The following is a 47,508-nucleotide window of genomic DNA, read 5'->3' as shown; positions in this document are numbered from 1 at the left end:
ACTATAGCATCCGTAAATTAGGACATTTCTACTTTGGTGAATTAGGACATTATCATTTTGGCGTTACATAATAAAGTGATTACTCAGGTTTAAAAAAGATTACACAAATTTTCTCATCATAAAATCTAATTGACATATTATTCTTATTTATAGAAGCAAAAGAGAACGTCAGACTGTGTGAAAACCCAGGTTTTTGAACTTTTACTATTTACAACCTATTGATTTTATTGGCTCGCATTTTTGAAAAATCGACTTTTTACATAGTCTGACGTTGTCTTTTCTTATTCTATCTGAAAATTTTAAACGCGCCCAGGAGGAATCGAACCCTCAACCTACAGATCCGTAGTCTGTCGCTCTATCCATTTGAGCTATGGGCGCAGAAATTTTTTTTCTTTCTAACTGATTTAATGCATTTGTCAATAAAGGTGATGCGCTTTAAATCAAATCAACAATGAAATCCTATTTTTTCACTGCTGTAAGCAGCCCTGTATTCCTGTTCCTCCTCCTACATCCAGCATCCTCTTGCATTTTGAAAGGTCAGCCTCATTTGCAAAATCCTTTGCCAGTTGCTGGCTGTAGTTGTGCTGGGACATCATTGCCTTGCGCGCAAATTCCTTTGTGCTTGCAACTGCCTTGATTATATCATCTGATTTTCCGTCAACAGAGGGGTGATACTCATCTTTTCTGATAATCTCCTCAAGGTTTCCCCATGGACCATAAAGCCTCTCATTGAGGGCAATTAAATGAAATCCAAAATATTCAGGCTTCCCCTCTACAAGAAACTCCTCTGCCACAGGAGAATTTGAATATCTGCCACTCCTCTTTTTAAGAATCCCCAAAGCAGTGCAGGAATTTAAAAGCCTTGAAAAAGACCTCTCGGGAAGTGAAAGCTCTTTTGCAAGCTCCGAAGCGGTCTTCTCGCATTTTGAGAGTTTGCTATAGATTCCAAACTTAACAGAGGTAAAAATTATCTTTGATACAGCAAATCCGTAAGCCAGCTTAAACAAATCATCCAATCTCTCCATTTTTTCCTCCAAGGAACGTTTTGAAGCATAATTCAGATATTTTATAAAAACTATTAATGGCTGTTTTTTTGCCAGCCAGCTTTTCAGTAGGTAAAACTTCTCCATGAATTAGTCAACAGGAAAGAAGGAAAAATAATATAAAGCCTTATAGTAGTAAAAACAAATTAAGTATTTATCTATATTAAAATATATAACTTTTAGGGTCTAGACCTAACTTTTAAATCACAACACTAAAAAATGCATAAAAATAACTTGACATTAATTATGCGAGTGTGGTTTGCTTTTTTCAAACATGTAACTCTGTTTAGGTTTTGGCATTCTCAAATTAAACGAGGTGGTCTTGATGAAAAATAGGGGAAAGAATTTATTTAAGATATCGGTGATGTTATTATCTTTCATTTTGATGTACGGGTGTTCCTTTACTCATTATGCCAATATAGGGGAAGGGTATAAGCCTGTTATTCTAGATAGGGTAGAGCGCCCTTATGAAGAAATAGGGGTGGTACATGTTGAAACGTGGACAACTACCTTGTTCTGGTTAATTCCATTTATTTCCTCATTGGATAAGGCTTATACTAAATTACACGATGATGCTGGTAATATGGGAGCTGATGCAATAATTAACGTGGAAGCACATGTAGATAATAGAACTTTAGGTGGGTATATGGGGTTTATATCTGGGCGTGGACCGGGAATACCATTTATACTAGGGAGTACCGATTACCATGTGAGTGGTATGGCAATAAAGTTTAAGTAGGAGGGAAACAAATCATGAGAAAAAATAAGTGTATTATTGGTGGAGTCTTAGCCTTACTATTAATAATGGTTGCGAGCTGTTCGTTTGTACATTATGCTCCTTTTGAAGGAGGGGATGCACAAATGTTTACTTGTGATATGAAGAAACCATACAAAGCATTGGGACTGATTCATACGGAAGCATGGACATGGGGGTTTTTCTACTACGGTTCTCCTATGGCTGATCTGGGAAAAGCCAAAAACAACTTGGCAGAAAAAGCTAGAACTGTTGGGGCAGATGCGATAGTTAATGTCAAGTCCTATGTAGTTACCCGTATGCCTATTATACCTTTTATTTTTGGATATATCGAATACCATATTAGTGGTATGGCTATAAAATACGAGAAATAAATATGAAAAATATACAGCAAAATCGGAAATATCTGAGAGTAGGTTGCATGGTAATGTCGATGGCAATGTTTCTTTTTGCATGCAGTTTTCAACACAGAGTTCCTACTTTTGGTGTATTAAAAAGCAAAGATAACATCCCAGAAGGCTCACAGTCGATAGGGTTAGTGCATGCGGAAGTATGGAGATGGAATATGTGGTATGGTGATGACTTTAATTCAAGCCAAGAGGTATTTCGTAAATTGGAAAAGGAAGCCAGAAAGAGGGGTGGAAATGCAGTAGTGGATGTTTCTTACCGGACGGAAATTCATGATTTTTTTTTACTGATTATTTTCTTTGTTCCATTTTTCTTAGGTTGGACAGAAGCTCATGGTAGCGGAACAGTAGTTAAGTTTCCAGAAAAACCTTTTCAAAAAAACTAACTTTTACTCCAACATCTTAACTGACTTTTACCAACAAGTCTGAAAAGGCTTATAAAACAAGCTCCACCTCCCAAAAAGATTTTTAATTCTTAATCAAAAAATATGGGTAAAAGTTAGACATCTTTAAAAGGGCAGTCACAAAATACCGTTCATACTATTTTACGAAACAATTGTTAGCGGTCAAAAGTGTTGGTATTAATAATTTGTTTAATACTCAGTCCTAGATTTTATTATCATTCTATATCTTACCGCCACTGCACTGTATCAAAAATTAGTTTGCTAAATTTTTAATGAGTCTCCAGTATATATCACATGTTATATATTGACCTTGACAGACTAAGTAAAATAAAATATTTTTACAAAGATATAACTGTTAAAAGCAAGTATGTTTTAATTTTAAAAGATAACTTATGTTCAAAGAAAAATTTAATCCTGCAATACCCAAGCGCTATCTTTTTCTTCTTGCCGGCATGATGTGGTCCCTTGTTGGATTAATTTTAGCAACAGTAGGTCTCTTCTGGATATTTACTGTGAAACAAACCCATGCGCTTGTCCTTATTTTGACTCCATTTGCTTTTATAGCTGGTTTTATAAAAGGTAAGTTTGTTCTTTTTAAAGTAGCGATAAAGTAGCGATAAGGTCATCCAACCTCATATAAGATAGGGGACGGTGTTGAATATTATCACTTATTTTCATTAATATCTATGTTTTGAATAGCCTTTGCAATAGCAGAAGTACAGACTCCCAAGTGCCTGGCTGTTTCCGCCATAGGAATTTCTAATTCACAGCTTAAATGATACGAAATATTTGTCCTGACTCCCAACCCTATATACCTTCATTCCCCAATTGCTCTCAGTATATATTTTGAAAGGTGTATAGTCAATTTTTTTCATGGCAGAAATTATTGACATTAGGAACTTAATTTCCACTTGACAAAATATAGCAGAAAACATAATTTTCAAACAGTTGTTTGATTAAAAATAATCTTTTGGAATAATTCCATTTCTGAATGAAAGAAAGGAGTAGTTAAAATGTGTCATCATTGTATTGAACATGGAGATGGAGGGAAATGGTTTTTAGCTGCCCAGAATTTTTCTGCAAATATGTACCGCAGGAAGAAAAAGGATGCGCAGAAAAAAGCAGAAAAAGCAGAAAGAAAAGTAGGGGAAATAATTAGTCCTCACCAGAAGCCACCGGAATATTATATGAATGAAGACGGAGAGTTTGTTATAGCGCCAGGGGCTCAGGTAGATTTAGATATTCTCTTCTCTGATTTAATGAAAGAGGTTCTTGAGGCTACAGGGAAAGATGTAAAGAAACTCCCAATATTGAAGAAAAAAGTCGGGAGCTTTATGGCTAATTACCACTTTGGACAGGTAGTAACTCTTGAAGAGGCAGAACAGATGCTTGAGCTTACCTATCCGATAGGAATAATGGAATGTATCTGCAAAAGGGAATCCCGGGGCATGTATAATAACGATGATGCAATGACCTGTCTATCCTTAGGTGTAGGTATTTACAAGTGGGAAAGATGGCCTGAAACCTTCAGAAACATGACATTTCTTTCAGTAAAAGAAGCAAAGCAGAGGCTTCGCCACTTTGACAGGAGGGGCAATGTTCACACGCTCTGGACTTTTTATACTCCTTACATAGGAGGAATCTGCAATTGTGAGTATCCTACCTGCCTTGGGATAAGGGGTCGTACTGATTATGGTGTTGATGAAGTTCTTCTTAAAGGGGAATATTGCGCAAGGCCAATTTATGACAGATGCATTGGATGCGGGGAATGTATTACTTTTTGTCAGTTTGGTGCTATGTCTTTACAGGTAAGCCGCAACAAGTTAAATATTGACATGAACAAATGCTATGGATGTTCACAATGCGCAAACCACTGCCGTCATGAGGCCATTGAAATGGTAGAACGGAGCACCACTCCCGGGCTCAGAGACATTTGGTAATTTTGTTTATTCTTTATTTTTTTGGAGGTAAAATTAATGGCACGAGTTCAGATAGCTATTAACAGAGATAAATGTAAACTTCCTATGAATTGCAGGAAATGTGTCCAAGTTTGTCCACAATGCGTTTATAAGGTTTATCTAACCCGTATTGATAAAGGGAAAGTAATGCCTATGGATGCATGGGGTTTAGCCATGTGGTTTCCTGACCAGTGCAGAGGGTGTCTTGAATGCGTAAGGGTCTGCCCTGAAAAGGCTTTAGAATTAGTAGCACCGTGTGAGTATGAATGTCCTGCCCATGTTGATGTTCCATCATATATATCTCTCCTAGGAGAAGGGAATGTTGACGAGGCAATCCGTATTCACAGAGAACGGAATCCCTTTGTTGCAGTAAGCGCCAGAGTATGTCCGCATCCATGTGAGACAATGTGTGAGCGCAGGAAAACTGACAATCCTGTCTCAGTCAGAAGCCTGAAAAGATATATGGCTGATTCGTCAAAATCAAGTAGTTTAAAACCAACAATTAAAGAAGATTCCCGCAATGCAAAGAAAAAAATAGCAATAGTGGGTTCAGGACCTGCAGGTCTTTCATGTGCATATTTTTTAAGAAGGATTGGCTATCAGGTAACAGTCTTTGAAAAAGCCGACAAACCTGGTGGCATGTTAACTTCAATGATACCCGCATACCGCCTTCCGCAGGAAATCGTTAATAACGAAATTGATTTTATATTAAACCTTGGTATTGAGCTTAAACTCAACACAGAGGTTGGAAAAGATATCTCTATTGATGCTTTAAAAAACCAGGGCTACCAGGCTATATTTATTGCAGTTGGGGCGCAAGGCTCCCCATCAATTGGGATTCCGGGAGAGGAAATGAACGGGGTTATTCAGGCACTTGACTTTCTGAGAGACTGCCGCAGCGGGAAAAATCCAAAAATCGGCAAAAGGGTTGCTGTAATCGGAGGTGGCAATTCAGCTATTGATGCAGCCCGTATTGCTTTGAGGCAGGGGGCAGATGTGACAGTAGTATACAGAAGAAATATTGAAGAAATGCCTGCAATACAGGCAGAGGTTGAGGAAGCTGAAAAGGAAGGAGTCAAGTTCCGTATTCTTGCAAGACCAAAAGAAATCAAAGGCAAAAATGGAAAAGCAGAAAGTCTGGTCTGCGAAGAAATGATGATGAAGGGTTATGACCGTACAGCAAGAAATAAATCTGTTCCAGTTCCCGGAAAAGAATTTACCCTTGACGTTGATACTATAATATCTGCTATAGGACAGAAGCTTGATGCAGAAAAGATTATGAAAGAGGTAGGCATTGGATTTTCCTATGAAGGGTTTGTTTTTATTAACAAGCATACAATGGTTACAAACATTCCTAATATATTTTCCGGAGGTGATGCGGTTACAGGTCCTTCAACTGTAACTGCGGCAATTGGGCAGGGTGAGAAGGCAGCAAGGAATATTGATAAATATCTCGCAAAGGATTTCCTGACAGATGAGGAGTTAAAGACCCGTTATCCGTGGCTTGAGCACTATGATAGCACTGTCAAGTTTAATCCTAAAGGAGCTCCTGCAAAACATAATCGTACAGCTACTCCACTAATACCTGTAAGCGAGAGAATGTCAGCTAATAAAGAAGTGGAGGTCACACTGAGCAAGGATGATGTAATACGAGAAAGCTCAAGATGCCTGCGCTGTGATTATCTAGTGGAAACTCAGAGGCAGAGGATAAAAACTGCTGCTAAAAGCTAATATTATTAAACTATGAAAGGAAGCAAAAAATGAGTGAGAAAGCTTTAAAATACTTCATAGATGACAGTTTGTTTGAAACCTTTGAAAAAGAGTTTGCAGTTAAAAGCATTGCAGAAAAATATGCCAGCGCAATAAAGGGAAAAAGCGACAAGGAAGCTGATGAGATAGGTGAAAAGCTATTTAAGAAATATAGTATCAATTTTGCTAACCGCATATTGGAACTTGAAGGGAATTACAGAGACAGAAGCGCTGAACTGATTTATCAGGTGGCTGAGAAAACCGGGCATAAATTCCCAAGCATTCCACAGCGCCTGATTGAGATAGCTATTTTGTCTGTAAGAGTTGAGGACAAATGGCGCTGGAAGGAAATTTCTTATAAGTGTTTGACATATTTTGTCAATTTATGCACTATGAACAAAGCCCTTAAAGAGGCAGTTGGAGAAAAAATTGCAAATAAACTTCCATGCAAACACTACTGCATAGGTTTAAGCGATGAGCTTTATAAAAAACTTGGGTTAGATGTTGGAGTCAGAATGACAGCTGAATTGCCAAAAGATGGCCGTTGCCAGTTTGATGCCTTTTTCCATTTTACAACTCCAAACAGATAGGTCCTTTGTGAACGCGCAGCAAGAGAATATATGAAATTATTCTTTACAGTTTGAGTTTCCTGCAGTAAGCTTCAGGAAATTTAAATCAGGAGAATGGTTTGAGTTCTAAGTATAAATACAATATTGATTCTGAATTTCTTGATATCTTAGATAAGGAGTTTGATATTAAACCTCTTGTTGAAAAATATGCTTCTGAAGCCAATGGTAAAGAGGACTATGATAAAGATGAAATCGCTAAAAGGGTTTTTGGAGATTATGGAAGAAATCTGGCTAAAAGGATTCTTGAGCTTGAAGGAAAATACAGGGACAGGATTGGGGAAGTTATTTATAATGTGGCAGCTAAAACAGGACATGTTTTTCCGAGTGTGCCTCAAAGATTATTGGAAATAAGCTTTCTTAGCCCAAGGGGCAATGATGAGTGGACATATAAAGAGATTTCCCATAAGAAATTAATCCATATTGTAAAAAAATGTGCAATAAATCAGCTTTTAAAAAAAGTTATGGGAGAAAAGGAAGCAAATATTTTACCATGCAGATATGTTGATATAGGAACCTGTACAGCCTTTTATGAAGGGCTGAATCTAAATGTTTTTTTTAAAATGACAGGAGAGTTGCCTAAGGATGGCTTTTGCAGGTTTAATGCTTTATCAGTGTAGAATGATGTGGAAGAGATTATAGATTAATGATATGGGGTTATGCACAGGTAGGAGAGGCTAAAGGCACTCCTACCTTTTTGTTTCACCTGTAAAACTTTTGGATTAAAAAATTTTGGAACTAATCACAAAACTTAAAAATATAGTTGGAAAAGAAAATGCAAGCAATGATGCTTCTGCATTAAGATTTTTTGCAGAAGATTACAGTTTCTGCCCTTTTTCAATGCCTGATTACGTTGTAAAACCAAAGGACTCAAAGGAAATTCAGGCAGTGGTAAAACTTGCAAACGAAAAAAATATCCCCGTAATACCTGTAAGCTCAGGTGTCCATTTCTACGGGACAACTATTCCATCCAAAGGTGGTATTATAGTTGACCTGAGGAGAATGGACAAAGTCTTGGAAATCGACAAGCGTAACAGGAGAACAAGAATTGAACCGGGTGTTACATGGGGAAAACTTCAGGATGGGCTTGAAAAAGAGGGTATGACTGCCTATAACCCTCTTCTGCCACACAGAGAAAAATCTGCCCTTACAAGCCTTCTTGAAAGAGAGCCAATGCTTGTACCAAAGTTTGAATATGCTGACCCAATCCTAACTATGGAAGTAGTTCTTCCAACAGGTGAAATTTTAAGAACAGGCTCAGCCTCTGTCCCCGGTGCCCCGGATAATGCGTTGGCAGATATGGTATGCCCCTATGGACCGGGAATGGACTTTTTCAGGCTTTTTCAGGGCGCTCAGGGAACACTCGGGATTGTTACATGGATGAATCTAAAAATAGAGCATTTTTCAAAAACAAGAAAAGTTTTTTTTCTTTGCAGCAGCGACCTTGGAAAAATAAAAGAAACTGCTTACAGAATCCAGCAGTCAATGGTTGGAAACGAATGTTTTATTCTTAATTCGCTCAATCTTTCTTTGATTCTCTCAGAAAATTTTCCTGAAGACTTTAACAGCTTAAAAAATAAATTCCCTGAATTTGTATTAATCATCTGCCTTGCAGGCTCATTAAGAAAAGCAGAAGAAAAAATAGCTTACCAGGAAGAGGCATTAGGCAGGATTGCCTCAGATTTATCACTCAATTTAAGTGAAGCCTTGCCGGGACATGAAAAGGGACAAGAAATAATATTATCAATGCTTAGAAAGCCGTGGATGGATGATGTATCTTACTGGAAAAACCGCTTTAAAGGTTTCTGCAATGAAATAAGTTTTCTTACAACATTTGATAAGCTCTCCATGACAAAGGATGTAGTCTTTAAACTATCTTCACAACTTGGCTATGATAAAAAAGATATTGGAATATATTTACAGCCTCTTGAGTATGGAAGAGCCTGTTACTGCCAGTTCCACTTTTTCTATGGAGATAAAAAGAGCTTTGAATTCAAAAAAATTAAAAAATTAGATTCAAAAATAAGAGAAACCCTGTTTTCAGAAGGCGCTCATTTCAGCAACCCTCATGGAGAATGGGGTGAAAAGCTATTGGAAAAAGCAAAACCATATAAAGAAACTTTGAAAAAGATAAAAAATATCTTTGACCCTAATGGAATTATGAACCCCGGGAGATTGTGTTTTTGATGTTATTTAACATGAGTACTTTTCCCATCTGTCATTGCGAGGAGCAAAGCGACGAAGCAATCTCAGAGTTCTCTCGCTTTGCTCAGAATAGGCTCTGCAATTTCAAAACGAGATTCCCATTAAAGTTTCCTCTAAGTCAAGAGATGAGATTGCTTCGCTACGCTCGCAATGACAAGAACGAAAAGATTCACAGTGGTAGTAATTTGAAAGCTCTATATGAGATAGGACACTAATAAATGAAACTTAAAGACTACAGATATGATATTGAAATGTGTGTAAGATGCTCAAGCTGCAAGTGGATTGACCCAATATGGTCTAAAAGCAAAAGACGCAATAAAATATGCCCGATTAGCAGCCGCTATTTTTTTGATGCCTACTCCTGTCAGGGAATCATGGATATGTCTTTGGCTTACCTTGATAAAGAGATAGGTTATTCAAAAGAACTACTTGATGTCCTTTATAAATGTACGCTGTGCGGCGCCTGCGATGTAATGTGCAAAAGATGCATTGACAATGAACGGCTTGAGGTAATAGAAGCCTTCAGGGCAGATGCTGTTGAAAAGAAAAAAGCCCCTCTGCCAGTCCACAAAAAAATTATTAAGAATGTATGCGATAAGCACAATCCATATGGAAATCCTCATGAGAAACGCAGTAACTGGCTGCAAGGGAAACAGCCTTTTTCAGAAAAGCCTGAGATAGTATATTTTGCCGGCTGCACCTCTTCATACCTTCATCCTGAGATAGTGCTTTCAACAATAAAAATCTTAAATGCTGCTTCAGTCAATTTTACCATCATGGGACCTGATGAGTGGTGCTGCGGTAATCCATTAATAAGGATTGGTGATACAAAACAGGCAAAAAAGATAATGGCGCATAACATGAAAGTGCTTGAAAAAAGCGGCGCTAAAAAAGTCCTTACAAGCTGTGCAGAATGCTATCATGTGTGGAAAGTTGATTATCAGAGATTAAGAGAAAAGGAAAAAATGGAATATGAAGTATTCCACACCTCTGAATATGTAAACCAGCTGATTGAACTTGGAAAGCTTAATCTCACAAAGCCTGTAAAGCTCAATGCCTCTTACCACGATTCTTGCCGTCTTGCAAGGCTGAGTGAGCCATATATTTTATGGAAAGGCGAAAGGGTGTCCTTTGGGAGAACTGAACCGGTAAAAAAATGGAGAAGAGGAACTAACGGTGTATATGAGCCTCCAAGAAATGTTTTAAAAAAGATTCCTGGGTTAAATCTTGTTGAAATGGAGAGGATAAGAGAAAATGCATGGTGCTGTGGTGCCGGAGGTGGAGTCAAATGGGCTTTCAATGATTTTGCTACATGGACAGCAACTGAAAGGCTTGATGAGGCTAGCTCAGTTGGCGCAGATGCAATAATAGCAGGTTGCCCGTTCTGTAAATGGAATTTTAAAGATACAGCAAAAAAGACAAAGAGCAAAATTAAGGTCTATGACTTTGTAGAGGTAGTTGCAGAAGCGATTTAAAATGAAGGGTTAAAGGATTCAAGGATTAGAGGGTTTAAGATAAAGAAAATTGCTGCGGGACAAGAATGTCCCGCCTATCAATAGGCGGGGTTTTCTAACCCCGCAGAAAGACTTTTAACTTTTAAAGTTTTTAAAAAGCTTATAGCTAATTAGGTAAATATATGGCTTTTCCAAAAAAGATTGAAAGTGAATTAAAAAAGATAGTAGGTAAAGAGAACATTTCGACCTCACCTGCAGTTTGCCAGGCTTACTCAAGAGGCGGTTATGCAAAGTTTGCATGGGATAAAAACCGCAAGGTTCCAGGATGTATTGTCCTTCCAGGCTCAGCAAAAGAAGTTCAGACAATTATAAAGCTTGCAAACAAGTATAAAGTTCCATTCATCCCTCTTGGTACATTCTTTATAACCCTCTGTGTTCCAACAAAGCCAAACACAATAATGCTTGATATGAAGCGGATGAATAGGATGGTGATTGATGAAAAAAACATGTACGCCCTTGTTGAGCCTTATGTTACCTACACAGAACTTCAGACAGAGGCAATGAAACTCGGGCTTTACACAAGCGCCCCTTCATGCGGCGCACAGGTTGCTGTAATTGCAAACCACCTTAATCAGGGGATGGGGCAACTTGTTCACAGGGTTGGTTATGCAAACAGAAGGGTCCTTGCAGCAGAGTGGATACTCCCAACAGGAGAAATTCTCCACACCGGCTCTGCATCAACAATCAGGGATTATTTCTGGGGCGAAGGACCTGGTCCTGACCTCAGGGGGCTTATGAGGGGATGGTTTGGTCATTTTGGCGGGCTTGGCGTTGTAACAAAAATGGCTGTCAAGCTCTTTCGCCTTCCATTTAAGGGTGTTCCTGAACCAGTTGGTGTCACCCCAAGTACAGCCTTTGCTCTGACAAAAGAAAGATTCAAATGGTTCACAATCATATATCCAGACTCTGAAAAAGCTGTTGAGGCAATGTATGAAGTTGGAAAGGCTGAGATAGGGGCTGTTTGCGTAAGAGTACCATTTATATGGCGCTATATCGCAAGGGCTAAATCAAGAGATGATTTTTATGAAAAATGGGAAAAAGATAAATCAAAATTTGCAGACAAACGGTCTCCGAGTATGGTACGAGTACTTCTGGTTGGGTATACATCAGAAAAACAACTCGAATATGAGGAAAATGTTTTGAAAGAAATTGTTGCTGAAACAAACGGGAAGATGGAGGAAGCTTCGCCATATTCAAGCGGGCAGGTCTTTAAATTGGGAATTTCAAATAATGTTACAGTTCCTGCAGGTTTTTTTGCAGTTACAAAATTCGCCTTTGACTCGCTTGACCACGCAAGAAAAGCGCTTCAGAACACTGATGACCTTAAAAGCAGATTTATTCCTCCGTTCTTTGATGACTGCGAGGAAAGCGGATGGATGCAGAGCTATGACATGGGACACATCGGATATGGGGAATTTTTCTCCTATTTTGACAAGACCATGGTCAGAAAATTTGAGGAATATGAGGTTGAATCAATAAAACATGATATAAAAATCAGGGCATATCCCGGAGCTCAGTGGTCGCACCACCATGAACTCATAGGTAGCGCTTTAGGGAATTACCATAAGTTCTTGGAAAAGATAGGCAAAGCCTTTGACCCAAACCACGTCTCCAACCCTCCAAGAATGGCACCAACAAGGAAAGATATATGAACCTTCCTGTCTTAAAGATAGGAGAATTAGTAGCACGGATTCCCATAATACAGGGCGGGATGGGTATAGGTATATCACTGTCCGGCTTGGCATCAGCAGTTGCAAACGAAGGCGCAATCGGTGTCATTTCAGCTGCAATGATAGGGATGGAAGAAACCGACCTCACAAAAAACTATCTTGAAGCTAATATCAGGGCATTGGAAAATGAAATCAGAAAAGCCCGTGCAAAGACAAAGGGAATTTTAGGCGTCAACATTATGGTCGCCCTAACTAACTTTGCCGATATGGTCAACACTGCTATAAAAGAAAGGGTGGACATCATTTTCTGCGGAGCTGGACTGCCGCTTGACCTTCCGAAATACCTGGTCAAAGGAATCAATACAAAACTTGTTCCTATAGTCTCTTCTGCAAAGGCAGCTAAAATCATATGCATGAAATGGTTGCGAAATTTCAAGTATCTTCCTGACGCTTTTGTTGTTGAAGGACCTCTGGCAGGAGGGCATTTAGGTTTTAAAACAGAACAGATTGAGAGCCCTGAATATACCCTTGAAAAAATTCTACCTGAAGTAGTTGCAGCTGTTAAGAGTTTTGAAAAAGAGCATAATAAAAAAATACCGGTTATTGCTGCCGGAGGTATTTACTCAGGCGAAGACATAAATAAATTTCTCAAACTTGGAGCAGCCGGTGTGCAGATAGCCACTCGTTTTGTTGCAACTGAAGAATGTGATGCAGACAAAAAATTTAAAGAAGAATTCATAAAATCCAAAGAAGAAGACATCGTTCTCATAAATAGCCCTGTTGGCCTTCCCGGAAGGGCAATAAAAAACAGGTTTCTGGAAGAAGTAAATAGCGGGGTAAAAAAACCGTTCAATTGCCCCTACCATTGTATTATCACATGCGATTACAAGCAAAGTACTTACTGCATAGCTCTTGCATTGATAAATGCAAAAAAAGGGAAATTGAATAAAGGCTTTGCATTTGCTGGACAAAACGCATTTCGAGTCAATAAAATCACCACTGTTAAGGAACTTATAACATCACTGATAGAAGAATTTAAAACCGCTGCAAAAGAAAAAACCGCCTTCTTCCCTTGCAATGACACCTGACAACTTTTGATTACTTCTTGACAGAAGCTTTTTCCATAATAACTGTATATTTGTATCCGGCGCCAAAGTTCTTGTCCTTATACAGAGTACCGCTTGCTGTTACAACATCATTAACCTTTGGAATGTCTTGTGAAGTTACAACAAGCTCATTACTTCCATCTTTAGCATTCCCTGTACCATCCTGCAAATGTATCCAGTTCTTCCCCATAATGCCTGCAGAGACCTTTACCACCTTGCCTTTTACGACAACATTCTTGTTATTAAGTGTTTCCTTGTTTTTATAAATTTCGACGACTGTATAGGCATTTGGACCTGTTGTCTTTGCAACCTTTACTTTCTCAGCAGTTGGAGCTTTTGCACCATTATTTCCCATGAGTCCCTTTGCTGCAGCAGGATTTACCATGCCCTGCTGGGTTGCAGGTCCTGCAGAGAAAATAATACTATCAAATTTTCTTTTAAGAGTCTTGCTTGTGAAGTTTTGCATCTCAGCCCCGGGCATAAGGGCAATCTCTTTCCCGACAGTTGCTTTCATTTGAGGTACAGCAACCCATATTTTTTTCACTTTATTTTCAAGTAAAAGATAGGTGTACCCTCCGCTGTTAAAAGTCTCTGCGACTTTTCCTGAAAGAAGAGGTGGGTTTTTTTGAAATTTTGCCGGCGCTTGTGAATGAGACGTGGCAACTGCTGCTTTTTTAGTCTCAGCAAATGCGCCATTAATTGCCATCAAACAAAACGAAGCTAAACCGACAGATAATACCTTCCTGAATCCTTTCATTTTTTTTCTCCTGAATTTAATTTATTTATTTCCTGTGGTCTTGCCACAGGAAAGTTAGTTAAAAATTCTTAGAGGGATTAATTCTAAGAAATGCTCCTCTCAAAAGAATTCTGTACATTAAAATATTTTTCTGAAAATCTCAATGAAATATTTACAAGGCTTACAAGAACAGGCACTTCAACCAACGGACCAATAACCGCTGCGAAAGCCTCCCCAGAGTTTATTCCAAATACAGCAACTGCAACTGCAATAGCAAGCTCAAAATTATTGCTTGCCGCAGTAAAGGAAAGTGCTGCACTTTGCCTGTAATCTGCACCAATCTTATATGACATATAGAAGGAAACAAAAAACATTATTACAAAATAGATAAGCAGCGGAACTGCAATCCTAAGAACATCAATTGGGATTTTAACAATGTATTCACCCTTAAGTGAGAACATTACTATGATAGTAAACAGCAGGGCTATTAGCGTAATAGGGCTTATCTTTGGGATGAATTTCTTATGATACCATTCCTTGTCTTTGATTGATATCAATGTAAACCTTGTAATGATTCCTGCAAGGAATGGAATTCCGAGGTATATGAAAACAGATTTTGCAATCTGACTTATCGTGATATCAACAACACTTCCTTTCAAGCCAAACCAGGCTGGCAAAATGGTTATGAATATCCAGGCATAAACAGAAAAGAACAGAACCTGGAATATGCTATTGAATGCAACCAGTCCGGCGCAATATTCTGTATCTCCCTTTGCAAGTTCATTCCATACAATAACCATTGCAATACATCGTGCCAAGCCAATTATTATCAGTCCAACCATATAATGCGGGTAATTGCGCAAAAATATTATTGCCAGAGCAAACATTAGCACAGGCCCAACTATCCAGTTTTGAACCAGTGAAAGCGCAAGCACTCTTGTGTTCTTGAATACCTCTCCAAGCTCTTCGTATTTCACCTTAGCAAGAGGCGGATACATCATCAGTATAAGCCCTATTGCAATCGGGATGTTGGTGGTGCCTGAGTTAAAAGTATTCCAGAAATTTACCACTGAAGGGACAAAATACCCGAGCCCGACTCCAAAAAGCATTGCAGAAAAAATCCACAGAGTAAGATAACGGTCTAAAAATGACAGCTTACGAGATACCCCTTCACTCATCTTTCCACTCCTCATATTTAAAATAGTTTTCAACTTTCTCCATTATCATATCGCGAACTTTTCTAAACTCACGCAAAACCCTCTCCTCATCCCCCATTGTCCCCACCGGGTCAGGAATAGGCCAGTGGAGTTTTCTTTTTGCTGGAAAAGATGGACACATTCTTTCAGCACTATCACATAGAGTTATTACAGTTCCTATTTCACTAACCGGTATATCATCTATCCTCTTTGAGTATTGGTTTGAAATATCAATTCCAATCTCCTGCATCACCCTTACAGCCCTTGAGCTTAAATGTGCAGGAAAAGTTCCGGCACTGAAAACTAAAACATCGTCAGGCGCTATTGATTTTGCAAACCCCTCTGCCATCTGGCTGCGGCAGGCATTCCCAGTGCAAAGGAACAGGACTCCATTTTTTCTGGTATTTGGTTCATCAGCCATAATTTACCCTTCACATTTTTTGTGTTTCTGAAATTTTTTAAGACTTTTAAAGTCATCTTCTGATTCCTTAAAATTCTTAAAATCATCCTTAATGCATTTCAACTGCAGATAATGAATATTATTTTTTGGTTTTGCTAAAGAATAATGAACCCAAACCCCGTTTCTCCTGTCAATAACAAGTCCGGCATTTTTTAAATATGCCATGTGCCGTGATATTGTTGACTGAGGGAGTGACAACACCTCCATCAGGTCGCATACGCATAATTCCCCGTATGTCAAAAGATGCAAGATTCTGAGCCTTGTCTCATCAGACATTGCCTTGAAAAATTTTGCGAGATCCTTCATAAATGGAATCCTTTTATCCGCTTAGACGGATATATAAATTTAATCACTGAATATGTCAATTATTTTTTTTGATGAGTCGCTTGGTATTACTGATAATTAAATATCTGGATTCCCGCTTTCGCCTGCCTACCGCAGGCAGGCGGGAACGACAAGGTATAACATCTTGCAATACTGCTTATTGCTTATTCAATCCACAATCCGAAATCTGAAATTAAATCAGACTTCCCAGACCTGGTTTAGAATGCCGTCAGGGAAGTTCAGATAGCGTGCCCGTGTTGCTTCTATTTTTATTATCTTCATATCAGGACTTGCCTTGACTCCGAGTTTTTTCAAATCCTCTCGTTCCTCTGATTTTATTATACTCCTTGCTTCAGCGTATTTTTCTTCATCCTCCGGTTTTATTATTTCAGCCCTGCCCCACAACTGGAGACCCTTTACCGATTCAAAGCCTGAGTAGTCACCGTAAAGGCTTACTGATACATTTGGATTTTCCATAATGTTTTTAATCTTAACCCCTCCCTCTGTTAAAACATAAATAGTCATATCCTTGCTGCGGTAGCGGACAGGTGTTGAACGGGGAATATTATTTAAGCATGTTGCAATTGTGCAGATTTTATTTTCTCCAATAAATTTTATTATTTCCTTTTTCAGTTCCTCTTTTGAAAGCTTCCTTGTTCTTCTATTTAAAATTTTGGTGAAATCATTTTCCATTTCCTTGATTTCTTCTTCCATTTCAGCCTCCTAATGAAAAAGATTTTATACAAGTAGCCAGTCAAGAGTATCAACCTCGGACTATATCCGGAGAACCGATATTTGTCCAGCAGCGTCTTCTTTTTTCCCATGCTGTTATAATATCAGTTTTTTGAACCTTATTCAACTTCCTTTTCCCCTTATCTCTTGCCGTTTTGCGCCTGTCTGCGTGAACGCACAGGCAGATAATATCAATCACTAACTTTTACCCACTCACTTCAACGATGAGCCATTTTTTAAAGGTTTAATAATCCTTCACATTTTATTACTTGACTTTTTCTGTTTAATATCAGTAAGAAGAAGCGATCTCCGAGCCTTTGAGCCTAAATTCCGGAAAAAGAACATGGCTCTTGGCCGATTCGGGTATTCTGAGAAATCAGATTGCCTCCTCGTGTTTGGAAAGGAGATTAGAAACGGTATAAATAAAAGCCGGTTTCCTTTTCAAAACAGGGAATCGGCTTTTTTTTGTGCTATTTGAAACTGGTAAACCAGATGTAGAAACAGACCTAAAGACCTGTTTCTACATTTTTTATAAAGATTTATCTATGTTAATTATAACACGTATAACTTTAACTTTACTCTTTTTGTTATTCCCTCTTAGCGCTGCTTTTTCTGAAGAGCTTCTTGTTGGCGCTGCATCTGATCTTCTTTTTGTTTTCAGTGAAATGGGCAAAACCTTTGAATCTGAAACAGGAAACAGGATAATATTTACATTTGGTTCAACAGGAATGCTTGCAGAGCAAATCCGGCAGGGAGCACCATATGACATTTTTGCCGCTGCTGATGACAGATATATTATGGGATTAAAAAATCAAAATCTTCTCAAAAACGATTCAATAAGAAATTATGCCGGAGGAAGATTGGTTATTGCATATAACAAAAATGTAAAACCAGTAACAACCCTTAGGGATCTTCTGGTAAAAGATATTAAAAGTATTGCCATAGCAAACCCTGACCATGCCCCATATGGAATTGCAGCAAAAGAATTTCTAATCAGGGCAGGGCTCTGGGATAAAATCAAGAGTAAGTTAATATTAGGAGAAAATGTAAGACAGGCTCTTCAATTTATTCAGACAGGAAATGCTGATGCAGGAATCATTGCCCTTTCCATCGCAAAAGTTCCTGAGGTTAATTACATTACGATAAGCGAAGAGCTTCATCCGCCAATTAACCAGACAATGGCAATATTGAAAGATACATCAAAACAAAAAGTTGCAAAAGAATTCATAGATTTTGTTTGCAGCAAAAAAGGGAAAGCTATGCTGGAGGAATACGGTTATAAGACTAAATAGTTTTAAAGAAACTTTATAAGGTAAAATTAATAATGAACCATACAGATCTCTTTCCTTTATATCTCACACTTAAAGTCTCTATAATAGCCACACTGTTTTCTTTTTTTGTTGGACTTTTAATGGCTTGGATACTTGCAAAAAAAGATTTTTTTTTAAAAAATTTCATTGATGCAATTGTAATGCAGCCGCTTATAATCCCACCGACTGTTCTTGGATATTACCTTCTTGTCGTACTCGGGCGGAATGGTCCAATAGGAAGATTTCTTGAAAATGTCTTTGGTGTAACTGTTGTTTTTACATGGAAAGGAGCTGTAATAGCGGCAGTAGTAGCTTCAATACCTCTTTTCATAAAACCTGCCAGGGCTTCTATCGAATCTGTTGACATCAATATCGAAAATGCAGCAAGACTTTTAGGGAAATCGGAGTTTAAAGTATTTACATCTGTAACACTTCCTCTTGCCAAAAGGGGAATAATTGCAGGAACAGCTATGGCTTTTGCCCGTTCAATGGGAGATTTCGGGACAACATTGATGGTTGCAGGAAATATCCCTCAGAAGACACAAACAATCTCAATAGCCATATATGATGCTGTACAGGCAAACAATATTCCTTTAGCCAATACCCTTGTTCTGATAATTACAGCTTTTTCAATATCAGTTCTTTTCTGGGTCAATAAGTTTACAAAAGGAAAGTATTAATAAATTCAAATGAGCCTGAAGCTAACTCTCTTGGGAGAACAGATTGATAGAGTATCATTTAAAGAAAAAATTATCTGACTTTTTCATTGATATTGAGTTCTCTGCTTACAACAAAAAAGGCACAACTGCATCAGGAGATCATCTTACAGTCCTCTTTGGTCCTTCAGGGACAGGGAAAAGCCTTACATTGAATATGCTATCAGGTATAATCATTCCTGATGAAGGGTATATCAGATTAAACGGAGATGAGCTTTTTAACAAGGAGAAGGGTATAAATATCCCTATTCGAAAAAGGAAAATAGGCTATGTCTTTCAGGAGTACAGCCTTTTCCCGCATCTCAATGTTTATGAAAATATAGCATACGGAATCAATAACAGGTCTGACGCAGATGAAAAGGTAAGAAAACTGCTTGAGCTTTTTCGCCTTGACAGGAAGGAAAAAAAATATCCAAACGAATTATCAGGAGGACAGAAGCAAAGAGTTGCAATTGCAAGGGCTATAGCTTCTGACCCAAAACTTCTTCTCCTTGATGAACCATTGTCAGCGCTTGATGAAAGAATAAGAGAAAAACTTCAGCAGGACCTGCTCAAATTAAAATCTATTTTAAGTATCCCAATAATCTATGTCACCCATAACCTTCAGGAAGCTTTTACTCTTGCTGACCATATAATTATTCTGAATGATGGCAGGATTGTAGAGTCAGGAGAAAAGCATGAAATTTTCTCTAACCCGCGGAAACGCCTTACAGCGAAATTTTTAGGAGTAAAAAACATCTTCCCGTGCAGAATCATTGAAACATTCAAGGACTGCTTTTTGTGTAGCGTTGAAGGGATAAAGATAAAAACAGGCATTGACTCAAGGTTTAACAAAGGAGATAAGGCTTTTCTGTGCATCAAGCCGCGGGATGTAAGGCTTTCAGATTATGACAAAACAGAAGATAATTCCCTGACTCTTTCTGTAGACCACATAATAAGCCTTGAGAAAACCAACAGAATATTTTTAAAGTTTTCTGAAACAAAGCTCAACTTAATTATGGATATTGAAAAGTTTATATGTGAAAAGAGTGATATAAAAATTGGTGACAAAGTAACAATTTTGCTGGATAAAGAGAGAATATTTTTAACAGAGTAAGCGGAGTGAAGTTAAGAGCGGACAGATGACATTTGAATTTTAGGCTTTGAACTTATAGTTATATTTTTTTATAACAATCAACCATGGACAATATTTAATAGAGCTTTCAATGCCAATCTATCTTGATAACGCTGCTACATCTTTTCCAAAACCCCCGCAGGTCTATGAAGCTGTTGACCACGCAATGAGAAATATCGGAGGGAGTCCCGGAAGAGGGTCTCACAGGATGGCAGTTGAATCTGCAAGGATGATATTTGAGACAAGAGAAGATGTGGCAAAATTTTTTAATTTCCCTGATAGTTCAAGGGTTATTTTCACTTCAAATGCAACAGATTCCCTCAACCTTGGACTAAAAGGATTACTATCTCCCGGAAACCACGTAATAACATCATACATAGAGCACAATTCTGTTACAAGGCCATTAAAATCACTTAAAAAAAATGGTATTGAAGTAACTAAAGTAAAAACTTCTTCTGAAGGTTTTGTTGATCCTGAAGATATAAAAAAAGCCTTTAAAAAGAATACAAAATTAGTTGTCATAAACCACGCCTCAAATGTTCTCGGCTCAATAAATCCTGTTGAAGAGATTGGCAGTATCTGCAAAAAAAAAGGAATAAAACTTCTAGTTGATGCTGCACAGACTGCCGGAACAATACCAGTCGATATCATAAAAGGTAATATTGATATTTTTGCCTGCTCAGGGCACAAATCACTTTTTGGAATTCAGGGAACAGGAATCCTGATTGTTGGGGAGGAAATAAATTTAAACAGCTTAAAGGAGGGTGGCACTGGAAGTTTTTCTGATGATGAAAGCCAGCCTGAGTTTTTTCCTGACAAGCTTGAAAGCGGAACACTTAATACTCCCGGTATTGCCTCAATAAAAGCAGGCATCGATTTTATAAACAAAACAGGCATTGAAAACATAAGAAAACACAAGCTGGGTCTGACTGAACAGTTTTTATCCGGGCTTTCAGAAACTAAGGGAATCTTATTTTATGGCACAGGAGATTTTAGCAAAAAAATACCCGTATTATCTTTTAATATTGAAGGAATGCAACCGGGTTGCATCGAAAAGAGGCTTGATGAAGATTTTTATATTATTTCCAGAGCAGGACTCCACTGCTCTCCTGACTCCCATAAAACCGCAGGAACATATCCTGATGGAGCAATAAGAATAAGCCCGGGGTTTTTCAATACTTTTGAAGATATCGATTTAACAATTGATGCTATTAGAAAGATAGCAAAAAGTCTATAATATCTCTCTGCCAATTTTAGCTTAAAATTTCTTGAGGAATTTCGCTCCTAGCAATGACATCATTAGATAGTAGATTATTTTACTATTGCTACTTTCTTATCTCCATCTAATTCAAAATCTTCAAACACAACAGGAGCCTCTTTTTTTAAAATCTTTAGAATCTCATTGCAAATTCCTCTTATTTCCCACTGCGCATCAGGCGCACAGCGGAGCTGAAGGATGTAGCGCCATTCTCTTAAGTTTGCTGAGATTACAATCTCGCTCTTAATGGCATTTGGCAGGACAAATCTTGCATCTTCATTTTTAATCCCCATAGCCTGAAGCTTCTGATAGTTTTCCTTTAAAAGCTCCATTGTCTCATTGAAAAGTTTCAGAGCCTCAGAATTTTTTCTGATTGAATGAGGGGTTATGAAGTCAAATTCCTTCTCGCTCACATATCTTTGCGACTGCTGGGAAAAAGAACAAATTCTGTGCCTTACAAGCTGGTGGGTAAAAGCTCTTGAACCTCCTTTTATCCTGAAAGTCGCGTAGGCGTGTTCAAGGACAGAAAGATGCCCGCTTTTAATCAGCATTTTGATAAATTTTTTTTCTGAACCTTTTCCTATTTTTCCAAAAGACAGATAGCAGGTTCTTCCTGCTTCTTCAATGAGCTTCTCGCAGTCAGGGGTAATGGCAAGTAGATCAACCTGAAAATTTGGTTTCATAATTGTAGATAAGTTCAAATGTCAAAACCAAAATGTCAAATGAATGTCAAAATCCAAATATTAAGGGTTTTAGTTATTTGTGCTTTGACATTTGAGATTAACTCCACTTATTAATACAGTTAGTGTATTTATTTATTGCTCCCCAGGTATTCCTTTGTAAGCGTATTATCAATTCCAAAAAGGTCAAGAATTCTTCCTACCGTAAAACCAACCATCTCATCAATAGTCCTGGGCTTGTGATAGAATGAAGGACAGAGTGGTAAAATTACAGCTCCCATCTCAGAAAGCTGTACCATGTTTCTCAAATGCCCGAGATGAAGCGGAGTCTCTCTTATTGCAAGAATTAGTGGCTTTTTTTCTTTCAATGTCACATCCCCGGCACGCAAAAGCAGATTCATAGCCAGAGAATTAGCAAGGGCTGACATTGTTTTTACACTGCATGGAACAATTACCATCCCATCTCTCTTGAATGAACCGCTTGCAAGCGGCGCGCCGATATCATCAATGTCATAAACTTTATCTGCCAATGATTTTATCTTGTCTATCTTAAAATCAGTCTCGTGCTTTATTGTAATCTGTGCCGCCTCTGTTATAACAAGCGATGTTTCAACAGAATCATTTTTTGAAAGATACTCAAGGAGTTTTATTCCGTAAACAACCCCTGTTGCTCCTGTTATACCGACAATGAGTTTAAATTTCTGCATAGCTTTCAGTTTTCTTTTTAAAAATGTAGAAATAGGTCTTTAGACCTGTTGAAAAAGTTCCTATTCGCTGTCATTGCGAGGAGCGACAGCGACGTGGCAATCTCTAACTCATTGATTTGCGTAAAACTGAGATTGCTTCGCTTTGCTCGCAATGACAATGTTACGAGTCTTTCAACAACCTATTTAGACCTGTTACCAACAGACCTAAAGGTCTGTTTCTACAAAAAAGCCAATGACTATGAGTTCTTGATTAATAGTATACCTGATAAAATACTTATTCAAAGACCTCTCATAAAGTCAAACATTAAATAATTCAATCAGTTTTTTAGAAGCCTTTCTGCAATTCCTCATCACATTTTTAATATCTTCTGATGAAGCTCTGTTTATATGAACACCTGCAACTACAACAATGGTTTTCTTAATACTCCTGCAAACAGTTTCAGACATCTCCCTTGCTATTATGTCATCCTTATGCCCTGTAATGGTAAGAATTGATGTAGAACAACTTGTCACTCTTTTCTCTTTAAGACTCTGTCTTGGTATGCTGATGGCAACAGCGCCAATATGGGATTTGTCCCCACCGTGAAGGAGGATACTCAAACCATCACTGTAGGAGTGAGCCTCAACATAAATCTGGCATTTTCCTTTACCAATTTTTAATTCTAAAGACATATATTTTATTTATAAGTTCAAATACCAAAATCCAAATTTCAAAAGTTTTAGTCATTTAGACTTTGGATTTTATTTGAACTTTGAGCTTTGACATTTGAATTTTTTTATAGTTGCTACTTCAGCTTCTTCACCAGGTTGATGTATTCTCCTCTTTCAAACCCATGTGAGCGAAAATAATCAATCAAATCCCCATCATTCCAGTCAACTACTGTCATCACGGTTTCAACTCCACTGCTCTTAAAATATTCAAAAAGTGATTCTACCAGCATCTTTCCTACGCCTTTTCCCTGGTAGTTAATATCAACTCCCATTATATCAATCCATCCACATAAGGGAATTGTGTATTCCCATCCCCTTATGTCCCCAAGAAGGAATCCCACGACTTTGTTTTCAATCTCAGCTGCAAGACAGGCATCAGGCTCTCTTGAAAGATAAGACGCTATTTTTCCAGCCCAGTAGGCTTCCTGTGGTTTTCCCGTGATTTTCTCGTCAATTTTCATAACTGAATCAATATCCCGGGTTGTTAATTTTCTTATTTTAACTTCACTCATCTTACCTCCTTTTTTTTGTAAATAACTTTTTATAACTCCCTGAGCCATTTTTCTTATTAACACTGGTTTGAACATGCTCTTGATTATATTCTTATATGTTTCCTGACCTGAAACAGAATTATAAAGCGCTTCATAGATTGATGGATTAACCTTTGCAAGCTCAATCAGATGAGTCAGAACAAGGCTTGGACCGTATTTACAAAGTAATCTGACACCAGAGCCATAAATGTAGTCATCCAATAGTTCCCTGCAACTGTTTGCATAATTCTCAAAGGCTTCCCTGTTTATACCAAACTCAAGCATTGTCTCTGCTGCTTTAATACCGGTCACAATGGCAACGTTAATCCCCTTTCCTTTGAATGGCCTCATCCAGCCTGTTGCATCACCAGCAGTAACATACCTGTAGCCAAAGGGGTTTCTTGCAGGCGCTGTCGGAAATCTGCCTTCATAATAAAACATTTCATCTCTGTTAAATTCCGGCAGATGCTCTTTTACCTCTGGAAGAGAAAGGAATGCATCCATATCAGAGGAACTTACTTTTTCTCCGGCAATATTTATTATGATGTGGTCAGCCTTTGGAGTTATTGCACCAAACTCTATGTTTGGTACCAAAACAGGGACAAGGTATGCATAGATTATATTCCCCAGCTTCTGCCTGATAAACCCTCCTGTTGTATGGAACTTTGCAATATAAGTTTTAAGCACTTTATTGGGTCTTGAATAGTTTCCGTCTTTTGATGTTGCTTCTTCAAGAACGCTTAGCATCATCTCATCAAGTCCAAAGGCACCAACTACAACATCAGCTTTAAGATATGTGCTATCGCTATAAATCCTTACCTCATCTATTCCTTCTTTCCGGATAAACTCAAGGTATGAAACACGGGTTCTTAAAACCTCTGCCCCCAATTCTCTAGCACAATTAAGGAGATATTTATCAAACTTGACTCGTCTTACAGTATAGGTTGGTTCTGAAGCGTCCTGACCCACAAGAAGTATTTCCTGTCCTGGACCATGGAGCCTGTAGCCATAAATCTGTCTCTTGATTAATTCAGATGGCAGGAATAGCCCTAGTTCTTTTTCAAGGATTGATTGCAGGGGAGGCGATAATACCCCCACACACTGGTTAAAGTGGATATCATAATCCTTGCCTTCAAAAATCACAACCCGCAGTTTCCTGCCAAGATTTTTAGATTCCTGAAGAAGTTTAATTGCGCAGCTTGACCCTGCAGGTCCTCCGCCAATTATTGCCACAGTGCTGTTATCTTTTAGAGGTAGATACAAAACTTTATTCCTTTTTAACCTATACCAAATTTACTTAGGACTTTACCCTTTGTCAAGGCAATGAAATTTTTATTAATCCTTCTTGAATTCTATTGAATAGAAGAGGTTGATAAATTAAGAATATCCTGATAAAAAGGAAACAATCAGATAGATTTATTTTAAAATATTTTTTTATCATAATGAAAAATAACCAAATAATAACCAGAGGTAGAAAGTGAATGGAAACTCAGAAGATAAAAAATGAAATAATAGCTGCTGTAGATGCAATTAAAAAAGAGCTTATAATTCTAAGCCATAATATTCACAGCAACCCTGAGCTTGGCTTTAATGAATATAAAGCCTGCAAGTGGCTTACAGATTTTTTAAAAGAAAACGGCTTTGACATAAAGATTAGCGTAGCTTCAATGGAGACCGCTTTTGTTGCACAGTTCCCAAGGGAAGCAAAAAATAAACCCTGCATAGCTTTTTTTGCTGAGTACGATGCCCTGCCCGGGATTGGTCACGGCTGCGGACACAACATAATCGGGCCTGCAAGCTGCGGCGCAGCTGCGGCACTTGCAAGGGTTTTAAAAAGTGATTTTGGAAGGATTCTTGTAGTTGGCACTCCTGCTGAGGAAGGCGGAGGAGGCAAACTCTCGCTCATCAAAGCTGGAGTTTTTAATGGTGTTGATACTGCAATGATGATTCACCCTGACATCAAGACAAAGGCAAGGGCAAATTTTCTTGCAAATGTTCAGATGAGGTTTAAGTTCTACGGACAGAGCGCACACGCTGCTGCATCTCCTTTTCTTGGCAGAAATGCCCTTGATGCTGTGATTCTTACATTTAATAACATAAATGCCCTCCGTCAGCAGCTTCCAAGCGATGTAAGAATTCACGGAATAATAACTGATGGAGGAGAAAGGCCAAATATTATTCCTGCCTTTGCATCCTGCTGGTTTTATGTAAGGACAAAAGACAAAGACTATCTTGAAACTCTCATTGAAAAAGTCAAGGCATGCGCACAGGCAGGCGCAACAGCAACAGGGTGCAGGATTGAAATAGAAATGGGAGAGAACAGGTATTATCCAATGAAGCACAACAAGGCTTTGGAAAATCTATTCAGGGAAAGCCTTGAATTTTTAAATATAAAAGAATCCCTTCAGGAAGAGCGTGGCACGGGTTCTTCTGATATTGGAAATGTAAGCCATATACTTCCTACAATCCATCCAAACATAAAAATCTGCAATGATGCTCCGCCAACCCATTCAAAAGAGTTTGCACAGGCTGCAATTTCTTCCCAAGGAGATGAAGGCTTGATTGCCGGGGCAAAAGCCCTTGCATTAACCGCTCTTGACTTATTCTTGAATCCAGAAAAGCTTGAAGAGGTTAAGAGAGAGTTTGCAAAATTGTGATTACAGCTTCTTTATTGAATGGCTATTCATCCTGCTTCACTTTTATCACTTCAGCCATGATGCTTACTGCAATTTCCTCAGGAGTTTCTGCATCTATTGGGAGGCCAATTGGGGTATAAATTTTTTCTAACTGTGCCTGTGTTGCTCCGCGGGATTTTAAATTAGTAAAAATAGTCTTTATCTTCCTTTTGCTTCCAATCATTCCAACATATTTTGTTTTGGTTCTTAGAGACAGTTCCAGAACCTTTTCATCATAAAGATGTCCGCGGGTAACAATAACAAGGTAAGAGGAATCATTCATTCTGAGTTTATTAAAAACAGTCTCAAAACTTTCAACAATTATCTCATCTGCATCAGGAAACCTCTCTCTGTTTGCGAAAATATCGCGGTCATCGATTATTACAACTCTGAATCCTGCAATCTTGGCAATCTTGCAGAGAGGCAGAGATATATGTCCTGCGCCAAATATGAACATTGTTGGCACAGGCAGTATTGGTTCTATTAAAACATCCATCTTTCCTCCGCATGCAAGCCCGTCAAGGGCAATCTCCTCATTTGTAAGGTCAAAATGGAGGATTTTTGATTTCCCTTTTTTAATAACCTCTTTTGCGTCATCCCAGACCTGTCCCTCAACACATCCGCCTCCTATTGAACCGATGATTGACCCGTCACTCTTAATCAGCATCTTTGCTGATTCTTTCCGTGGAGTCGAGCCCTTTCTTGAAACTATTGTGGCAAGCGCTGCCTTTTCCCCAGATTCTCTGATTCTGACAATTTCTTTATAGATATCTAACATTATTAAAAAGTTCTTTTTTCTAAATAAGTTTCTGAATAAATCTCAATGAATGTCATTACGAGCGATAGCGAAGTAATCTCAAAAAAGCCAACAGCCAACATTCAAGCAGAGATTGCTTCGTTGCTTCGCTCCTCGCAATGACAAGTATCTTTTATCATTTTTCATTTTGACTTTTGCACTTTGTAATCTTTACTATCTCCCTGTACTCTTCAATATTATCCATATCCTTAATTACCGCATTATTTTCAACCTCAACCTCAAGAATATCATCAGAGTTTTTCCAGACTACTTCCCTCAATCCATCACCGTCTTCCTTAAGATTGATGATATCATCTGTATATTTTCTGTCAAAGACTATTGGATGGCCTCTCTTCCCCTTATAAGCCGGAATTATAATTCCCTTTCCTGATTTTTTATATGCCTTAATTAATTTATTAATATCTGAAGCCATTATTGCCGGCTGGTCCACAAGGCAGAGCAGAAAAGCCTCAGCGTCTTCAGGCAGAGAGGAGATTCCGCATTTTATAGAAGAAAGCATTCCGTTCTTGTAATTTTTATTTATGACAATATCAACCTCCCTGTTCCCAATTACTCCTGAAATTTCTTCTGACCTGTAGCCAAGAACAACTTTTGTTTTCTCTATATCAGATTCCAAAAGAGAATCTATAACGATTTCGATTACTGTGCTTTTACCAAAGGGAAGAATCTGCTTTAGTGTCCCCATCCTCTTTGATTCACCGGCAGCAAGAAGAATTGCGTAAATCATATTTTAAAATTCCAAATTACAAAACCCAAATTCCAAATGAACTACCCTGTGGCAAGACCACAGGGAATTACAAGTTAAAATAATAAAAATAGCTATAAATTATAAGCTGTAAGCTGTAAAGCAGAAAAGATGGCTTGCAGAAAAGGGGGTTCAAAGAATCAGATGGTATTATTTTTGGAATGAGCAGATAATGTTTGAGAGATTAAAGAAGTTTTTAAAAAATTTTTTTAATTTTTTTGTTGCCGGATGCCCGACTGTGTTCAAGAAAATATGCCGTTTCAATTTTGCTTGTTGTATCGAGCGAAGTAATCATCAATCTCTGTTCGCAATTCAATCCCTATGCGTTCAAAAATATCAAGTAAATTTTGGTATGCGCCTTCACCGCCAATAAAATCCCAAAACTCACTTGCAACTTTTAATTCTTTGTCAAGGTCTAACATTCCTCTCATTGTCCAACGATTATAGGGTTCTGGTTCATAAGGGTTGTAAGGAATTGCAATGAAAGATTGAACATCAGCAGTTGGATTTCCTGCAAGTGTTGCAGCAATCCATTCTAAAAGAGTCCGCTTAAATTCTTTAAAACCACCGGCATTTGGCTTGGCTGTCTTTAGGTCAAAGAGATAAATTGTTCCGTCATGTGCTACAAGTTTGATGTCAACTTTTGTAAGCTTCACTTTTTTCATTTCGCCTTGTCTGCAAACTTCTTTGATTGCAATAATTTCTTCTGGTTTGTTTGGTGAGGATGTTGCTGTAGCTAAACCATCCATAATATTTTGAATCACATGATGTGCTTCAGAAGAAATTTGTGTCCCCGCTGTTTGTTTTGATGCAGCACTTGTAAAACTTGATGAAGCTAATGCTAAGGCAACTGGCTCAAAAATACTTGTGCCGAAATTCGTATTTAGAGAATGGATAAAAGAGTACAAAGCCAATCTGTCTTTGCCAAGTAACCTTGTATGAAATGGCATTGAAGCTGGTTCTGGATTGTAGTTTTGGAATTTGTGTCTTAAACTATTTCGTAAAACATTTTCTATATCTATAATTTGGTTTTGCGAAAGTGCCATTATTTATTTAGAGTTATGTTTTGTAATATAGCATTATTAATGGCACCGTACCAATCAATGTAGTCGCCAATTTTATTCTCAAGTATTGACACTTCATCTGCATTAAGTTCTCTGCCCAATATTTCATTCGCTACATTTTGTAAGTCTTCAATGCAAAGCGAATAAACAATTTTTTCTAATTCTATTGTTTCCATATTTATTTTGTTTTGAAATGAAAAATGATTTCTGAATAAGCACCTTTATCTTTTTCTGTGCGGTTTAATACTGGACGTTTATATTGATTTACGATTTTCATTTCTGTATTTTTCGCGATGACAGGATACATATTGTATTTGTCATTTGCAACAAGAAAAATGTCATAATCTTCTATCAAATATTTTTTGCAGTTATTTAGAACATCTGTTAATCCTTGAATGTAGCTTTGTTTTGCTTCTCTGCCTTGCCCTTTGAAAAGTGGTCCAATTTCTAATTCATCATTTCTTTTAAAGCCAAACAAATCGTATGCGTATGCGTGTTGTTCGTGATAATCAATTAGTCCAACATAAGGCGGTGATGAAAAAATTCCTTTTATTTTTTGTTTGCTTGCTAAATCTGCAAATGCAGAATTTTTCTTTGCTATTTCTTTGAAAATATCAATTGTTCTGCTGTCACCAGTTAGGCAAACTTGAAAGGTCTGCGTTCTCAACTTATCAAACTGCGATAGTCGTTTTGCCGTGTCTTTCGTGTATGTTTCCCACCATTTGAGAATGGAGAAAAGTGGCTTACACATTTTTCCGTGCTTTGAACAGTAATATGTTGCGGTAATCGGTTCAAGAAGTGTTGCAAGGTCTGCATGAGTTGTTGCCCTGCAACTACGAATAGTTCTGCTTAAAATGATACTGATTATTTTTTTAGTGTCAGCATTTTTTATTTTTTTGATTTCATCAAATACGAATTGAATTTCCTCTCTGATGTGTTGTAAATACCACTTGTCAAGGAAAGTATCAGTTTTATCTTGACGAAGTTTGATGTTATAATCTTTAATAAGTTTGTTGTAGATAGAAAAAAACTCTTTTTCTTTTTCTGTTCCGAATCTTGCTTCGTCAATATTTCCTTGTGCTAATTGGTATTTGTATTCGGGAACTGGAAAATATTTGTTGTTGAACTCATAGAGTGCTTGTAAAAGTTTTTCCTCAAACTCAATTGTGCGAGAATTTAATAAAAATTCTCTAAGTGCTTTTGTTATCCTATTTATTTCTGTCTGCACATCAACAAGGTTATACTTTGTAACCTTGCAATTTCCAATTAGAGCATTAAAAGCAGAAACATCAATTCCAATGGCGTGCATTCCAAGTTCGCATGATTGAACCATTGTTGTTCCGCTGCCGGAAAATGGGTCTAAAACAACGTCACCTTTTTTAAAACAAACCTCTTTCTTGAAATTATCAGTATGACCGTCAAGGAAATATTCAACAAGTTGTGGAATAAACTTTCCTTTGTATGGATGTAGTCTGTGAACATGTTTAGTAGTTTCGGATTCCGTGTATTGATCAAACGACAAAGCCCAGTTAAGGTCACTACCTAACTGATTTTCCCATGATAGTTTCCTATATCCGTTGTATGACCTGTAATAATTGATTAATTCCTGCTTAGAAACTTGTGTCATTCCATTGCTGCCAATCTTTTTAATTCTTCCGTATTGAATGAGGTATGAAACATTTGAAGTTGTAACCAACTTTCCCAAATGTTCCGTAGCCCATTCACTGGCTTCTTTTATGCTTAATAGTTCTTCTGTTTTAATCATTTTTTTGTTTTGATAAGATTAATTCTGTTCTTAGTATAAGAGTTTTAATTTTAGTGTCAATGTGGAATTTGTTATTTGGGATTTTGGGTTCTTTCTTTTATCGCCTTCAGCACTCTCTCAGGCGTCATCGGAAGCTCTTTTATTCTAACTCCAATCGCATCATATACTGCATTGGCAATTGCTGCTGCTGTTGGGATTGTAGGAGGTTCGCCAATACCCTTGACTCCGTAATTGCTGCTATTCTTTAGCGGATTTTCTAAAATAATTGTTTCAATATTGGGAACATCAAGAAAGGTTGGGATTCCGTAATCAGAAAAATTATTTACAGCTTCTTTAATGCTTTTTGGCTGGAAATGTTCTAAGGATTTCAATTTTTCATACCCCGGATATTTTTTAATTCATGAAGTTTTTCAGAATATTCAATTTTAGGAGATAGTTTTGAAGCTATCTCAAGCTCTTTTATCGCCTCTTCAAGAGAGCCGCTTTTATAAAACTCCCTTGCAAGATTATAGTGAGGGGTATCATAATATTTATTTATGTCAATAGCTTTCTTGTACTCTGAAATTGCTTCCTTGGACAGCCCCATTTCGCTGTACACATTTCCAAGATTATTGTAAGCTTCCTTAAAATCAGGAAGAATTTTCACTGTTTTTAAAAACATTTCTTCTGCCTTTTGCAGATTACCGTTGTTTAAATATATGCTTCCAAGATTGTTATATGCCTTTGCATAAGAGGGATTAAGTTCTGTTGCTCTTGTGAAGGACGCTATTGCAGGGTCAATCTCTCCTTTTTTACTGTAGGCATTGCCAAGATTATAGTGGACCCTGTCAGCCATTGGATTAAGTCTGGAAGCAATTTCATACTCCTGCAAAGCCATATCAATCTCTCCCATAGCAGAATAGGCTTCCCCTAAATTGTTATAGGGCCTGAATTTATTGGGAGATTTTTTTACAGCATCAGCCCAGAGAGAAATACCGTTTTCCCAAACTTTATTTCTGGCAATAGTAGTTGCTGAAAACAAAAAAATTATTAAAAGTATTGAACCTGTAAAAATATTTTTACCTTTTTTCTGGAAAACATTTTTCAACTCAACAAACAGCCCTGCTGAAAAAAATCCAAATCCTGCAAGGGAAAGATAAAGCCATCTCTCAGCCCCTATATCCCTCAGCCTTATCAGGAAATGAGGGGAGAGTGTTATAAAGAACCATATAATTGAAAAAGAAATAATTTTTTTTTCTGGATAAAGCTTAACCGCAGTTATTAAAAGCATTAATGCGGCAAATAATATAACAACTATTCCTGAATGGAAAACAGAATCAAATATCTTAAAGTCCGGGTCAATATTCAGGTTCAGAGGGAGAAAAAATTTTTTCAGATAAAAAATAAGAGCATATGCTGTGCTCAATATGTGGGAATAAAACCCTCTTTCAACCCTGTCAGGGCTTTCAAGGCGGATTGCATAACTGAATTTCAACAAAATTACAACTATAGCTGAAATTGCCAAAGGGAGGTGGAATCTCCTGAAATTTGAAAATATCTTTTTTCTGTCTCCATCAGAAATAAAATAATAGTCAGAAAGCACAGTTATGAGCGGAAGGGTTATTGCTATCTCCTTGCTTCCAAGAGCCATCAAAAATGAAAAAATGCAGGCGGAAGAAAAAACAATACTTTCCCTGTCTTCAGCACTTCCTTTGACAAAGAAATAAAGTGAAAGGAGATAAAAAAAACAACTCATAAGCGATGACCTGCTCGAAATATAGGTTGCTGATTCTGTTGCAAGGGGATGGATTAGAAAAATAAGCGATGCTAATATCGCAACAACAAAACAGTCCGGGTTTTTCTCCGTTTCCTTTTTTAACAGAAGCCCGAGTGTAATAAGGTAAATCAAAAATGCTGTAAGGATGTGGATGATAAGGTTTACCAGGTGGTAGCCGGCAGGGTTCACTCCACCTGCGCTGTAGTTTAAGGCAAATGAGAGCATAAGAACAGGACGGTTTGAAGAAGGGAACTCTTTTTTAAAAAACCTTTCAAGGCTGTGAAGGTTTTCGTTTTCTAAAATCAACACCCTGTCATCATAATGGAAGGGAACCTTGAATGAGTTTCCGTAAACTAAAAACCCAAGGACAAGAAGCAAAGATAAAACAATGAAAAAAATTTTTCTTTCCAAAGCTTATATTTCCGTTTTCAGTCTCTTTCTAATTTCCCTCATTCTTTCAGCCTGTTTAAACTTCTTCTTCTGCTCTTCAGTCTTCAGTTTAAGCTTTGGCACAGATGTAGGCTTGCCGTTATCATCCAGTGCAACAAAGGTAAGATAGGCAGTGCTTGTCTGTTTTTTCTTTCCTGAGATTTCTTCTGAATAAACATGAACCTCAACATCCATTGAAGTTTTTCCAACATATATAAGAGATGCTTCAAGTATTGCCACTTCGCCAAGCTTTATGGGATGCTTGAATGTGAGAACATCCATTGAAGCAGTAACAACCGGTCTCCGGCTGTGGCGCCTTGCAGCAACTGCTCCTGCAATATCTATCCAGTGCATAACCCGTCCTCCAAGGACATTTCCAAGAAGGTTTGTATCGTTAGGAAGGACAACCTCAACCATCCTTGTAGCTGAATCTTCAGGATATTTTGCGCTAATTTTTTTCAAAAAACTCTCCTGTCATTTTTAAAGTTATTATTTTATATCATTACTACAAGCGATTTATCCAGTCAAAAGAAATTAATCAAAGATTATAATTAAAAAAGGGAACGGCAGGCTGTCCCAAAATGATTTTTGATTTAAGTCTATTCTACATCACACCTTGGTTTGATTTTTTCCTCGCAGTCGTCCTCGCTCAGTCAAAGATGGCTATGGAGTTATTGTCCAAAGAAAACATTGAGAAATTACTCTCACCAAAGCAACTAGCAGTTGGGAACATTTTTTTAAAAGCTAATCTCTTCTGCTATTTAATTTAGTCAATATATTCAATAAGTTTTAAAAAAGCACAATTTTTGCATGAATAAACATGTAACATCTTTAAAATATATAATATTATTTTCTATCAGGATTGGGACGAGATTACTCAAGGGGGGGGCAGTCTCTAGCAGGGTCTGAAGATTTCTGTTAAAAGTTAAGTTCTAAATCTTGCAAGCTAGAAAGTAATCCAGAATTATCCCATAATCTGCTCATGTTCCCGTTATAGAAAAACACCTTGCGTAATTTCAGCAATATTTATAAAATAGGCTTTATAAAATCTGCTGTGAAAAGGGCAAGGATTGCTTTTTGCAGGGAATGGTGGATATTTGGCCTTTTAGTTGGGAAAAGATATCGCGGAGCTGGAATAGGCAAAATTCTTATGGATAAAGCTATCGGTATGGCAAAAAGAGACGGGGCAAAAGAAATAAAGCTGATGGTAAACACAAAATCGATTCCTGCAATAAATTTCTATAAAAAGTTTGGCTTCGCTGAAGTCCTGTTCCGTGGCATTGATGAAAACCCTGGCAAAAGGGAAGCAGGATATAAAAAAGAATATTTAGCAATGATGTTAAAAACCTAAGGAGGCTTTATGGACTTTTTGGATTGCTGTTATCAGAAAGACCAATCAGTTGTATCAAGAAAAATCGCTGATGAGATAATACTTGTCCCAATAAGAAAGAATGTTGGAGATTTAGAAAGTATTTATACCCTGGATGAAATAGGGGCAAAAATATGGGAGCTGGTAGACGGAAAAAGAAAGATGAAAGAAATAAAAAATGTCCTGCTTGAAGAGTTTGATGTAACCGAAGAACAGGTTGTCTCTGATATGAAGGATTTTATAGGTCAGCTGGAAGTCATGGGTGGAATAAAATTAATAGTGGAAAAATAGATTATGGCAGTAGACTGTGAACATATCCCGATTGTAAATTACGGGGAATTCAGCAAGCGCATCCATCAGAAAGTAGTTGAATCGAAAATTCCAATTGGAGGTTCAATAGAAATAACCTCCCGATGCAATCTCTCCTGCGCCCATTGCTATATCAATCTTCCTGCCAATGATTCAAAGGAAAAGGAGAAAGAGCTCTCTTTGAAAGAAATATGCAAAATCTTTGATGAATTAGAAGAAGAAGGGTGTCTGTGGCTTTTATTAACAGGCGGGGAACCGCTTCTTCGAAAAGATTTTTTACAACTCTACTCTTACGCCAAGAGAAAGGGGTTTTTATTAACCATTTTCACCAACGGGACACTGATTACAAAGAAGTTAGCAGATTATTTAAGTGACTGGCCTCCTTTTTCCGTTGAAATCACAGTTTACGGAAGGACTAAGGAAACCTACGAGAAAGTTACAGGCGTTCCGGGTTCTTATGAGAAGTGCGTAAAAGGCATTGAATTGCTGATTGAACGGAAAATACCTCTGAAGCTCAAAAGTGTAATCATGTCGTTAAATGTTTCAGAGCTTTTAGATATTAAAAAATGGGTTGAAGAGGATTTAGGGCTTTCCTTCCGCTTTGACCCGTTGCTGAATGCAAGGCTTGATGGAATAAATAAGCCGCATTATGTGAGAATACCGGCGCAGGATATTGTAAACCTGGATCTGGATGATGAAAAGAGGATGAAGGAATGGAAGGAGTTTTGTGAAAAATTCTTAGGTCAGCCGCTTAAAAAAGATAAGCTCTTTTTATGCGGAGCAGGAATAAATTCTTTCCATATCGATTCATACGGAAATTTAACCCCCTGCATACTGGTGAGGTCAAAAACATTCTCATTGCGCAATGGGTCTTTTAAAGATGGTTATTATAAATTGTTTCCTGAAATCCTCTCTCAAAAACCAAGCAAAGATACCAAATGCAGAACCTGCGAGCTTGTTGCAATGTGTGGACAATGCCCCGGCTGGGCAGGGCTTGAGCACGGTGACATGGAGACCCCTGTTGAATATCTCTGTGAAATAGCTCACTTAAGAGCTAAGAAATTCAAAGAATGCTGGGGAGGGGTAACAGAAACTTTCAAAGATACAAAAGAAACCATATCTTTGAGCAACAATCCTGATGAAAAAAAATCATAGGAGGAACTATTGAAGATAGTTCCTCCTATATCTTTAATCATGATAGATTGAGAATGAACTTTTCGATTATTGAAAGACAGAGAAATGAATAGCATAAAACTGAAAATAGCTGATATCATAATCCAGGTCTGCTCTGAAAATGCAAATGTTGATTTTGTTGAAGAAAATGCCAGCATCCGCTTTATTGTAAAAAACGGTGAGCCAGACCTGCTTCTGAAAGCCCATTACGGAGAAATTCCTGATATTGCCTTGGGAGAAGAGATTTTTAATTCAGGCAGTGTCTGGAAGCTCTTTTCCAATAATAACAAATTTATATTCACTCTCTCCTCCCCACCAAACGCAGCAAAGCCGTATTCAATCGCAATCATTGACAAAGACTTCAAAAATGGCGAAATCTATCGTGCCCCGTTAAACTCCTCTTCATATATTCCAAATCCCTTAGATTATCCGATAGATGAGATTTTAATGATCACTATCCTCTCCAAGAGGAAAGGATTGTTGCTCCATTCAAACTGCATAAACGATAGAGGTTTTGGAATGCTCTTTACCGGAACATCAGGCGCAGGTAAAAGTACAATGGCAGAAATCTGGAAAGGTAAAGACGGGATTAAGGTGTTGACCGACGAGAGGGTTATAATCAGAAAAGAAAACGGGAGTTTTTTTGCTTACGGTACTCCCTGGCACGAGACAGCAAAAATTCATTCCCCTGAAAAAGCAGTTTTAAAGAAAATTTTCTTTATAAGGCATGGAAAAGAAAATTCTGCTAAACTATTAGACAAGATTGATGCTGCTTCAAGGCTTATGGTGAGGGCTTTTCCAACATACTGGGACCCGGAAGGAATGAATTTTACCTTGGGCTTTGCTTCCGAGATAATAGAAGATATTCCATGCTATGAACTCGCCTTCAAGCCGGATGAAGACATCATAGATTTTGTAAGAGGTATAAAATAATTTATGCAGGAAAAATGGTTTGGAAGTCCTGCCTTCAGAGAACTTTCCTCTGAGATTTTAAGAAAGGGCCATGTGTTAAGGTTTCAGGCAAGAGGAACAAGCATGCACCCTTTTATAAAGGATAAGGATATAATTAAGGTCAAACCGGTCCAGCCGGAAAAATTAAAATCCGGAGATGTAATACTCTATAAAACAGGCTATCGGGGCTTTGTAGTTCACAGACTGATTAAAAAACAGAATAAAAAAAAAGGTGAGCCTTTATTTGTCACAAAAGGCGATTTCTGTTATACACCTGACCCTGCAATCTCTTCCTCTGATATCCTCGGAAAGGTAATTTCCATTGAGAGGAACGGAAAGGAAATTTCAATGGAAAATGGAATGGCAAGACTGAGGAATTTCCTGCTCTCTAAGGCATCTCCCTTTTCCTTCATATTGTATCCTATAGGAAGAAAAGTTAAAAAAATAGGGCTTGCCATATTAAAAAAATGAATAAAGGAAAAACTTTATGAAAGGTCAGTCTTTGCCTGAGGTCTGTAATGATTTAACCTACTTTTTCCATTCTTTCCAGTATTCTTCCCATTTCTTGTCAACAATGCCCATTGCATCCGGGGCAAGCCTTTCAAAGAGAGTGTGGGTCACATCAGGCCAGGACTCAGGACCCCCCTCCTGAGGAAGCTGCTTTGTTGCATCTATTACAATCTTGCTTGTAATAAATCTCTGGGAAATGCTCGGGTCAACACCTCTTGTAAAAGTCCTTTCAATTATCTGGCTTGCAGGATAGGGTTGCCATCTTGTTGCAACAGCGTGAAGCACTTGCGTTATGTTTGTCACATCTACATCTTTATCAACCACGATAGCAATTTTAGCGCCACTGCTTATTCCAAGAAGGATTTGTCCTGCCAGCATCCCCTGTCCCGGAAACCTTTTATTTATGCTTAAAATGGTTATCCCAACTGTTTCTCTTGGAGAATACATATCAACCAGATCCGGAAAATTATCTTTCAGTTTGAGATATGAATCAATCTGCCATGGTATCATGTGGGTGGTATGTGTGACTCCGGTGAAATCATTTATTATTATAGGATATTTCCTGTGGGTTATTGCTTTAACATTCATATACCAGTTCTGATGTTTTTTCCCCATATACCCATACATCTCTGCATAAGGTCCTTCATCTTCAACCTCAGTAATCACATCGCCCTCAATTACCATTTCTGCCTTGGCAGGGACCATGATATTGCTTGTTTCGCATTTGACAAGTTCCACAGGTTTCCCCTTAAGCCCTCCGGCAAACTCCAACTCATCCTCTCCAAGCCCTGCCACTTTTGTTGAGCTCATTGCAAAAATAATCGGGTCAACTCCAAGAACAATCGCAGCAGGGAGAGATTTTTCTCCCTTCTGCTTTGCCTTATTAATAAATATCCATCCGTGCTGTCCCGGCTCAGTGTTGACACCCACCTTATTCTTTCCCTTGACCTGGATACGATAGGTTCCAACATTCCTTCCAAGCTCCGGGTCTTCCATAAAAACAGCGCCTGTATTTATATATTGCCCTGCATCACCCGGATTATTTTTAAACCACGAAAATTTTAAAAGGTCTGCTTCGTCTCCTTTTAAGATTACCTCTTTGCAGGGGATATTCCTGTCGCTTACAACAACAGGCTTTATCCTCTTCCACTTTCCTCCATTCTCTTTTACAAAGTTCACAAGCTTATCTCTGACAACCCTGTACATCTCCCCCTGGTCATCTGTTATCTTTTCAACTCCAAACATCATTGCGGCAGCATCCCATCCGCAATAAGTATTTCCGATTACTGGTCCATCCATAAGCCTCCCGTTAATCTTTACCTTCTGAAACTCTACTGCGGGGGCTTTGTCTGAGCCAATTTTCTCAAGCATCCGGTAAATAAATGCTGTGCCCTCATACTTATCCTGATCCACTTCTTTTATTTTTAAAAGTTTCCCTCTTGCTTCAAGGGCTGCCAGATAATCACGGATAGTATCAAAGGGACCTGTAAGCCTTGCCTTTTCTGCCCCAAAAACAGTGTTTGAAAATACGGAGACGAAAAGAAATAGCGCTGACAGAATAATTCGTTGTCTTCTCATACTGCTGCTCCTTTCCCTGTTTTTTTTCTAACAGCAAGCCCGTAAAGCTCAACATATTTTATTGCAGATGCATCCCATGAGAAATCAGCCTTCATTCCGTTCCCAACTATTTTCATCCATTCCTTGCTATTATAATATCTTAATGCAATCTTTATCCTCTCGAGCATTTGCTGTGCAGAGGCTTCTGCAAACTTAAATCCGTTTCCATTTTCCTTATCTTCCTCAAAATCAGTTATCGTATCATCAAGCCCGCCGGTTGCTCTGACAACAGGAACAGTGCCGTAACTGAGGCTGTATATCTGATTTAAACCGCAGGGTTCATATCTTGAAGGCATCAAGAACATATCTGCTCCGGCTTCAATCCTGTGAGCAAGACCATTGTCAAAACCTACCTTTACTCCAAACTTGCCGTTGTACCTCTCAGAAGCCTTTTTGAAAAAATCCTCCAGCTCCTTTTCACCGCTTCCAAGCAAAACAAACTGCAAATCCATCTTCATCATGCTGTCAAAAACCTCTGCAATCAAGTCCAGTCCCTTTTGAGCTGCAATTCTTGATATTACTCCAATAACAGGCACCTTCATATCCTGCCTTAGCCCCAGTTCCTTCTGAAGCTCTTTTTTGCAAAAAGCCTTTCCCTTTAAATCATCCTTATCAAAATTATGTTTTATGAGCTTATCCTTTTCAGGGCTCCATTCCTCGTAATCTATACCGTTGATAATCCCGTAGAGGTCATTGGAACGTTCCTTTAAGACTCCATCCAGACCGCATCCGTATTCCGGTGTCTGAATCTCCTGGCTGTATTTTTTGCTTACGGTATTTATTATCTCAGAAAAAACAAGCCCTCCTTTTAAAAAATTGATACTTCCGTAAAATTCCAATCCGCTCATTGTATAAAAATCATCAGGAAATTTGATGAATGATACCTTTTCTGGAGGAAAGTTTCCCTGATAGCCAATGTTATGAATTGTAAAAACAGTTGCTGTGTTTTTAAAAAAAGAATCCTGCTTGTAAAAACCTTTTAAAAGAACAGGAACCAGCGCTGCCTGCCAGTCGTGGCAGTGGATTATATCCGGTTTAAAGTTTAAGGTTTTGCATGCCTCAAGAGCAGCTTTTGTAAAATGAGCGAATCTTTCCGCATTATCAGAATAGTCCTGGCTTTCTTTTTGGTAAAGCCCTTCCCTTGCGTAATATTCCGGGATATCAATAAAATATACAAGAAGACCTTTCTCCATCTCTCCGCAAAAAACCCTTGCAGATGTTTTTTTGGAATCAAACCCTATATTTAAACTCTTATTAATCACCTTAAGGTTAAACTTCTTCTCATCAATCATTTTGTATTTTGGCATTACAACTGCAACCCTATGGTTGCCGAGTTTGTTAATGGCTTTCGAAAGGGCTCCTGCAACATCAGCAAGCCCTCCTGTTTTTGCAAACGGCACGACTTCAGAAGATACAATCAATATGTTCATTATCTTTCCTTTTTATTTATTTTGAAAATATCTTTTTTCTTCTTCTGTCAGGCAGATTTTTTCAAAATTATCCTCTTTTACAAATTCAATCTTTCCCTCCTTGCAAAGCCAGCCCAAACCCAGGAAAAGCATTTTCTCGTTTAAGCCTGTTGCCTTTTTAAGCTGTGTCCGGGTAAGTCTTTTCTCTCCAATCGTATTCCAGATTTTTCCTGCTGCTATACCTATTATTTCTTCCATAACCCCTCCTCTCCTATGAGATTAATTATGAAAATAGATTTATCTTTAATGCTTTACAGTTAAAAAAAATAAATGAAAAACACTTAAATGTCAAACAAATTAGCTCAATGTTCTGAAAGTTAAAAATTTTAGTATCCAATGGGAAAAAATATAATGTATAATTCAAAAAAATATTTTAGTAAAATTAGGGCTTGTGATGACAGAAAACAAAAAAAAGCTTGCAAGGGCTGCTTTCATGATAATGGTTGCCACCGTGCTTTCCCGTTTTGCAGGGTTTTTCAGGGAAATCATAATGGCTAACTATTTTGGCTTGTCTCCTGCAAGAGGCGCATTTACAGTAGCCTACAGAATTCCAAGCCTTCTGCGCACGCTTATCGCTGATACTGCAATCACTGCAGCATTCATCCCGGTTTTCACCCAGCTGCTTGCAAAAGGAGATAAGGAAGAAGCCTTTAAAGCAGCCTCAAGCCTGTTTTCAATAACTGTGATATTTTTATGTATCATAACTGCCGCTTCCATGCTCTTCATGCCCTTTGTTATAAAAATAACAGCACCCGGTTTCTCTCCCGATGAACACCTTTTTACAATGACAGTAAACCTCTCTCTTATTATTTTCCCTACAGTTGTTATCCTTGGCATGACAGGAATAATTACAGGAATGCTCAATTCCTTTCAGCATTTCGCCGTACCTGCAATAGCGCCTATATTATGGAATTTCATAATAATCTTTTTTCTGGTTTTTTATGAAAAAAAACTTGGAATATATTCAGCCGCATGGGGAATTCTGATAGCCACGGTCTTCCAGCTTGCAGTCCAGATTTTTCCTTTAAGAGGGCAGGGAAAACTTTCTTTTATAATCGATTTTAAGAATCAGCATGTAATCGAGATATTAAAATTAATCCTTCCTGTAACCTTAAGCCTTGGGGTTATAAACTTTAATGTCTTTGTTGATACTGTCTTTGCTTCATTTTTAGGACCTGACCGTCTTGCAGCAATAGATTCTGCATTCAGGATATTTCATCTTCCTATGGGTGTTTTTGCTGTTGCCGTCGGAACTGTTCTTTTTCCGGTTTTCTCTTCGTTGATTGCAAAAAAGGATTTTGAAAAATTCAAACCAACCCTTATTAATGGAATCAGCCAGATTTTTTTTATGACTATTCCGGTAAGCGCGCTTTTTATTTCCCTCTCATCGCCAATAGTAAAAACCGTTTATGAGAGAGGCGCTTTCAGTCCTGATGATACAAAGCTTGTTGCTTTGGCTTTGGTTTTTTTCTCCTTTGGTATTCCCTTTGCAAGCGCAAATACTCTGCTAAACAGGGGTTTTTACAGTTTGAAAAAAAACTGGATTCCTCTCTATCTCTCATTTATAAATCTTTTACTGAATGCCTTGCTTGACTGGATGCTTATGAAGCCTTTTAGTCACGGAGGAATATGTTTCTCTACATCTCTTGTTTCTACGTTTAATTTCATAGGGCTTTTATTTTTAATGCGCAGGGAGGTTGGATGTATAAAAATAAGAGATTTGGTGAAATCGTTTCTTAAAATATCTTTTATATCTGCTGTAATGTCTGCGTGCTCATATGTTTTCTATAATTATCTGTTTCATATAACAGGAGTATTCTTTGCGCTTTTTTTCTCAATAGTTTCAGGCTTCCTGATATTTGTATTTTTATCATGGGTTTTTAAAGTTAAGGAGTTTAAGATTGCTAAGGATATTTTTATTTATAAAAAGAAAGAGGTTTTAATATCTGATAGATAAATTTTTTCAATAAATATAAATACTTATTATCCTATAGATTTCTCTTGAACTATATTTATATTTATGATATTAATCTAAATTAATTTAAATAAAATTTTCTAAAGAAAATATAAAAAACATTAAAAAAAATCTTATCCACAAGTGTGGATAAGATGTGAATTAATAAGCTGTTTTTCTGTTAAATACTTAATGTTTTACTGTTAATAAAAAGTTGGAAACTCTCTATGTTTTTTAAAGATTAAGATTATGTTAATAAGTTATTAATAATATTTAATATTTTTTAAACAATATAAGTATTTGAATTAATTGATTTTTTGTTAATAAATAACATATTAAGATATATATACTATTACTTCCTAAAGATTAATATATTAAATATAAGAAATATAAGAAAGGAATGATTTATGGAAATAAAAATTTCAAAAAATGAGCTTTTAAAAGGAATACAGAGAACACAGTCTATAACAACCAAGAGCACAACGCTTCCAATACTTACCTACATTCTTCTGAATGCCGGCAAAGGAAATTTAAATATTATAGGAACAGACCTTGAGGTAGGAATAAAAGGAAACTATCAGTGCTCGGTCAAGAAAGAAGGAAGTATTGCTACTTTATCAAAAAAGCTTTTTGAGATTATAAGAGAAATGCCGGAAGAAAAAGAGATTACCATGAAATTGATAGAAAATTACTGGCTTAAAATTACATGTGGCAATATTAATTATCAAATTGCTGGTTTAAACCCTGAAGACTTCCCGAAGTTTCCGGATATAGAATCTGATGGAAAAGATAAAATTAAGTCAGGTGTTCTTCTTGATATGATAAAAAAGACATCATATGCAATTTCAAACGATGATAGCAGGTATAATCTGAGCGGGCTTCTGTGGGAATTTAAGGAAAAGGTAATGAATATGGTTGCCACTGACGGACACAGGCTTGCAAAGACAACAAACAGCAGCATTTTAAAACCTGCAGACTTAAAAATAATAATTCCCAGAAAGGGCGTTTATGAATTGAGAAAAATTTTAGAAGAAGGGGATAATGAGATTTTATTCTGGGTTAAGGATAACCATATAATTTTTAAAAAAGATAACCTTTATCTGGTAATCAGGCTTCTTGAGACTGATTTTCCTGAATATGAAAAGGTTATACCAAAAAAGAGCACAAAATCAATTATAGTTAAAAGAAACGAGATGAAGGAGAGTATAAAAAGAGTCAGCCTTATGAGTAATGAAAGGTCAAAGGCAGTAAAGATGTCAGTGAAAAAAGATGAAATAACACTAAGTTCAAGCGATCCTGAAATTGGACAAGCAAGCGATATTCTACAGGCTAAATATGATTCAGAAGAAATTGCAGTTGGTTTTAATGCAAAATATTTTTTAGATATACTTGAGTCAGTTGATGATGAAGAATTGGTTATAGGTTTAAACGATTCACTGAGCCCATGTGTGATAAAGGGGTTAAAGAACCAAAATTATGTATGTGTTTTAATGCCAATGAGAGTATAAAGGAGAAAAATGGATAACCTGGCTTTAGATAAAGTTCACTACACGGCAAATAATATAAAAATTCTTGAAGGACTTCAGGCTGTCCGCAAAAGACCTGCAATGTATATAGGAAATACAGGCTTTGAAGGACTTCACCATCTTGTATATGAAGTTGTAGATAACAGCATTGATGAAGCCCTTGCAGGATACTGCAATAAAATTTCAGTAGCTATACACATAGACAACAGCGTTACTGTAAAAGATAACGGCCGCGGCATACCAACAGATATCCATCCGGAGGCGAAAATATCAGCGGTAGAAGTGGTCATGACAAAGCTTCATGCAGGCGGAAAGTTTGATAAGGACAGCTATAAGGTTTCAGGAGGGCTTCACGGAGTAGGAATATCAGTGGTTAATGCGCTCTCTGAGTGGCTTAATCTTGAAACAAAATATAATGGCGCTGTCTATACACAGAGGTATGAAAGGGGTGTTCCGAAAAACAAGCTGACAGAGATAGGAAAGACAAAGGAAAGTGGAACAACTGTAACATTTAAACCTGATCAACAAATATTTGAAGTTTCAGAATACAGTTTTGATACTCTTTCGCATCGCCTCAGAGAACTTTCGTTCCTTAACAAGGGAGTTGAGATTTCAATTGAAGATGAAAGAAACGATAAAAAACATAACTTCCATTATGAAGGCGGAATAGTATCTTTTGTCCAGGATTTGAATAAAAACAAAGAGGCAATTCACCCAACAATCTATTTTGAAAAAAAGCTTGAGTCCTTTGAGATTGAAATAGCCCTTCAATATAATGACGGGTATCAGGAAAACATATATACCTACGCAAACAACATCAATACAACCGAAGGAGGTACGCACTTAATAGGGTTCAGAAGCGCCCTTACAAAAACAATTAACAAATATGCCGCAGACAGCAATCTGCTCAAAAATTTAAAAGAGAATCTGACAGGAGATGATGTAAGAGAGGGGCTTACTGTAGTTATCAGTGTAAAATTGAGTGAGCCTCAGTTTGAAGGGCAGACAAAGGCAAAGCTTGGAAACAGCGATGTCAAGGGCATAGTAGAGTCGCTGGTGGGTGAGGCACTCTGGACATACCTTGAGGAAAATCCGAATGTTGCAAAGAAAATAGTAACAAAGGCTATTAGTGCAGCACAGGCAAGGGAGGCAGCCCGCAAGGCGAGGGATTTGACAAGAAGAAAGGGATTGCTGGATGGAAGCTCCCTGCCCGGAAAACTTGCCGACTGTTCAGAAAAAGACCCGACCTTCAGCGAGATATTCATTGTAGAAGGTGATTCAGCAGGAGGCTCTGCAAAACAGGGAAGGGACAGACGTTTTCAGGCAATATTACCTCTTAAGGGGAAGATTCTTAATGTAGAGAAGGCAAGATTTGATAAGATGCTGAGCAGCGAGGAGATAAAAATCCTTATCACTGCGCTTGGAACAGGAATTGGAACAGGAATTGGAGCAGATGATTTTAATGCAAGCAAAGTCAGGTATCACAAGATAATAATAATGACAGATGCTGATGTTGACGGGGCGCATATAAGGACCCTTCTTCTGACATTTTTCTTCAGGCAGATGTATCCGCTTCTGGAGAAAGGGCATATCTTTATAGCGCAACCGCCGCTTTTCAGCGTGAAAAAAGGGAATGAAAAGATTAAATTCATCAAGGATGCAAAAGAGCTGGATGCATTTCTGCTTCAGAACGGCACAGAGAATGTTTCAGTTTTTACTGATAACTCCAAGACTCTAATTACAGGAAGCAGGCTTGTTTCAATATTAAGCGGAATAAAGGAGTTCTATTATTTTCTGGAGAGGTTTGAGAGAAAAGGAAATGATAAAGTCCTTATGGAATTGCTGATAAAAGAGCTTGCAAGCGAAAAAGCAGATTTTAGCAAAAGCAGCGAAGCTTCAAAATTTGCAGAGAGAATTGACCAGGGAATAAAGAAGATAAAGAAAGCAGAAAAGGATATCACTTCTTTCAAATACGAAATCGACTGGGATGAGGAACACAACTGTTGTTTTGCAGATTTTGTTATTGTCAGGGGAGGAAAAAAGTGCAAAACAAAAATTGACAAACCCCTTATGGAAAATGTTGAGATGAAAGAGTGCATCAGGTTATATTCAAAAATCGGGATATTTGATAGCGGGTCAATTACAATAAGCAGCAATGGAGAGAATATCGTTGTTGATAACTGCCATTCACTCCTTGAATATCTCCTGACACAAGGGAAAAAGGGATATAATATCTCAAGGTATAAAGGTCTTGGAGAAATGAATTCAGACCAGCTGTGGCTGACAACAATGGATCCTGAGCGGAGAGTGTTGCTGCAGATTAGGGTTGAGGATGTGGTTGAGGCTGATGAGGTCTTTACTGTTTTAATGGGAGACCAGGTAGAGCCAAGGAGAAATTTTATCCAGCTCTGCGCCTCTAAGGTAAGAAACCTGGATATATAACAAAACCTATAAAAGTTCTCCTCGCCATAAAAGATTCCTTATGAAAACAGAGGATTTTTTTCTGCGCGACAGGTATATGGTAATAGCCCTTGAAGAAGCCAGAATAGCATACAGGGAAGAAGAGGTGCCGATAGGCGCTGCAGTGGTTTACAGGGATGAGGTAATAGCAAGGGACCACAACCGCATTGAGCAACTTCAGGACCCGACAGCTCACGCTGAGATGCTGGTATTAAAAAAAACTGCGGAGAGATTGAAAAGCTGGAGGCTTTCAGAAGCATTTATCTATGTGACGGTAGAGCCGTGTCCTATGTGTGTTGGCGCAATGCACCTTGCAAGGATTTCAGGTTTGATATTTGGCGCAAAAGATGAGAAAAAAGGGGCGGCAGGGTCTTTATACAATATAGCAGAGGATAAAAGGCTTAATCACAGAATCCCTGTTTTTAGCGGAATTATGGAAGAAGAGTGCCGGAAAATTATAGAAAAGTTTTTTATAGAGAGAAGAAGAAAATGAAAAATAAATTAAATTCCCGGATTTTAAAATGGAAATTAAAAACTTTACCATTCGTGAGGGTATTGGAGGAATAGCAGAGTTTTAGGAGTCCATTCCTTTCCTGTAAAGCTTATTTTTGCAAACAAAGAGAGAATGTTTTCAAACAGTGATTCAGTTTCCGGCGGTTTTAAAAATATTGCCAGATATGATATAAAAGTCAAGCATGCCGAGGTTGAGGGATATCAGATTAAGGAAGAAGAGAAAATAAAAGATTAGCTTATAAAAAAATTGCTTTGGAATTTTTACTTATAGCCAAATACTTATGGCTAAATGCTATAAGCTATTAGCTAAGAGTATTTGCCGAAGGCAAATCCTGGAGAGATGGCCGAGAGGCTGAAGGCGTCCCGCTCGAAACGGGATTTTCCGGTAAACCGGGAACGGGGGTTCAAATCCCTCTCTCTCCGTGAAAAATTGCGAAGCAATTTTTACTTATAGCTTATAGCTAATAGCCGTGAGCTAATAGCTAAAGGTATTTGC

General features: G+C 37.8%; 49 protein-coding genes, 2 tRNA genes and 1 other annotated feature. Of the genes, 29 read left to right on the top strand and 22 right to left on the bottom strand.

The features are described 5' to 3' along the window. Positions 1-304: 304 nt before the first annotated feature. Both A3H37_04265 and A3H37_04260 read right to left on the bottom strand, forming a co-directional pair. A tRNA-Arg gene (locus A3H37_04265) sits at positions 305-378 on the bottom strand. 89 nt (positions 379-467) lie between these two features. Next, positions 468-1,130, bottom strand: a complete 663-nt coding sequence (locus A3H37_04260) for a hypothetical protein (GenBank protein OGL49155.1) — start codon at positions 1,128-1,130, stop codon at positions 468-470. 238 nt (positions 1,131-1,368) lie between these two features. On the opposite strand from A3H37_04260, the gene A3H37_04255 reads away from it, so the two are divergent. The 13 genes from A3H37_04255 to A3H37_04195 all read left to right on the top strand — a co-directional run bounded on the left by A3H37_04255 (position 1,369) and on the right by A3H37_04195 (position 13,418). Next, positions 1,369-1,782 carry a hypothetical protein gene (locus A3H37_04255; protein ID OGL49154.1) on the top strand — a complete coding sequence of 138 codons (414 nt, stop codon included), beginning with the start codon at positions 1,369-1,371 and terminating at the stop codon, positions 1,780-1,782. A 14-nt stretch (positions 1,783-1,796) separates the two neighbouring features. Next, positions 1,797-2,171 (top strand): hypothetical protein, encoded by a 375-nt coding sequence (locus A3H37_04250; GenBank protein ID OGL49153.1) that lies wholly within the window; start codon positions 1,797-1,799, stop codon positions 2,169-2,171. 2 nt (positions 2,172-2,173) lie between these two features. Beyond that, a complete protein-coding gene (locus A3H37_04245; protein OGL49152.1) occupies positions 2,174-2,590 on the top strand; it encodes a hypothetical protein in 417 nt (138 codons plus the stop codon). A 410-nt stretch (positions 2,591-3,000) separates the two neighbouring features. Then, positions 3,001-3,222: a hypothetical protein gene (locus A3H37_04240; protein ID OGL49151.1), complete on the top strand. Its 222-nt coding sequence runs from the start codon at positions 3,001-3,003 to the stop codon at positions 3,220-3,222. Positions 3,223-3,621: 399 nt separating this feature from the next. After that, positions 3,622-4,548, top strand: coding sequence for a hypothetical protein (locus A3H37_04235; protein OGL49150.1), 927 nt, complete (start codon positions 3,622-3,624; stop codon positions 4,546-4,548). Positions 4,549-4,713: 165 nt separating this feature from the next. After that, positions 4,714-6,297 (top strand): hypothetical protein, encoded by a 1,584-nt coding sequence (locus A3H37_04230; GenBank protein ID OGL49149.1) that lies wholly within the window; start codon positions 4,714-4,716, stop codon positions 6,295-6,297. A 29-nt stretch (positions 6,298-6,326) separates the two neighbouring features. Beyond that, a complete protein-coding gene (locus A3H37_04225; protein OGL49148.1) occupies positions 6,327-6,905 on the top strand; it encodes a hypothetical protein in 579 nt (192 codons plus the stop codon). 98 nt (positions 6,906-7,003) lie between these two features. After that, positions 7,004-7,561 (top strand): hypothetical protein, encoded by a 558-nt coding sequence (locus A3H37_04220; protein OGL49147.1) that lies wholly within the window; start codon positions 7,004-7,006, stop codon positions 7,559-7,561. Between the two features lie 112 nt (positions 7,562-7,673). Then, positions 7,674-9,128 carry a hypothetical protein gene (locus A3H37_04215; protein ID OGL49146.1) on the top strand — a complete coding sequence of 485 codons (1,455 nt, stop codon included), beginning with the start codon at positions 7,674-7,676 and terminating at the stop codon, positions 9,126-9,128. Beyond that, positions 9,128-9,361 (top strand): hypothetical protein, encoded by a 234-nt coding sequence (locus A3H37_04210; GenBank protein ID OGL49145.1) that lies wholly within the window; start codon positions 9,128-9,130, stop codon positions 9,359-9,361. The genes A3H37_04215 and A3H37_04210 overlap by 1 nt, the downstream gene beginning before the upstream one ends. Before the next feature lie 3 nt (positions 9,362-9,364). Further along, entirely contained in the window at positions 9,365-10,621 is a 1,257-nt protein-coding gene (locus A3H37_04205; protein OGL49144.1) for a hypothetical protein, read from the top strand. Between the two features lie 161 nt (positions 10,622-10,782). Beyond that, a complete protein-coding gene (locus A3H37_04200) occupies positions 10,783-12,312 on the top strand; it encodes a hypothetical protein (GenBank protein OGL49143.1) in 1,530 nt (509 codons plus the stop codon). Continuing rightward, on the top strand, positions 12,309-13,418 hold the full coding sequence (locus tag A3H37_04195) for a 2-nitropropane dioxygenase (protein ID OGL49142.1): 1,110 nt from the start codon (positions 12,309-12,311) through the stop codon (positions 13,416-13,418). Before A3H37_04200 ends, A3H37_04195 begins: the two co-directional genes overlap by 4 nt. A gap of 10 nt (positions 13,419-13,428) precedes the next feature. On the opposite strand, the gene A3H37_04190 is transcribed toward A3H37_04195, so the two are convergent. The 5 genes from A3H37_04190 to A3H37_04170 all read right to left on the bottom strand — a co-directional run bounded on the left by A3H37_04190 (position 13,429) and on the right by A3H37_04170 (position 16,866). Next, positions 13,429-14,193 (bottom strand): hypothetical protein, encoded by a 765-nt coding sequence (locus A3H37_04190; GenBank protein OGL49141.1) that lies wholly within the window; start codon positions 14,191-14,193, stop codon positions 13,429-13,431. An 83-nt stretch (positions 14,194-14,276) separates the two neighbouring features. Next, positions 14,277-15,350, bottom strand: coding sequence for an arsenical-resistance protein (locus tag A3H37_04185; GenBank protein ID OGL49140.1), 1,074 nt, complete (start codon positions 15,348-15,350; stop codon positions 14,277-14,279). Then, positions 15,343-15,789: a hypothetical protein gene (locus A3H37_04180; GenBank protein ID OGL49139.1), complete on the bottom strand. Its 447-nt coding sequence runs from the start codon at positions 15,787-15,789 to the stop codon at positions 15,343-15,345. The genes A3H37_04185 and A3H37_04180 overlap by 8 nt, the downstream gene beginning before the upstream one ends. A gap of 3 nt (positions 15,790-15,792) precedes the next feature. Next, a complete protein-coding gene (locus tag A3H37_04175; protein OGL49138.1) occupies positions 15,793-16,134 on the bottom strand; it encodes a hypothetical protein in 342 nt (113 codons plus the stop codon). Between the two features lie 216 nt (positions 16,135-16,350). Beyond that, complete coding sequence (locus A3H37_04170; GenBank protein OGL49137.1) at positions 16,351-16,866, bottom strand: hypothetical protein; 516 nt, start codon at positions 16,864-16,866, stop codon at positions 16,351-16,353. A 313-nt stretch (positions 16,867-17,179) separates the two neighbouring features. Then, positions 17,180-17,306: a binding site (molybdenum cofactor riboswitch), on the top strand. 123 nt (positions 17,307-17,429) lie between these two features. Here A3H37_04170 and A3H37_04165 point away from each other — a divergent pair. From A3H37_04165 to A3H37_04150, 4 genes are all read left to right on the top strand, one after another. After that, positions 17,430-18,176, top strand: coding sequence for a molybdate ABC transporter substrate-binding protein (locus tag A3H37_04165; protein OGL49161.1), 747 nt, complete (start codon positions 17,430-17,432; stop codon positions 18,174-18,176). 32 nt (positions 18,177-18,208) lie between these two features. Then, entirely contained in the window at positions 18,209-18,874 is a 666-nt protein-coding gene (locus tag A3H37_04160; protein ID OGL49136.1) for a molybdenum ABC transporter permease subunit, read from the top strand. Positions 18,875-18,917: 43 nt separating this feature from the next. Then, positions 18,918-20,006 (top strand): hypothetical protein, encoded by a 1,089-nt coding sequence (locus A3H37_04155; GenBank protein ID OGL49135.1) that lies wholly within the window; start codon positions 18,918-18,920, stop codon positions 20,004-20,006. 109 nt (positions 20,007-20,115) lie between these two features. Then, positions 20,116-21,261, top strand: coding sequence for a cysteine desulfurase (locus A3H37_04150; GenBank protein ID OGL49134.1), 1,146 nt, complete (start codon positions 20,116-20,118; stop codon positions 21,259-21,261). Between the two features lie 74 nt (positions 21,262-21,335). Here A3H37_04150 and A3H37_04145 read toward each other — a convergent pair whose 3' ends face one another. The 4 genes from A3H37_04145 to A3H37_04130 all read right to left on the bottom strand — a co-directional run bounded on the left by A3H37_04145 (position 21,336) and on the right by A3H37_04130 (position 25,143). Continuing rightward, entirely contained in the window at positions 21,336-21,965 is a 630-nt protein-coding gene (locus tag A3H37_04145; GenBank protein OGL49133.1) for a thymidylate synthase, flavin-dependent, read from the bottom strand. A gap of 128 nt (positions 21,966-22,093) precedes the next feature. Beyond that, positions 22,094-22,669 (bottom strand): hypothetical protein, encoded by a 576-nt coding sequence (locus tag A3H37_04140; GenBank protein OGL49132.1) that lies wholly within the window; start codon positions 22,667-22,669, stop codon positions 22,094-22,096. A gap of 297 nt (positions 22,670-22,966) precedes the next feature. Continuing rightward, positions 22,967-23,341: a hypothetical protein gene (locus A3H37_04135; protein ID OGL49131.1), complete on the bottom strand. Its 375-nt coding sequence runs from the start codon at positions 23,339-23,341 to the stop codon at positions 22,967-22,969. 113 nt (positions 23,342-23,454) lie between these two features. Then, positions 23,455-25,143, bottom strand: a complete 1,689-nt coding sequence (locus A3H37_04130) for a hypothetical protein (GenBank protein ID OGL49130.1) — start codon at positions 25,141-25,143, stop codon at positions 23,455-23,457. A gap of 248 nt (positions 25,144-25,391) precedes the next feature. Here A3H37_04130 and A3H37_04125 point away from each other — a divergent pair, with 248 nt between their 5' ends. Beyond that, a complete protein-coding gene (locus A3H37_04125) occupies positions 25,392-26,567 on the top strand; it encodes a hypothetical protein (protein ID OGL49129.1) in 1,176 nt (391 codons plus the stop codon). Between the two features lie 22 nt (positions 26,568-26,589). Here A3H37_04125 and A3H37_04120 read toward each other — a convergent pair whose 3' ends face one another. The 8 genes from A3H37_04120 to A3H37_04085 all read right to left on the bottom strand — a co-directional run bounded on the left by A3H37_04120 (position 26,590) and on the right by A3H37_04085 (position 33,623). Then, the gene (locus tag A3H37_04120; GenBank protein OGL49128.1) at positions 26,590-27,363 is read right to left on the bottom strand and encodes a xanthine dehydrogenase; all 774 of its coding nucleotides are present in this window, start codon (positions 27,361-27,363) and stop codon (positions 26,590-26,592) included. Positions 27,364-27,517: 154 nt separating this feature from the next. After that, positions 27,518-28,129, bottom strand: coding sequence for a hypothetical protein (locus A3H37_04115; GenBank protein ID OGL49127.1), 612 nt, complete (start codon positions 28,127-28,129; stop codon positions 27,518-27,520). 278 nt (positions 28,130-28,407) lie between these two features. Next, positions 28,408-29,193, bottom strand: coding sequence for a restriction endonuclease (locus tag A3H37_04110; protein ID OGL49126.1), 786 nt, complete (start codon positions 29,191-29,193; stop codon positions 28,408-28,410). Then, positions 29,193-29,387 (bottom strand): hypothetical protein, encoded by a 195-nt coding sequence (locus A3H37_04105; GenBank protein ID OGL49125.1) that lies wholly within the window; start codon positions 29,385-29,387, stop codon positions 29,193-29,195. Before A3H37_04105 ends, A3H37_04110 begins: the two co-directional genes overlap by 1 nt. Positions 29,388-29,389: 2 nt before the next feature. Next, positions 29,390-30,976, bottom strand: coding sequence for a restriction endonuclease subunit M (locus tag A3H37_04100; GenBank protein ID OGL49124.1), 1,587 nt, complete (start codon positions 30,974-30,976; stop codon positions 29,390-29,392). A gap of 71 nt (positions 30,977-31,047) precedes the next feature. Next, positions 31,048-31,347: a hypothetical protein gene (locus A3H37_04095; GenBank protein ID OGL49123.1), complete on the bottom strand. Its 300-nt coding sequence runs from the start codon at positions 31,345-31,347 to the stop codon at positions 31,048-31,050. Further along, positions 31,344-33,143: a hypothetical protein gene (locus A3H37_04090; protein OGL49122.1), complete on the bottom strand. Its 1,800-nt coding sequence runs from the start codon at positions 33,141-33,143 to the stop codon at positions 31,344-31,346. Before A3H37_04090 ends, A3H37_04095 begins: the two co-directional genes overlap by 4 nt. Positions 33,144-33,146: 3 nt before the next feature. After that, positions 33,147-33,623, bottom strand: a complete 477-nt coding sequence (locus A3H37_04085) for an acyl-CoA thioesterase (protein ID OGL49121.1) — start codon at positions 33,621-33,623, stop codon at positions 33,147-33,149. Between the two features lie 119 nt (positions 33,624-33,742). Here A3H37_04085 and A3H37_04080 point away from each other — a divergent pair, with 119 nt between their 5' ends. The 6 genes from A3H37_04080 (at position 33,743) to A3H37_04055 (ending at position 37,434) form a co-directional block, all read left to right on the top strand. Beyond that, positions 33,743-33,931 carry a hypothetical protein gene (locus A3H37_04080; protein OGL49120.1) on the top strand — a complete coding sequence of 63 codons (189 nt, stop codon included), beginning with the start codon at positions 33,743-33,745 and terminating at the stop codon, positions 33,929-33,931. A 236-nt stretch (positions 33,932-34,167) separates the two neighbouring features. Continuing rightward, positions 34,168-34,512 carry a hypothetical protein gene (locus tag A3H37_04075; GenBank protein ID OGL49119.1) on the top strand — a complete coding sequence of 115 codons (345 nt, stop codon included), beginning with the start codon at positions 34,168-34,170 and terminating at the stop codon, positions 34,510-34,512. Between the two features lie 9 nt (positions 34,513-34,521). Next, the gene (locus A3H37_04070) at positions 34,522-34,821 is read left to right on the top strand and encodes a hypothetical protein (GenBank protein OGL49118.1); all 300 of its coding nucleotides are present in this window, start codon (positions 34,522-34,524) and stop codon (positions 34,819-34,821) included. A gap of 3 nt (positions 34,822-34,824) precedes the next feature. Further along, positions 34,825-35,994, top strand: coding sequence for a hypothetical protein (locus A3H37_04065; GenBank protein OGL49117.1), 1,170 nt, complete (start codon positions 34,825-34,827; stop codon positions 35,992-35,994). 84 nt (positions 35,995-36,078) lie between these two features. After that, positions 36,079-36,945: a hypothetical protein gene (locus tag A3H37_04060; protein OGL49116.1), complete on the top strand. Its 867-nt coding sequence runs from the start codon at positions 36,079-36,081 to the stop codon at positions 36,943-36,945. 3 nt (positions 36,946-36,948) lie between these two features. Next, positions 36,949-37,434 (top strand): signal peptidase I, encoded by a 486-nt coding sequence (locus tag A3H37_04055; protein OGL49115.1) that lies wholly within the window; start codon positions 36,949-36,951, stop codon positions 37,432-37,434. 57 nt (positions 37,435-37,491) lie between these two features. Here A3H37_04055 and A3H37_04050 read toward each other — a convergent pair whose 3' ends face one another. Genes A3H37_04050 through A3H37_04040 form a run of 3 tightly spaced genes read right to left on the bottom strand, consistent with a single transcriptional unit; the run spans position 37,492 to position 40,757 of the window. Continuing rightward, positions 37,492-39,051, bottom strand: a complete 1,560-nt coding sequence (locus tag A3H37_04050) for a hypothetical protein (protein ID OGL49114.1) — start codon at positions 39,049-39,051, stop codon at positions 37,492-37,494. Next, positions 39,048-40,520 carry a starch synthase gene (locus tag A3H37_04045; protein OGL49113.1) on the bottom strand — a complete coding sequence of 491 codons (1,473 nt, stop codon included), beginning with the start codon at positions 40,518-40,520 and terminating at the stop codon, positions 39,048-39,050. The genes A3H37_04050 and A3H37_04045 overlap by 4 nt, the downstream gene beginning before the upstream one ends. 12 nt (positions 40,521-40,532) lie before the next feature. Continuing rightward, positions 40,533-40,757, bottom strand: coding sequence for a hypothetical protein (locus A3H37_04040; GenBank protein ID OGL49112.1), 225 nt, complete (start codon positions 40,755-40,757; stop codon positions 40,533-40,535). Positions 40,758-40,953: 196 nt separating this feature from the next. Between A3H37_04040 and A3H37_04035 the strand changes: the two genes are divergently transcribed. The 5 genes from A3H37_04035 (at position 40,954) to A3H37_04015 (ending at position 47,435) form a co-directional block, all read left to right on the top strand. After that, positions 40,954-42,516 carry a murein biosynthesis integral membrane protein MurJ gene (locus tag A3H37_04035; protein ID OGL49111.1) on the top strand — a complete coding sequence of 521 codons (1,563 nt, stop codon included), beginning with the start codon at positions 40,954-40,956 and terminating at the stop codon, positions 42,514-42,516. A 404-nt stretch (positions 42,517-42,920) separates the two neighbouring features. Next, positions 42,921-44,021 carry a DNA polymerase III subunit beta gene (locus A3H37_04030; protein OGL49110.1) on the top strand — a complete coding sequence of 367 codons (1,101 nt, stop codon included), beginning with the start codon at positions 42,921-42,923 and terminating at the stop codon, positions 44,019-44,021. A gap of 9 nt (positions 44,022-44,030) precedes the next feature. Then, positions 44,031-46,481, top strand: coding sequence for a DNA gyrase subunit B (locus A3H37_04025; protein OGL49109.1), 2,451 nt, complete (start codon positions 44,031-44,033; stop codon positions 46,479-46,481). A 40-nt stretch (positions 46,482-46,521) separates the two neighbouring features. After that, on the top strand, positions 46,522-46,992 hold the full coding sequence (locus tag A3H37_04020) for a tRNA-specific adenosine deaminase (GenBank protein OGL49108.1): 471 nt from the start codon (positions 46,522-46,524) through the stop codon (positions 46,990-46,992). Between the two features lie 354 nt (positions 46,993-47,346). After that, positions 47,347-47,435, top strand: a tRNA-Ser gene (locus A3H37_04015). Positions 47,436-47,508 lie beyond the last annotated feature (73 nt).

This window comes from Candidatus Schekmanbacteria bacterium RIFCSPLOWO2_02_FULL_38_14, assembly GCA_001790855.1.
Lineage (GTDB): Bacteria > Schekmanbacteria > GWA2-38-11 > GWA2-38-11 > GWA2-38-11 > 2-02-FULL-38-14-A.
The sequence above is the reverse complement of the archived record's forward strand: the minus strand, read 5'-3'. Positions and strand labels throughout refer to the sequence as shown.

What these genes read in the sequence shown, in the direction of transcription:
- A3H37_04260 (OGL49155.1), bottom strand. Translation starts at nt 1,130, where the DNA reads ATGGAGAAGTTTTACCTACTGAAAAGCTGGCTGGCAAAAAAACAGCCA.
- A3H37_04255 (OGL49154.1), top strand. Translation starts at nt 1,369, where the DNA reads ATGAAAAATAGGGGAAAGAATTTATTTAAGATATCGGTGATGTTATTA.
- A3H37_04250 (OGL49153.1), top strand. Translation starts at nt 1,797, where the DNA reads ATGAGAAAAAATAAGTGTATTATTGGTGGAGTCTTAGCCTTACTATTA.
- A3H37_04245 (OGL49152.1), top strand. Translation starts at nt 2,174, where the DNA reads ATGAAAAATATACAGCAAAATCGGAAATATCTGAGAGTAGGTTGCATG.
- A3H37_04240 (OGL49151.1), top strand. Translation starts at nt 3,001, where the DNA reads ATGTTCAAAGAAAAATTTAATCCTGCAATACCCAAGCGCTATCTTTTT.
- A3H37_04235 (OGL49150.1), top strand. Translation starts at nt 3,622, where the DNA reads ATGTGTCATCATTGTATTGAACATGGAGATGGAGGGAAATGGTTTTTA.
- A3H37_04230 (OGL49149.1), top strand. Translation starts at nt 4,714, where the DNA reads ATGCCTATGGATGCATGGGGTTTAGCCATGTGGTTTCCTGACCAGTGC.
- A3H37_04225 (OGL49148.1), top strand. Translation starts at nt 6,327, where the DNA reads ATGAGTGAGAAAGCTTTAAAATACTTCATAGATGACAGTTTGTTTGAA.
- A3H37_04210 (OGL49145.1), top strand. Translation starts at nt 9,128, where the DNA reads ATGTTATTTAACATGAGTACTTTTCCCATCTGTCATTGCGAGGAGCAA.
- A3H37_04205 (OGL49144.1), top strand. Translation starts at nt 9,365, where the DNA reads ATGAAACTTAAAGACTACAGATATGATATTGAAATGTGTGTAAGATGC.
- A3H37_04200 (OGL49143.1), top strand. Translation starts at nt 10,783, where the DNA reads ATGGCTTTTCCAAAAAAGATTGAAAGTGAATTAAAAAAGATAGTAGGT.
- A3H37_04195 (OGL49142.1), top strand. Translation starts at nt 12,309, where the DNA reads ATGAACCTTCCTGTCTTAAAGATAGGAGAATTAGTAGCACGGATTCCC.
- A3H37_04190 (OGL49141.1), bottom strand. Translation starts at nt 14,193, where the DNA reads ATGAAAGGATTCAGGAAGGTATTATCTGTCGGTTTAGCTTCGTTTTGT.
- A3H37_04185 (OGL49140.1), bottom strand. Translation starts at nt 15,350, where the DNA reads ATGAGTGAAGGGGTATCTCGTAAGCTGTCATTTTTAGACCGTTATCTT.
- A3H37_04180 (OGL49139.1), bottom strand. Translation starts at nt 15,789, where the DNA reads ATGGCTGATGAACCAAATACCAGAAAAAATGGAGTCCTGTTCCTTTGC.
- A3H37_04175 (OGL49138.1), bottom strand. Translation starts at nt 16,134, where the DNA reads ATGAAGGATCTCGCAAAATTTTTCAAGGCAATGTCTGATGAGACAAGG.
- A3H37_04170 (OGL49137.1), bottom strand. Translation starts at nt 16,866, where the DNA reads ATGGAAGAAGAAATCAAGGAAATGGAAAATGATTTCACCAAAATTTTA.
- A3H37_04165 (OGL49161.1), top strand. Translation starts at nt 17,430, where the DNA reads ATGTTAATTATAACACGTATAACTTTAACTTTACTCTTTTTGTTATTC.
- A3H37_04160 (OGL49136.1), top strand. Translation starts at nt 18,209, where the DNA reads ATGAACCATACAGATCTCTTTCCTTTATATCTCACACTTAAAGTCTCT.
- A3H37_04150 (OGL49134.1), top strand. Translation starts at nt 20,116, where the DNA reads ATGCCAATCTATCTTGATAACGCTGCTACATCTTTTCCAAAACCCCCG.
- A3H37_04145 (OGL49133.1), bottom strand. Translation starts at nt 21,965, where the DNA reads ATGAAACCAAATTTTCAGGTTGATCTACTTGCCATTACCCCTGACTGC.
- A3H37_04140 (OGL49132.1), bottom strand. Translation starts at nt 22,669, where the DNA reads ATGCAGAAATTTAAACTCATTGTCGGTATAACAGGAGCAACAGGGGTT.
- A3H37_04135 (OGL49131.1), bottom strand. Translation starts at nt 23,341, where the DNA reads ATGTCTTTAGAATTAAAAATTGGTAAAGGAAAATGCCAGATTTATGTT.
- A3H37_04125 (OGL49129.1), top strand. Translation starts at nt 25,392, where the DNA reads ATGGAAACTCAGAAGATAAAAAATGAAATAATAGCTGCTGTAGATGCA.
- A3H37_04120 (OGL49128.1), bottom strand. Translation starts at nt 27,363, where the DNA reads ATGTTAGATATCTATAAAGAAATTGTCAGAATCAGAGAATCTGGGGAA.
- A3H37_04115 (OGL49127.1), bottom strand. Translation starts at nt 28,129, where the DNA reads ATGATTTACGCAATTCTTCTTGCTGCCGGTGAATCAAAGAGGATGGGG.
- A3H37_04110 (OGL49126.1), bottom strand. Translation starts at nt 29,193, where the DNA reads ATGGCACTTTCGCAAAACCAAATTATAGATATAGAAAATGTTTTACGA.
- A3H37_04105 (OGL49125.1), bottom strand. Translation starts at nt 29,387, where the DNA reads ATGGAAACAATAGAATTAGAAAAAATTGTTTATTCGCTTTGCATTGAA.
- A3H37_04100 (OGL49124.1), bottom strand. Translation starts at nt 30,976, where the DNA reads ATGATTAAAACAGAAGAACTATTAAGCATAAAAGAAGCCAGTGAATGG.
- A3H37_04080 (OGL49120.1), top strand. Translation starts at nt 33,743, where the DNA reads ATGATTTTTGATTTAAGTCTATTCTACATCACACCTTGGTTTGATTTT.
- A3H37_04070 (OGL49118.1), top strand. Translation starts at nt 34,522, where the DNA reads ATGGACTTTTTGGATTGCTGTTATCAGAAAGACCAATCAGTTGTATCA.
- A3H37_04065 (OGL49117.1), top strand. Translation starts at nt 34,825, where the DNA reads ATGGCAGTAGACTGTGAACATATCCCGATTGTAAATTACGGGGAATTC.
- A3H37_04060 (OGL49116.1), top strand. Translation starts at nt 36,079, where the DNA reads ATGAATAGCATAAAACTGAAAATAGCTGATATCATAATCCAGGTCTGC.
- A3H37_04055 (OGL49115.1), top strand. Translation starts at nt 36,949, where the DNA reads ATGCAGGAAAAATGGTTTGGAAGTCCTGCCTTCAGAGAACTTTCCTCT.
- A3H37_04050 (OGL49114.1), bottom strand. Translation starts at nt 39,051, where the DNA reads ATGAGAAGACAACGAATTATTCTGTCAGCGCTATTTCTTTTCGTCTCC.
- A3H37_04045 (OGL49113.1), bottom strand. Translation starts at nt 40,520, where the DNA reads ATGAACATATTGATTGTATCTTCTGAAGTCGTGCCGTTTGCAAAAACA.
- A3H37_04040 (OGL49112.1), bottom strand. Translation starts at nt 40,757, where the DNA reads ATGGAAGAAATAATAGGTATAGCAGCAGGAAAAATCTGGAATACGATT.
- A3H37_04035 (OGL49111.1), top strand. Translation starts at nt 40,954, where the DNA reads ATGACAGAAAACAAAAAAAAGCTTGCAAGGGCTGCTTTCATGATAATG.
- A3H37_04030 (OGL49110.1), top strand. Translation starts at nt 42,921, where the DNA reads ATGGAAATAAAAATTTCAAAAAATGAGCTTTTAAAAGGAATACAGAGA.
- A3H37_04025 (OGL49109.1), top strand. Translation starts at nt 44,031, where the DNA reads ATGGATAACCTGGCTTTAGATAAAGTTCACTACACGGCAAATAATATA.
- A3H37_04020 (OGL49108.1), top strand. Translation starts at nt 46,522, where the DNA reads ATGAAAACAGAGGATTTTTTTCTGCGCGACAGGTATATGGTAATAGCC.